Here is a 54,911-nt window from a genome sequence, read left to right as displayed (position 1 = left end):
CCGTGATGCCGTCGCCATAGGCCACTCGGATTCTCAGGTGTTCTGGCGGGTCGCCTTGCCGCTCGCCGTTCCCGCGCTCGTTGCCGGAATGCGGGTGGTCTCGGCGTCCACCCTGTCCTTAGTCAGCGTTGGAGCCCTAGTCGGTGTGCCCTCTCTGGGCTACTTCTTCACCGATGGCTACCAGCGCTCCTTCCCCACCGAGATCTGGGTAGGAATTATCGGAACCCTGGTACTGGGGATCATCTTCGATCTCGTCATCGTCTGCGTCGGTCGCCTCCTGACTCCGTGGCAGAGGGCAGCGACGATATGAACCACATCGCAGCAGCTCTCACTTGGTTGACGACTTCCTCCCACTGGGCCGGTTCCGGATCTATCGGGGTCCGCATCGGCGAGCACCTTTGGTACACCTTGCTGGCACTCACCGTCGCCGCCATCATCGCCATTCCTGCTGGGCTAGCTATCGGTCATACCGGTCGTGGAAAGACCATCGCAGTGGCTTGTTCTGGAGCTTTGCGTGCTCTCCCCTCTCTCGGCTTGCTCACTTTGCTAGCGATCTCGACAACGATCGGAATCGAGAATCCCGTCGTACCTTCCACCATCGTGCTAGCTATCCTGGCGATTCCACCCCTGCTGGCCGGTAGCTATTCCGGCATAGACGCCATTGACGACGAGGTAGCTGACGGCGCTCGAGCCTGCGGCATGACAGAGATGCAGGTACTGGGCCGCGTCGAGTTGCCGCTAGCCACTCCCCTCCTCTTGGGCGGGTTGAGGTCGGCGGCCTTGCAGGTGATCGCGACGACGACAATATGTTCATATTTGGGCATGGGGGGTCTCGGCCGTTTCATCCTTGACGGGCTGGCGGTCTCCGACTACCCACAAATGCTCGCCGGATCCATCGTCATCATCGTGCTGGCTCTGGTTGTTGACGGGCTGCTCTGCCTCGTTACCCGCTTACTCACTGGCCCGGGTGTCAGACACGCCTTGGCCCTCACCCCGCAGTGATCCCATCGAATGGAGCACCCGATGATCACAACACCCATGACCCGCCGAACCCTGCTCGGAACAGCGTTGCTGACCGGTCTGGCAGCATGTTCCTCAAACGACCCCCTCAATTCGGATGGCTCGGGATCCGGTAGCGCAGACCTGATCGTCGGTTCGGCGAATTTTACCGAATCTGAGATCATCGCCGAGGTCTACGCTCAGAGTCTCGAGGAGGTCGGGATCACGGTCAAACGTCGCATGCAGATCGGTGCCCGAGACGTCTACGTCAAGGCCCTTCAAGACGGTTCGGTCGACCTCGTCCCGGAGTACTCAGGAAATCTGCTGCAGTTCTTCCAGGGGGCATCGTCCTCCTCCGACGAGAAGTCCGTCATGGCCGCCCTGCGCAAAGCCGTGCCCGCCGGTCTGTCGGTGGGAGAGCCCTCGGCAGCTCAGGATGCCGATTCCTGGTGCGTTACCACCGAATTTTCACAAACCCACAAGGTGACTTCCCTCACAGATCTAGCCACGTTGGATTCCCTCAAAGTGGGCGGCAACCCCGAACTCAAAGAACGACCCTACGGCCCGAAGGGGTTGACGAAGGCATACGGCGTACCATCCTCCATAGTCAAGTTCACCGCCCTATCAGATTCCTCGGGCCCGCTCACCGTTAAGGCACTGACCTCGGGGACGGTTGATCTCGTTGACCTCTACACAACGACCCCAGCGATTAAGGAACAGCACCTCGTCGTCCTCTCCGACCCCAAGCATCTCATCGTGCCGCAGAACGTCGTCCCACTTTTACGTAAGAAGGTTGACGACAAGGCACGTGCCCAACTGGCCAGGGTGTCGAAAGCGCTGACCACCGACGACCTCATCGGGATGAACCAGCGCTTTCAGGGAGACGAAAAAGCCTCCGCAACCACCATCGCCAAGGATTGGTTAGCACAAAAGGGGCTGGCCTCATGATCGGCCAGCCTATGGTTTAGCCTATTTCCGCGCGTGCCTCCTCGAAGGCCTTAATAGCCTTGTCGAGCTGTTCCCGGGTGAGCCCGGCAGACATCTGGGTACGGATGCGAGCCTTCCCCTTGGGAACCACTGGATAGCTGAAGGCACGAACATAAATGCCCTTAGCGAGCATGGCGTCGGCCATCTTCGCGGCCTTGACCGCGTCACCCACCATGACGGGCACGATCGGGTGATCTGACTCGGGGATCTCGAAACCGCGACGAGTCATCTCGGAGCGGAAGTACTCGGTATTCTCGCGCAGTTTAGCGAGCAGGTCGCCGGAGGACTTGAGCAAGTCAAGAGTAGCAAGCGATGCTCCGGCGATCGATGGGGCAAGCGAGTTAGAAAACAGGTAGGGCCGCGAATTCTGTCGCAGCATCTCGACGACCTCTCGATGGGAGCAGGTGTAGCCGCCTGAGGCACCGCCCAATGCCTTGCCAAGAGTGCCTGTAAGGACGTCAACGCGGTCGCGAACGCCCCACTGCTCGGGCGTCCCGGCGCCGTGTTCACCGACGAACCCGACAGCGTGGGAGTCGTCGACCATAACCATGGCACCGTACTTTTCGGCGAGGTCACAGATCTGCGGCAGCGGGGCAACGAACCCGTCCATCGAGAAAACGCCGTCGGTGGCGATCATGATGTGCCTGCAGCCCTTCGCAGCCTGCAGTTGGGCCTCAAGGTCGGCCATGTCCTGGTTACGGTAACGGAAGCGCTGGGCCTTGCACAACCGGACCCCATCGATGATCGAGGCATGGTTAAGCTCGTCGGAAATAATCGCGTCGTCAGGGCCGAGAAGGACCTCAAAAAGTCCGCCGTTGGCGTCAAAGCAGGACGAGTAAAGAATGGTGTCCCAGTTGTCGGGATCATCGGGGTGAAGGAACTCGGTGATGGCTCGCTCGAGCTTCTGGTGGAGGGTCTGGGTGCCACAAATAAACCGCACCGAGGCCATCCCAAAGCCCCATTCATCGAGAGCCCTCTTGGCAGCCTCAATGAGCACCGGGGAATCAGCCAAACCGAGGTAATTATTCGCGCACAGGTTAATGACCTCGCGCCCATCATCGACGGTGATCTTGCCCGACTGGGGGCTGGTCAACGGGGCTTCAGCTTTATACAGCCCCTCCTCCTTAAGGGCTACGATCTTGGCGCTGAGTTCGTCTTTCATAGGTCCGTACATAGTTGTCCTTCCTCTAAGTCGCTTATCAATCGAGGCATTCCCAGTTCATGACAACCTTGCCGCCGTGGCCCGAGCCTGCGACGTCAAAGGCTTCCCGGAATTCCATGATGGGATATCGGTCGGTGATGATTCCGGAGATGTCCAGACCGGAACGGATGAGGGAGGCCATGGTGTACCACGTTTCGAAGATCTGGCGCCCTGTCACTCCCTGAATAGTGATCATGTTAAAGATAATCTTGGAAAAGTCGAGGGTGATGTCAGTGCTCGGGGTTCCCAGCAACGCGATCCGTCCACCATGAGTCATATTGTCAATCATGGATGTTAAAGCTGCCCCCGACCCGGACATCTCCAGGCCGATGTCGAACCCCTCCTTCATGTCGAATCGGTCCCACACCGTCTCCAAACCTTCGCGGGAAACATTGACGGCGTTCTTCAGGCCCAATTGCTGAGCCAGCTCCAGCCTCTCGTCGGACAGGTCGGTAACGACGACGTTGCGCGCCCCTTGGAACTGAGCGACCAGGGCCGCCATGATGCCGATCGGCCCAGCACCTGAAACGAGGACATCCTCGGCCAGGCAGGGGAACTGCAAGGCGGTGTGTACGGCATTGCCGAACGGGTCAAAGATCGCCGCGACGTCGGGGTCAAGGTCCGGGATGTGATGTACCCAGACGTTGCCAGCCGGCATGACGAAGTACTGGCAGTAGGCACCGTCGACCGCATATCCAATACCTTGGGTGTTGCGGCACAGGTGACGTTTGCCCGCTAGGCAGGCCCGGCAGCGTCCGCAGACGTAGTGCCCCTCGCCGGAGACGAACTGTCCGACCTCCAGATCATTGACCTCCGAACCGAGTTCAACAATCTGACCGCAGAACTCGTGGCCGAGGACCAGCGGGGTGTGCACCGTCTTGGCGGCCCACCCATCCCATTTATCGATGTGAACGTCGGTGCCACAGATTCCCGTCCGCATCACCTTGACGATGACGTCATTAGGGCCAGCAACCGGGTCGGGGACCTCTACCAGCTCCAGACCCGGCTCCGGGCGGGTCTTGACCAAGGCCTTCATCGAGCCTCACTTTCCGGGGCAGCGCCCCACACTTCCTCGTGTTGACACCACTGTGCCACCACCGTGACAGCAGCACAGCGGTTATGATATCCCCCGTGAGCGTTTCCCGTAGCCGCAGACGGGGGCGCCGTTGACATGTGCCAGACATTCGACGCACGGGCACGTCCTCACGCCATTTAGTCTGCAACTCCTCCATATCTCACGTGCAGTACTTTACGAAAAGAGGTCTCGCCTAAGCACCGTCAGGACATGGCCATCCGTCGCCACATGAGCCACATCGGCTCGCTCGAACCACTTCCCCGGAAACGTCTTGGCAATGCCGGCAGAAGCTCCCGGCAACCAGCGACCCGCGCTCAACCCTTGAGCCCCGAACTAGCGAGCCCCTCGATGACCTTGCGTTGCATCGAGAAGAAGAGGAGGAAGATCGGCGCCATGGCCATCACGGAGGCCGCCATCATGAGCGCGAACTCGCTCGAGTGCTGCCCTGCAAGAGTCGCGATGCCAACACTCAACGGCATCGACTGCTCCCGCGTCGTGACAATCAATGGCCACAGCAAGTCATCCCAGGACCACAACACGGTCGTGATCATGACCGCGAACAAGCCTGGTTTGACGACGGGCACCATGACTCGCCAGAACGTCTGCCACGGATTGCAGCCATCAAGCCTTGCAGCCTCCTCCAGCTCGACCGGCAGGCTCATGAAGGACTGCCGCATAAGAAACACTCCGAAAGCCGAGAAGAAGCCAGGAAGGACGATGCCCCATGGCGTCTCCAACAATCCCAGTTCGCGAATGATCCCGTACTGGCCGATGAGATACGACTGCCCGGGCACCATGAGGATTGCAAGGACGAGCCCGAAGAGAACCGACTTGCCACCGAACTTCATTCGCGCGAAGGCATATCCCCCCATCGAGCACAGAATCAGTTGGACGACGGTTCTCAACACCGTAATAGTCACCGACACCCCAAACTGTTTGAGGAAAGGAAGACGGGTAAACACCTCGGTGTAATTGTGGAACTGCCAGCGGTCGGGAATGAACTTCGGCGGGACGGACTGGATCTCCATGTTCGTCGACAAGGACATGAGGATCTGGTACACGAATGGGAACACCATGAGCACTCCGCCGAGCAGCAGCAGGATGTGCACCCCGACGAAGCGCCGCTGCGACACGGTGTCGCCCCGCTTGGCAAGGGCCGCCACCTCTACAGCGGAGAGTTCGGGCCCCGTACTCACCTCAGACATAGTTCACCCATCTCTTCTGCCCCAGGAACTGGACGAGGGTCACGATGGCAACGAGGGCAAAGATAACGATCGCCACGGCAGCACCGAGCCCCTGGTCATGGTTGACGAAGGCTTGGCGGTAGAACAGCGACACCAACGAGCGAGTCCTCGGCTCAGCCGGGTTCCCCGTTCCGATCATCGCGTACAGCGCGTCGAACAACTGGAACCCACCGATCGTCGTCATGATCGTCAGGAAGAAGATCGACGGGGACAGCAACGGCACCGTGACCATCCGGAACTGTCGCCAGGCAGAGGCACCGTCAATGGACGCGGCCTCGTACAGCTCCCGCGGGATCGACTTCAGCCCCGCAGACAGAATGATCACGTTGAACCCGATCGACGCCCACAACCCAAACAGGGCAACAGCGAACAACGCCCATCCAGGTGACACCAGCCAGTAGGGAGGATCGGAGACCCCCACGCTCCGAAGAATCTGGTTGAGCAGACCAAACTGACCGTTGTAGACGATCTTCCACACCTGAGCGACGGCCATCGGCATGGCAAGGTATGGCATGAAGTAGAGGATCCGGTACAGTCCCTTGAACCTCAGGCCGGGCAGCTCGATCATGGCCGCTACAGCCACCGACAGTGGAATGCCGAGCAGGACGATGACCGTGTAGAGCAAGGTGTTGCCGATCGCTGACCTGAGGTCCGGGCTAGCAAACAGTTCCCGGTAGTTCTCGAATCCGACGAACTGTGGGTTCCCACCGAAAGCGTTCGTCTGCTGCAGCGACGCAACAACGTTTTCGAAAATCGGCCAGTAGTAGAACACTGCGATGCCGAGCATGAGTGGGCCGATGAACAGCGCCGGCCACGCTCCGACGCTGGTCGGGTCCTTCTTCTCGCGGTGTCCTGACCGGCTCGAGAGTGGGGCGACAGCGGTGTCGCCCCGCGTGCCGGGGTGGATCATCCCTTCTCCTTCGCCAGCGCATCATTCATGAACGTCGCGAGCTTCCTCGCCGTCTCCGGGACAGGCATCTCACCGGAGAATGCCGGGTTGACGTAGTCAGCCTCTTTATCAGCCCACACGCTGGTATTTCTGCTAACCGGGTACGTGACTGCGTACGTCGTAGCAGCATCAACGAACATCCTGCAGTTCCACTGCGGGAACGCCTTGACCCAGGGATCCTGAGTCCCGTGGAAAGCCGGGATGGCGGTACCGTTCCGAGCTTCCGTCTCCTGTGCCTGCTTGGAGCCCATGTGGGCGACGAAGGCCAGTGCGGCGGCTTGGTTGGCCGACCTGGCCGAAACCACCCATCCCAGGCCGTGAATGACAGTGGCCTTCCTGTCTTTTTTGGGCAGGACAACAACGTCATAGTCGTTCTCGTGTCCCTTGAACTCCTCAGCAAGTTCCGAGGCGGTCCAGTCACCGGACCAGTACATCGCCGATTTCCCGCTCTTGAACATCTGAGAGGGTTTGGTATCGGTGATGACCTTCGGGGACGCCACCGAACCGTCCTTGACCCAATCCGCCCAACACTGCAATCCCTCGATGCTCTTCGGATCGTCAAACCCTGACTTGTCATCCTTGATGACGAATCCACCAGCTTGGAAAATGGTGTTGTAGTACGTCCCTTGGCCATCACCGTTGATGGTCGTCGCACACCCGTAAATCCCCTTCAACTTGCCCCAGTCGGAGATCTTCTTCGCCTTGTCATGGAAGTCATCCCATGTCCAGTCAGCGGTCGGCAGTTCAACACCAGCATCCTTGAAGATTTTCTTGTTGTAAAAGACACCGATGGTGTCGAAGTCCTTGGGGACGCCGTAGTGCTTGTCGTCGTAGGTGTACAGCTTGACGAGGGCTTCGGGGTAGTCCGACCACTTGACACCGGCATCGGTGACCTTGTCGATCGGCGCCAGCATCCCGTTGCCGGCATAGAGCTGAATATTGGGACCGTTCATCCAGAAAACATCGGGCAATTCATTTCCCTGCGCCTGGGTGCGCAATTTCTTCCAGTAGTCCTCATATCCAGCCAGATTCGTGGTGACCTTGACATTCGGATATTTCTTGTTGAACGACTTGATATTCTCCTTAACGGTCCTGGTCTGGTTCTTGTCCCAGTAGGCAAGAACCAGTTCCGCTGAGGTGTCGGGGGCGATGCTGGCGGTCCCACTGCCAGCATCCTTCTTGCTCGACGAGCAACCTGCGATAGCCAGAGTGGCGAGCGCCGCACCTGCGATGAATCCTCTTCGATCCATGATCGTCCTTCGGTCGTGGTCCTTACTTGACCTGGTTGTTGTTGAAGTACTCCACGAGTTCCGCATCCAGGGGCGGCACCATCCTCGGCGTCGACCCGTTCCGCAGGGACTCGGTGGCTTCGATTCCTGCCGCGACCGCATACCAGGCTCCCAGTGGGGACGTGTCGGTGCGGGTTCCGTTGCGCACGAAGTTGAGGAACTCAGTGACGGTGAGCACGTCAGCGTCTCCGTGGCCGTTGGCGTCCCCGATGATCGGGAAAGTCTCGTCACCCTCGGCGTTGTAGTGGGTGCGCGTGTTCCACAGCCGAATAACGCCGCCCTCACCGTCACCGAAGTTTTCGATGCGTCCCTCGGTCCCGATGACGGTGTAGTTGCGCCAGTAGTCCGGCGTGTAGTGGCACTGCTGGTAAGAGGCGTACACCCCCGATTCCATGCGCATGAGCACCATCGACAGGTCCTCGACGTCGATGACCGGGTTGAGCCCCTTCTGGGACAACGGCGGCCAGTTGTCCAACGAGTACCAGTCCCCCATGAGTTCGTCGGAGTGGTCACGACGATCGGTAATCTCATCGTAGAGAGTCAGTCCCCCCATACCCACGACGTCAGTAGTGTGAGAGCCAGCGAACCAGTGCATGACATCGATGTCGTGGGCTGCCTTCTGCAACAGCAGCCCGGTGCCATGCTCGCGCGTGGCATGCCAATCCTTGAAGTAGAAGTCACCTCCAGCGCCAACGAAGTGGCGGCACCACATCGCCTTGACCTCACCGATCCGTCCGGTACGGATGAGGTCACGCATCGACCTCACGACGTTCATGTGGCGCATGTTGTGGCCGACGTACAGCTTCGTCCCGGTCCGATGAGCTGTCACCAGCACCTTGGTTGCCGACTCCAGGGTGATCGCCAATGGTTTCTCCAAGTAGACGGGGACACCGGCCTCCAACAAGGCGCAAGTCACCTCGACGTGGGTGTCGTCAGGGGAGGTGACGAAGGCGACGTCGATCCCTGCCCTGATGAGCCCCGCGACGTCGCTGGTGATGACGATGGAGTCGGGGTCCTTGCCAAGACGATCCGCCACCCGTCGGCGGGCCAGGTGGTGAGGCTCGCAAACGGCCACAATGGCACCGCCATTGCCCTCCAGCTCGGTATTGAGGGCGAGTCGCGAACGCGCCCCTACTCCCACCACGCCTACTCTCAGGACCTCTATAGTTCGCTTGTTTCCTGTTGTCGCCATAACGCTGTGATGACCTTTCTCGACCTCTTGGAGAATCCGCTCAACACCCTGCAAAGCCACCGGGTGCGGTCGCTCGACACCAAGGAACGCCGCGGACACATGACCTAGTGCCACGTCGACGGCTCCGACGACGGAGGCAGCACGGCCCAGGGCGGCGACCTCGGCCGGTACCGGAACGGAACCGGGTACCCGTCGTTGATGCAGACGCGCAATGACCTGTCGGATGACGTCCAAAGATCGGGTGGTCGGCCCCGCTACGACAATGAGATCGGGATCCACCACCCCGGCCACCGACCCGATAGTCAAGGCGGCCCGATCGATCCATTCGTCGTCGGGGTGCTGCCCGTCCTCCAGGCGCAGGTCGAGGACGTCGCTAATCTCGCCAGCATTCCACTGCCGACCACGGTGGATTCGCCCGCTTAGGACCAGACCGGTGTGCAGCCCTTTGGTCATCTGTACCAATAGCATGTCGCCGTCGGAACTGAGACTCTGGCCACGCCGGCAGCAGAATTCGCCCCAGGCTGCCATGTTAATGTCGTTCTCGACGCTAACAGACACACCGAGCCGCTGCGCCAACGCTGCAGCCAGATCAAGGCCCTCCCACTGGGGGACGAGATCGCTGCGCAGCACGGTGCCGTGACCGTCGACGACTCCGGTGGTGGACACCGCGACCTGTTGGAGCAGGCCGAACCTTTCCGACCAGCGGTCCCGAGCTTCCCCGATCACACCGGCAACGACATCGAGCCGCGCTTCACGACACCGGTCGACGAGTTGGTCGGTCCTGACCTCGAGAACTCTCCCGTGAAACGTGGACACCACAGTCAGCATCGAGTCGACCAGGACGTCAGCGCCAATGACGATCCCCGCACGGCTAGCCGGAGCCCATGCGGTCGCAGGCCGTCCAGGAGCACCGTGACCACCTATTTCACTGGAAACCCATCCATCCTCCTCCAGCTCACGCAGCAGCGAGATGATGGTGGGCCGCGACAGACGGGTGCGTTCGACCAGCTCAGCGGCAGTCAGAGCACCGTCAGCACGCAGTTCGCGCAGCACATCGTCCTTGCGCTGGCCCCGACCGGCCGGCCTCTCCTGTGAGGTCATCGTCAGCCACTCCTGCCCGGGCTTATCTCGCGCCCGCTCTCGGAGACTCATGGAAACCGTTTCGAAAGCGTGTTTCAAAAGGTGGTTACATATTGGACCCGGCAAGCACTCTCGTCAAGGTCTTCGAGCAAATCTGGTTGGCATCGCGCATCCGGGACGAGTGGTTATAGGTCGAGCAGGGCCGCCCCCGGCCGGTTAGCCGCCCCAGGAGATCATCGATGGTGCATAGAACCAAGGTGCATAGGACCCAGGGACAGGTCCGAGGATCTCGGTGGTCTATTCGGTTCGCGACCCATGGTTCACCGTGAACCGACTCAACCTTTTTGGACAACATTCCAGCCCCGGGTTTGGCAGAATCGTGTCTGTGGCAGTCAGCGTTTTCGATATCTTCAAGGTCGGCATCGGTCCGTCTAGTTCTCATACCGTCGGCCCCATGCGAGCCGCCCGGATTTTCGTGACTGATCTGGCTCAGTCACCGGTATGGCCTGAGGTCACCCGTGTGCGCGCGGAGCTCTTCGGCTCGTTGGGAGCGACCGGGCACGGACACGGGTCTGAGGCCGCCGTCTTGCTAGGTCTGGAAGGTGAAGATCCGGCCACCGTCGACACGGATCAGACTCCGGCTCGAGCCGCGTCTATCGCCAATGACGGCCGTATCACTCTGGATGCTGTCCATGGCGGTCGGGAGATCTCCTTTGACGTCACGACCGATCTTGTCCTTCACCGCAATCGGTCCCTCCCTTTTCATCCGAACGGCATGACGTTCACCGCCTGGTCTGGCCAGGAAGTCGTGGTCGAGCGCACTTTCTACTCCATCGGCGGTGGTTTTGTCGTTGAGCACGGAGAGGACGAGCACCCCGCCATCGTGCGCGACTCGGCACCAGTCCCTTACCCCTTCAAGACCGGCAAGGAACTTCTCGAGCAGTGCTCGGACTATCGGATGAGCATCCCCGAGGTCACAATGGCCAATGAGATGACCCTCCGTGCAGAGGAGGAAATACGCGGCCAGCTCCTCGACATCTGGGCAGTCATGCACGCCTGCGTCGAGCGCGGCTGCTCGCGCGCCGGCGTTCTTCCGGGCGGTCTGCATGTGCGCCGCCGCGCCATGAAGATGCACCACGATCTTGTCACCCGGGAGCGAATCGCCCCAGGCAAGCCGGAACCATTCGGCTCGGTTGACTGGCTAACGGTGTGGGCGTTGGCAGTCAATGAGGAGAACGCCGCGGGTGGACGTATTGTTACCGCCCCTACCAACGGCGCGGCCGGCATCATCCCGTCCTGCCTGCACTTTGCGGTGAAGTTCCTCTCCCCCGGTTCGGATATCGATTCGGGCACTCCTGGCGTCGACACCGGTGATGACGACCTCATCGTCAATTATCTGCTAGCAGCCGGCGCCGTCGGGGAAATCTACCAGCAGTCCGCGTCGATCTCTGGGGCCGAGGTCGGTTGCCAGGGCGAGGTCGGCGTGGCCTGCTCAATGGCTGCGGCTGGCCTAGCTCAGGTCATGGGCGGGACGCCGGCCCAGGTCTGCAACGCCGCCGAGATTGGTCTAGAGCACCACCTCGGGCTCACCTGCGACCCCGTCAGGGGCCTGGTACAGATCCCGTGCATTGAACGCAACGCCCTTGGTGCTATCAAAGCCGTCACAGCTGCCCGCCTAGCCATGGCTGGGGACGGCTCCCAGATCGTCAGTCTGGATCAGGTCATGAAGACGATGATGGAGACCGGACGCGACATGAAGGTCAAATACAAGGAGACGGCGCGCGGTGGGTTGGCCGTGAACATCGTCGAGTGCTAGCAGCTCGGCGCATCGAGGGGCCGGGATTGGCGGTTCAACAGGTTGTCCCTCTGTTTTTTCACCGCTGATCTGACAATTGTCCATTGCATTTTGGCAGGAACGGGCAACACAGCGGAATCCGCTGACAACCCTGGCACGGCCGAGCCCGCACACTCTGGCCCCGAACGCCACCCACACTTTCCACCATAAAAGGCGGGATAAACCGCGGGAGGATCAAGCAAAAATCCTGGAGAACCTATTACACAAATCCGTGGATAATAATCACATATACCATCACTGCTGCAAGGGAGCGACCGGTGGTTAAAGAAACGGAAAAGCGAACCAAGCTGAACCAGCCTGGCATGGGAACAACCGTGAATCCACGGTCCGGTGGGGCGCGATGTAGAAGAACATGAGGGGTGATCCTCGGCGCACGTCCCGGGACGACCATCCTGTGCCAGATTGCGGCATGATCTCATTCATAGTTCCCCTCACGCGGAAAATTCGCCACTTGACAAGGAGAATCGCTGCATCTTCACCCCCCGGCCCACCTTTGTGGGTTGTGTCCATTATGATCAATTCTGGTTCCTCGAAACCTCGGAGGGACCCGGTGACATCCGTCACCGAATTTTCCACAACGGATCGTCGGGCACGTACCTGCCCGTGGAAAGGAACAACGGTCATGGCAACCGTGCAATACAAGGAGGCGACTCGGGTTTACCCGGGCACCGATCGCGCAGCCGTCAGCAAGCTCGACCTCGACATTGGCGACGGGGAGTTCATGGTCCTCGTGGGGCCGTCTGGCTGCGGTAAGTCGACCTCTCTGCGAATGCTAGCCGGCCTCGAAGAGGTCAATGCCGGCTCTATCTGGATCGGGGACCGCGATGTCACCGATCTCCCCCCGAAGGACCGTGACATCGCCATGGTCTTCCAGAACTACGCCCTGTACCCCCACATGACCGTGGCCGACAACATGGGCTTTGCCCTCAAGATGCAGAACGTGCCGAAGGCTGAACGCCAGCAGCGCGTCCTGGAAGCCGCCAAGCTTCTCGGCCTGGAGGACTTCCTCAACCGTAAGCCGAAGGCACTCTCCGGTGGTCAGCGTCAGCGCGTCGCCATGGGCCGTGCGATTGTTCGTAATCCGCAGGTCTTCCTCATGGACGAGCCATTGTCGAACCTCGATGCCAAGCTGCGCGTCCAGACCCGTACCCAGATCGCCGCCCTGCAGCAGCGCCTTGGCGTGACCACCGTCTACGTGACCCACGATCAGGTTGAGGCCATGACGATGGGCGACCGCGTTGCTGTTATGAGGGACGGCGTTCTCCAGCAGGTCGATTCTCCTCTCGCTCTTTACGACACTCCGAAGAACCTCTTCGTCGCTGGCTTCATCGGCTCCCCCGCTATGAACCTCATGGAAGGTGATGTCGTTGACGGCGGCGTCGAGCTCGGTGACTACGTTGTCCCGGTTTCTCGCGACGTCCTCGCTAAGGCCCCGAACGAGACCAAGCTCACCCTCGGTATCCGCCCGGAGGCATTCACCCTCGCCAGCGAGGGCATCGGACTCGACGTTGCTGTTGTCGAGGAGCTCGGAGCTGACGCCTACCTGTACGGCTCCCTCGTCGGATCCGGCAAGCAGGCCTCCATCGAGGATGGCGAGGCTCACCAGGTTGTCGCCCGTATCTCTTCGCGTCGTCCTCCGCAGCGTGGCGAGCAGGTGCGTCTGGGCGTAGACCCTGCCTCTGTCCACGTCTTCAGCCAGGAGACCACCGAACGCATCTCCTGACCCTCGATGAACGCCACGAGGCCCCCGGTATGTCCGGGGGCCTCGTGGCGTTTCATGGGTTCAGATCACTCGTTATTGGGCTCAACTTTGGAGACGACAATGTCTACCTTGCCTGGAGTGCGTCCCGATTGAGTAATGGCGGTGAAAACACGATGACGAAGATCCTGTGTTAATTGCACGATAGGCACCGTCAGGTCGACGGTAACCTCCACCTCCACATCACTGTGCCCATCCTCCTCACTGATCCGTATCGCTGAGCGGCCGTCATTACCGAAACGACGCCACCACGGTTTGACGAGTCGCGTCACCCCGGGGGTGTTACAGACTGTCGTGACGATGACCCCCGCTAGGTCATCAACAGCTTTTTCGCCCGTCAGCAGCGTCCCGGAGACGATGATGTCGTTTTCTAACTCAGACATGGATATCCTCCACGAAGATGTCGATAGCTTCCGGACGACCACCAAGCTCGCGGGTCATCGCCATTGAAATGCGATAGCGCACTCTCTCGGCGCAATCAGGTATCGGTATCCCTCGTGCGACGGATAGACCAATGCGAAGTCTCAACGGGGTGTGAGGAACCGAGAACCGAATCCGATTGAGTCTCCCATCCTCGCAGTCGGCGAGGCTGTTACGCACAATCGTGGCCAGCACGGTCTCCCGAACTTCCACCTGGCCACCATCGTCATTGGCAACACAGTGTCGCGGCGACAGGTCAGCACTGTATGACCTCCACGCTGACTCCAGCTTCAGCGGATCGACGACCACCTTCGTCTGCGCGTGCTCAGCGACCGTGTCGTCACGCAGCTGGTCAGCACTAAAAGCCTCAGTGCGCACGGATTGGCAAACTGGGCGCTCGACCTCATGTTCGATAGGAGGCTGCGTCGCTCTCTCTCCCAGACACGGTTCATGTCCGCACCACACGCGAGCTTCACCTCCATGGCTCCATTTCCTTCGCGATGGTAGCCCTTGCCCGAGCCAAACGGCCTCGGATGGTAGACAGTGGCAATTCCTCAATATCGGCAATCTCGGCATATCCGAGGCCATCTATCTGGGCCATTATCCAGATACGTCGCTGGTTATCCGGCAACCCGGCGACACCCTTTCGCAGCGCCATCATTGCGGCATCTCTGGTGTGAGCCCTCGCTGGATCCTGCTTGGAGCCGATCCTCACCGCAACCTCTTCCGGAGGCACTGGGTCGGTAGCGCGCCTGCCTGCGTTTCTAATAACTTCTCGGCACCGATTGCGGGCGATAGTGTATATCCACGCTCTGAACCTGGTCTGGTCGTCGAGGCCAGGCAGTTTTTGCCAGGCGGTGAGCAGAACGTCCTGGACAGCATCTTCAGCGTCGATCGTGGCCGGCAGGTTATTGTGGCAGAATCTCAACAGCCGCCCGCCCCACGATTCAACGAGGCGAGCGTAAGCGCCGGCATCTCCGTCCTGAGCAGCGCGAATATCTGCCAGAACGGCCTCATCGCCACCGGGACCGTCGACTCCGCTGACCATGACTTGACGCTAGCAGTGGTCGAGGCCAACTTCCGTGTCCTCGACCACGAACGCACTTCAGGCGAGCATCTTCCCCTCACGGGTCCTCGGCTTGGCCCGGTCGGACTTCTCCTTAAGGAATGTCGGTTTCGGCATCAGACTGGCGGGAAGACTGTCTTCCGAATCATCAACGTTGGGCACCTCGGTCACACCGACGTGGCTCACACCCATTCCGGCAACGTGGGCCCCGGTACGCAGCTTCGTCCCGAACCGCACCAACTTCGTATCCAAGGTTGTCTCGACGTCGCGAGCTACCTCAGACTCCAACCGGTCAACGAGCTTTCTCACGTCGGTACGGTCATCAATGTCGATCTGAACCATCATCTCGGGAGCCACGCGGGCCCCGAAGAACTTCACGCTGGCGCTGCTAACGCCAGGGAACTCCTCGATCTGCTCCTCGATAGCCCTTCCCAGGGCATCGGTGGACAGCACCGTTGAGCCATGATCCGTCTCGTGGCTAATGCCGTAGGTGCGGGCCCGATTGCTCGACGAAAACTGGCGCAGCAGCCAAATCAAACCGATCACCGCGGCTAGAACGCCGATGATAAGCAAGGCCCACGATGCGTAGTCAGTTCGCCATACCTTCGGCACGTCGATGATAGGAGCATCGGGTTTGGGCTGCCGCCATCCCCATGACGAGGCGACGTTAAACCGCACCAGCATGAACCACGCAACCACCAACAGACCGATGATCCCGACGATGGCGAGTCGTGTTCTATTTGCGCGGCCCCTCATCGCAACCTCACTTTCACCTTCGGGGGCTGTTTCAGCCCCAGCGAATCAACGCGGTCAGCGATCCTCGTCATGAGCTGCTCTCGCATCACTTCTGGGTCCTTGACGGCAGTCTCGACGTCAACCCTGAGAGTGTTGACGCGGCGTTTCACTGCTGACGACGCGACACCGTCTTCCTCGTCAAGCCAGCGAGACAACCAACCTGTCAGGTCAGAGTTGTCCATGACGACCTCCCGATTGTCAGGAGCACCCTCGCCCGGTTCGAGAAGCACCCCGGAGGTCCGCCCAGGTTTCAAGGCCCAGATCAGCAACAGCAGCGCAATGACGCCGATAACAATGGCCACTGTCAGAGCAGTGCTGTTCAGCCATGTCACGGTGGTCATGTGACCACGCCCCCAGGCCAACCATCCCGGCAAGGATCCGTGCTGGAGTCGTTGAATGGCAGCAATGATGGCCACCACCCCGGCTGCCACGAGCAAGACGGCAAGAATCGTCACCGGAACCGTCCGGGAAGGGCGACGAATGAGAGGCGGGGACATGTATTGCCTACTCATCTCAGGTCAACTCCTTCGTCGTCAAAGTCTTACTGACGACCCGGCTTACCAGGATGTCGATCGTGCCGATATCCACACCGGACAGTTTCGGCACCTGCTCGGTCAATCGGGCTCGAAGATCGTCACACTGAGCCTGGACGGGGGCGGGGTAGCCAATGGCAACCTCCACCTCAAGATCAGCCGTACGACCGGTGAGGACCGCGCTAACCTTCGGACCTCGGTCGAAGTCGGCACGCGATCCTGACCCGAAGAAAGACGAGATGGGAGCCCCGAAACCCTCACTCTGAGCCGCCACGCGAGCGGCGATCTTCTCGACAACCGCTGTGGTGACTGTCAGGGCTCCACGACTAGCCTTCTCACGGTTGTGGACCGCCAGCGAGGGCACCGAACGTACGCGTGTGGTGCCGGCGGACATCAGCGGTTCCGTTGACTTGGTTTGCCGAAGATGTCATGCACGTCGAGCTGGCCGTCAATGATCCGGCCAATGATGAGACCGAGTAGCCCCAGCACGAAGACGACGATGGTCTGCCACACGCCGACACAGACCGCAATCACACCCAACAGCAGTCCAACGAGTGCTCCGATGCGTGACGCATTCATAGTGTGACCTCTCAAGAAAGCTCGGTGTTCTTATGCTGGTTGGCAGCCTGAGCATGCTGCTCGTCGTCATCATCCTCACCCTGGATGTAGACATCGGTAACCTGGACGTTTACCTCAACCACCTCAAGGCCGGTGCCGTACTCAACAGCGTCAATGATGGTTTCGCGAAGTTTATTGGCGACCTCAACGACCGAGTAGCCGTATTCAATAACCACCGATAGATCGATAGCACACTGGCGCTCACCTTTCTCGACCTGGACTCCGTTCGACACATTGGTGGTCGATCCGGGGATGCGATCGGTGATGGAGCTGAGCATACGGCGCCCAGCCGAGCCCATAGCGTGCACGCCAGGGACCTCACGACAGGCGATGCCAGCGATCTTCTGGACGACCTGCTCAGCGATAAGGGTCGAGCCGTGATCGGTGTGCAAAGGGGAGGGGGGTAGGGTCTCCTTCTCCTTGGACCTCGTCTCCAGCAGGTTCTCGGTCTTTGCGGCGTCGGACTTGGTGGAGTCGGTCTTCGCGGAGGCGGTATTGTTGTCAGCCATATCGGCTCATCTCCATTTCGATGTGGGGGACTTTCATACATAAGGATGCCTCACACGAGAATTCGTCACGGCGAATCCAAAAGTTGGTCGAAATATTTCCAATGCCTCATCTCGGCTACCCTCAAAATCACCCGATGACAGGAGGGGCCATGCCGACGTCCACCACTATGCAGGGACTGACGACCGGGTTGTGTTCAGACCATGACCACTCCAGCGTCATCCCGCCAGCCTTCCTCTTCTCGAATTATTTCTACGACACTTTCGGGGAATGCCCGCCCTTTGACTACGGGCGAGGAGGCAATCCAACCCGGGCGTTGCTCGCCGACGCTTTGACGACCCTTGAAGGTAGCGCAGGAGCTGTCGTCACCTCATCAGGAATGTCGGCGGTAATTCTGGTGCTGCAAGCCTTCGTACCGATTGGCGGCCACATCGTCGCTCCGCACGACTGTTACGGCGGCACCTGACGCATCCTTGACACGTGGGCCGCCGCTGGTCGTCTGAGCGTCGATTGGGTCAACGAAACTGATTTTGACGCCCTGCGCACCGCTCTGGAGCCTCCTACTGATCTGCTCTTGGTGGAGACTCCATCGAACCCTCTACTGCGCATCACCGACATCGCAGCGGCAGCTGAATTAGCGCACTCCTCTGCTGGGAAGCGCACCGTTGTTGCCGTCGATAACACCTTCTGCTCACCGATTCTGCAACAGCCACTCAGCCTTGACGCTGATCTCGTTATTGCCTCTGACACCAAGTTCCTTAACGGTCACTCCGACGTCATCGGCGGCTCGGTGGTCGCCGCGAACCAACAAGACGTCGACCTGATAGCCTTCCACGCCAACATGATGGGGCTGACGGCCTCCCCGCTGGATTCCTGGCTGACCTTGCGAGGTTTGCGAACCCTTGGTGTGAGGATGCAGGCTCACTGCGCGAACGCCGCTCGGATGGTGGAGATTCTCCAAAGTCACCAGGCCGTCACAGCCGTCTATTGGCCTGGCCTGCCCAACCACCCCGGCCATGAGTTGGCCGCCCGCCAACAGAAGAACTTCGAGTCCCTGCTGAGCTTCGAACTGGCCGGTGGCCGAGCATCCGTCGAGGCTTTTATGACCGGGCTGAAGGGGTTTATCCTCGCGGAATCCCTGGGCGGGGTGGAGTCCCTGGTCTGCCACCCGGCGACGATGACCCACGCCGCCATGAGTCAGGAGGCTCGGGACGCAGCGGGGGTCACCGACGCCATGATTCGGATGAGCCCAGGAATCGATCCTGTTAATGACCTCGCGATCTGCCTGTCCGAAGCCCTCGATCGGGCCACGACTGTCTGAAATTCCTCTCGAATCCCCCCTGACTAGGCCCCACACCACCCAACCGGAGTGCGAGTGGCAGACTATTTCCGTGACCCGTTTCCTCAGCGCGAAGCCCGACTCCCGCCTGCTTCCGTTGCCGTGGAGTACACCGCTGGCACAATGGCCACAGGAGCGACTAGTCGCGCTGCCCCGGGGTATCTCTCGTCACGTGGTGCGGTTCATCACGATCGGCGACGATGTCTATGCCGCCAAGGAAGTCGTTGAACACCTGGCGATTCACGAATACCGCTTGCTACACGACCTCACGCGGCTCGATACCCCGTCAGTCGAGCCCATCGGCGTCATCACTGACCGCGTCGCACCCAATGGTGAGCCGCTGGAACCGATCATCCTTACCCGCCACCTACGGTTCTCGTTGCCTTACAGGTCCCTCTTCCATTCTGGTGTACGTCAAGGAACCGTCATGCGACTCCTGGACGCCCTCGTCGTCCTGCTTGTGCGGCTTCATCTGGTGGGCTTCTTATGGGGTGACATCTCGCTGTCGAATGTATTGTTCCGACGCGACGCCGAGGCCTTCGCCGCCTATCTGGTCGATGCGGAGACCGGTGAGTTGCACGATCGCCTGACCACCGGGCAGCGGGAACACGACCTACAGATCGCCCGGACGAATCTCTATGGCGAGTTCCTCGACCTTGAAGAAGGTGACATGCTCGATGATGCCCTTGACCCATTGGGCTTGGTGACGACTATTGAGGACCGCTATCACGACTTGTGGAACGAACTCACCGCGGCCGAGGAATTCGTCGGCGGCGACTACTCCCAGGTTGAGTCGCGGGTGCGTCGCCTCAACGCCCTTGGCTTCGACGTCGCCGAGCTGGACATCCAGACCTCACCGGACGGTCAGCGACTACGCATCCAACCCAAGGTTGTCGACGCCGGGCACCACCAGCGACGCTTGTTGCGTCTAACTGGCTTAGACACCGAGGAATTTCAGGCACGGCGTCTGCTCAACGACCTTGACACCTTCCGGGCGCGCAACGGACTCCAAGGGGACGACGAGGCCGTCGCAGCTCACCGCTGGCTCACTGAGTGTTTCCAGCCGGTCGTGCAGCAGATCCCTCCGGAACTTTCCCGGAAACGCGAACTCGCGCAGTTTTACCACGAGGTACTCGACTATCGGTGGTACGAATCCCAGCGTCAACAGCGGGAAGTTCCGCACGCCGAAGCGGCCCAGGGCTACGTACGGGACATCCTCGCCAAGCTGCCTGACGAGGCCATGAGCACGGAGTCCGTCGTACCAGTGGACGGTTCTCCAATGCGCAACGGACATGAATTGGTCAACGTCTACGACCCGTCACTCGGATACGTCGAGGATGAAGAGGGGGACGCCCCCTACGATCCGTGGGAGGCCCATGCTGAGGTCGTCGACGTGGAGTCCGCGTCGCGTCTCGATATCGACGCCTTACGCGCCCGGATGAAAAGTTAGATCAACCCAATTAATCTGAAAGCTTCGGTGGCGTCGTCACGGTGAAGGACCCCCACTGGGTGGCAGTTGCGGCGGCCGATGAGGTGGACTCAGACTTCGTCTCCGGCTCTTCAACCCCCTTGTCGGGGCGCGATCCAGGGACAACCGGCTTGATGGATTCACCCATTGCGGCCTCCAAAGCCCGGGCGATGGGGCTGGACGACGGTTTGTGTTTGCGGATCTCGGCCATACGGCCATGGTAGGCGATGGGTCGGGGACCACCGGTAACCTGGGAGCGTGACGCTTAAGCTTTACAACACCGCTACCCACGGCATCGAGACCTTCGAACCCTTTCGCGAGGGTCAGGTGTCGATTTACCACTGTGGCATGACGGTGCAGTCCAGTCCGCATCTGGGCCACATCCGCAAGGAGGTTGTCTTCGACGTCCTACGGCGCTGGCTGGAGTGTTCTGGCTACCAGGTGACCGTCGTCGCCAACGTCACCGATATTGACGACAAGATCCTCGCAAAGTCCGCCGCTACTGGCACCCCGTGGTGGGCCCACGCCTACCACTACGAAAACGAGCTTCATGCGGCGTACAAGGCGTTGGGATGCCGTCCACCGACCTATGAGCCTCGGGCTACCGGCCACATCCCGGAGATGATCGAGTTGGTCAAGACCCTCATCGACAAAGGTCACGCTTATCCCGCCCCCGACGGTTCTGGTGACGTCTACTTCGATGTTCGGGCCTGGCCCCGTTACGGGGAGTTGTCCGGGATGCGTGTCGACGAGATGAACCCAGCCGAAGATTCCGACCCGCGTGGCAAACGCGACCCGCGGGATTTTGCACTATGGAAGGGTCACAAGGAGGACGAGCCCGAAACAGCGTCGTGGATGTCCCCGTGGGGACGGGGTCGGCCGGGCTGGCACCTGGAGTGCTCGGCGATGTCCGGGAAGTATCTGGGTGAGACCTTCGACATTCACGGTGGCGGCATCGACTTGCGGTTCCCTCACCATGAAAATGAGCTAGCTCAGTCGGCAGCGGCGGGTCGTCCCTTCGCCCGTTACTGGATGCACAACGCCTGGGTGACGATGTCCGGGGAGAAGATGAGTAAGTCCCTGGGCAATACTGCCCAGGTGACTGAGGTCACCAAGGCCTACAGCCCACGCGCCGTCAGGTACTTTCTGTTGGCCCCGCATTATCGCTCCATGATCGAGTTCAGCCCCGCTGACGAAGGCACCAAGGGGTCTCTGGATGAGGCCACTAAGGCCATCGAACGCATCGATTCCTTTCTGGACCGAGCCGGCGACCTCGTCGGCGAGCAGGTGACGGCGTCGCAAGAGCTGCCGGCGGCATTCGTTACGGCGATGGATGACGACCTAGGCACTCCACAGGCGGTAGCGGCCCTGTTCAGCCAGATCACCGAGGGCAATAAGTCCGTGTCGACCTGCGATGTCGAGGCCACCCGTCACCACCTGGCCCGTGTAAAGGCAATGCTCGCGGTGTTTGGACTCGATCCGCAGGCCCCCGAGTGGGCCGACGTCGCAGGCAGCGACGACCGGTTAGAGCCGGTCGTTGACGGCTTGGTGCATGCCATGCTGGAGCAGCGTGCCGAGGCTCGTGCCCGCAAGGATTGGGCTACAGCTGACGCCATCCGCGACACCTTGACAAACCTTGGATTGACGATCGAGGACACCCCCGCTGGCGCCCATTGGTCGCTGAGCTGACAAGGAGACTGACATGGCAGGAAATTCTCAGCGGCGCGGCGCAGGGCACAAGGGCAAGAGTTCGGCTGTTGGCTCTGGCGGACGAGGCCGCAAGGCTCTCAAAGGCCGAGGCCCCACCCCCAAGGCGGAGGACCGCGTTTACCACAAGGCGTATAAGGCCAAGCAGGAGAGGTTGGCCCGCGCCGCGGCCCGCAAACCGGCGAAGTCCAAAGGGGCAGGCCCGGAGTGGGTCATCGGTCGCAATCCTGTACTCGAGGCCCTTCACGTCGGCCTTCCAGTACGCACTGCTTACGTCGCCGAAGGAGCTGAGCATGACTCGCGGCTGAGGGAGATCCTCACCTTCGCTGCTGATCATGGCATCGCATTGATGCAGGCCACTCGTGGCGAACTCGACCGTATGACAGGTGGGTCCAACCATCAGGGAGTGGCCCTGCGCCTACCCGAATACGAGTACGCGACCGTGGACGACCTTATCGCAGCTGGCAACCAGACCTACCACGGTGGGCTCATAGTAGCCCTCGACAAGGTCACCGATCCGCGCAATCTGGGGGCGATCATCCGCTCGGCTGCCGCCTTTGGTGCTCAGGGGGTGCTCATCCCGTCGCGTCGCTCGGCCTCGATGACGGCAGCGGCGTGGAAGACCTCAGCTGGGGCAGCCGCACGCGTACCGGTGGCGATGGCCTCGAACCTCAACCAGGCCCTCGGCAAGTTCGCTGCGACTGGCTGGATGATCGTCGGGCTGGCCGGTGAGGCCGACTCCGACATCGCCGCCGCTCCGGGTCTGGACGGCCCGCTGGTGCTCGTCGTCGGCTCAGAGGGAGAGGGCTTGGCCCGTCTCACCCGGCAGTCCTGCGACGTGCTGACGTCGATCCCGATCAGCAGTGATGTCGAATCCCTCAACGCCTCGGTGGCAGCGTCGATCGCGCTGTACGAGGCGTCGAGGGTGCGTGGGAGTGCATCGGAGGACTGAGGCTCACGGCGGGCTGTCCCGGGAAGGTCACCGTCACCGAGTCGTCAGCCACGTCGATCTGCGGATGGGGGCCACACATCCCGAGCCCGACGAGGGCGATGTAAGGTCCACTGCCCGCATGGGCGTCTCCATCTGCTCGACGGTCGTCGCCTCTGACAGCCCCGTGACCGCCTGAGCCGTCAGCCGTTGCCTGTACTGCCACGGCGTCACTGGTTCGAGGAAGGAATCCGGTCCCTGTTCGGGGTCAGTCGGCCAACCCGGCCACGACGACGGATGCCACCGGTACGTCCTCGTCGAACCAGGCACAACGCACCTCGATTCCTTGGTGACAGACCTGGGCACACACGATGCGCGGGCCCAGGTCGGACTCACCACGCGCGCCGTAGCCCACTTGGGAATCCGGTTCGACCTTGATCCAGTGAACCTGCCAGGAGGATTGCCCGACGAGGACGTCCCCGAGCTGTTCCAACCGGTCGACGTGCTGGCCCGATCTGCACGAAACCCGCCCCTTCGCATCGCGCAGAGCGACCACATTGGCAACAGGTTGCAGGGTCCACTCCCCCGCCTGTGCTGGGGCCGTCACGGTGGAAAAGCCGAGAGACGTGTACAGGGGTGCCTCACTGACAAGGTCTGCCTCGTTCTCACCATCGGTACCGATGTTGAGCACACGAACCACGCCGTCGGCTGACGTTCCGCTGACCATCCATCCCGGCGTGGAAATGAGGCGATGGGTGTCCTCCTTCTCCACCGGCAGAGCCTCCTCCTCAGCTGCCCATACCAGGTGGTCGGCAGGCAGGGCTAGACCGAGCATCCCCTTGGAGGCCCAGTAGGGGGATCCCACACCGAAGTAGAACTGGGCCATCGGGCGGAATTCCCCGAACCAGCCCATGGTGAGGATGCCGTCAGCGCCCGCTCCTCGATCGAGGAAATGCCTTACGGTTCCCGAGCAGATACGCCTCGTCAGTCCGGGGGGACACTGGAGAAACACCCATGAAGGTTCCGGCCCACAGCGGCGCGCAGGTGCACCACCGGTAGATGAGGCTACGTCCCTGGATGAGAGGAGCGGTACCTCCGTGGCCGTCCAGATCAGCTCCGACGAGGAAGGGGACGTCCTCAAGGTATCTCCTCAACCTGGGCCCGTGAACGGTGGCGAAGTCTCTGCTAAGATCCCAGGTCGGGTCCATGAGGGTCCACAGGGCCGGCAGAGTCTCCATGGCCCATCCGACATAGTGGTCGTAGCAGCGCCTCGGTCCGTCGCTGATCCAACCGTCGGTGCGGTACCAGTCCTCGTGACGTTCGAGGTGCTCGCGGACGAGGGCCTCGTCCCAGTCGGCACCGAGGCCTCGCAGGAAGGTCTCGACGATGACCTGGAACCAGATCCAGTTGTTGTCGGGGATCTCGGGATTGCGCACGTCCTGAAACCACTCGACGGCCTGCTCCTGGGTCCGCTGAGAGAGCTGATCCCAGATCCAGGGCTTGGTGAAGTGGAGCGTCAGGGCCAATGAACAGGCCTCGACAACGGCCTGCCAATGTTCAGATGGTCGCAGCCAGCGATCCTCGGCCCTCTGGTCGACGCCGGCGGCGACGCCTCCGGCCCACCACGACGCCAACTCTTCGAGCCCGTCGATGTCAGGGCCCAGTCCGCCCGGTTCCCCCGGCATCACAATCCGCCCGTGGCCTGGTGTTGCATGGCTCATGGCCGTCGTCACCAGACGATCAGCGAGATTGCACCAGTCCTCGCGTCCCCAATGGGTCAGTGGACTCCTCTGCGTCATGTCATCACACCCTGCCGCTCACCATCGAACTGTCGCGTAATTCGAGGATCAAAAATATGATGTCCAACTGGTGACAATGGTAACCGCTTTCCTGTAATGTTTCTGGACAACAAACCTGTACGTGTGGCAGTGCTGCCACCCTCTCCCGAGGAGCGTGACCCTTGTTCGGCACCCCATCTCGACGAACCTTCCTCACCGCATCTGCGCTGTCAGCCATGGCGCTCGCCGCTTCTCCCACAGTGACGGACGCCATTGCCGCCCCCGGGCCCGACAGCTGGTCGGCGCTGTGCGAGCGATGGATCGACATCATCACCGGACGCAGAGCCGCCCGGACCTCTGACCCACGTGCCCGAGCGATCATCGCCAAGACCGACCGGAAGGTCGCCGAGATCCTCACCGACCTCGTATCCGGCTCGAGCCGTCAGACCGTTCTGATCTCGGCAGACCTCCGCAAGGAGCAGTCGCCCTTCATCACCAAGACAGCCCGAGCCATCGAGTCGATGGCCTGCGCCTGGGCCACACCCGGGTCCAGCTACCACAAGGATCCCGAAATCCTCTCCGCGTGCATCGAGGGGCTCAGGGACTTCTGCCGACTTCGGTACAACCCCTCCCAGGACGAGTATGGGAACTGGTGGGACTGGGAGGACGGCGCGTCAAGAGCTGTCGCCGATGTCATGTGCATCCTGCACGACGTCCTGCCGCCCGAGGTCATGTCCGCAGCGGCAGCCGGCATCGACCACTTCATCCCCGACCCCTGGTTCCAGCAGCCGGCGTCGGTCAAGCCCACTGCCAACCCCGTTCAGCCCGTGGTCTCGACAGGCGCGAATCGCATGGACCTGACCCGTGCCGTCATGTGCCGTTCCATCGCGACCGGCGACGAGAAGAGGCTGCGTCATGCCGTTGACGGATTGCCTGACGCCTGGCGCGTCACCACCGAAGGTGACGGTTTCCGTGCCGACGGCGGATTCATCCAGCACTCCCACATCCCCTACACCGGCGGCTACGGCGACGTCCTGTTCAGCGGACTGGCAATGCTCTTCCCGCTGGTCTCCGGGATGAGGTTCGACATCGTCGAATCGGCTCGTAAGGCTTTCCACGACCAGGTCGAACGCGGCTTCATCCCCGTCATGTACAACGGCCAGATCCTCGACGACGTGCGCGGCCGATCCATCTCGCGCATCAACGAGTCTGCCGCCATGCACGGCATCTCGATCGCCCGTGCCATGCTCATGATGGCTGATGCCCTGCCGACACACCGCGCCGAACAGTGGCGAGGGATCGTGCACGGTTGGATGGCTCGAAACACCTTCGATCACCTGTCCGAGCCGTCCACCCTTGTCGACATCTCCCTGTTCGACGCCGCCGCCAAGGCGCGCCCCGTCCCGGAGTCGTCGACGCCGAGCTACTTCGCGTCCATGGACCGTCTCGTCCACCGCACCGCGGACTGGCTAATCACCGTCTCCAACTGTTCGGATCGCATTGCCTGGTACGAGTACGGCAACGGGGAGAACGAATGGGCGTCCAGGACCAGCCAGGGAATGCGTTACCTCCTGCTGCCCGGAGACATGGGACAGTACGAGGACGGGTACTGGGCCACCGTCGACTACTCAGCACCGACGGGGACGACGGTGGACTCCACTCCGCTCAAACGCGCCGTCGGAGCCTCGTGGGCGGCCAAGACCCCGACCAACGAATGGTCCGGGGGCCTCGCATCGGGGTCGTGGTCTGCCGCCGCGTCCCACATCACCTCCCAGGACTCCGCCCTCAAGGCACGCCGCCTATGGGTGGGTCTGAAGGACGCCATGGTAGAGCTGACGACCGACGTGACCACCGACGCATCGCGGGCCATAACCGTCGTCGAGCACCGCAAGGTGGCCAGCTCGTCGACGAAACTCCTCGTCGACGGCAACCGGGTCTCATCCGCGACCTCCTTCCAGAACCCCCGGTGGGCCCATCTGGACGGAGTCGGCGGTTACGTCTTCGCCACTGACACCGATCTCTCCGCAGATGTGGCGACGAGAAAGGGAACGTGGATCGACGTCAATCCCTCCCGCAAGGTCAAGGGGGCTGACGAGGTCATCGAGCGCGCCTACGCATCCCTGCACGTCACCCACCACGATCGTCCAGTCGCGTGGGCGCTGCTTCCCACTGCCAGCCGTTCCCACACGATGGCCCTGGCCACGCGCCCAGGAGTCGAGCCGTTCACCGTGCTCCGGAATGACGCAACCGTCCAGGCCGTCCGCTCTGCGGGTGCCCTCTTGACGAAGGACCCCACTGTCGTCACCACCTTGGCTTTTTGGAAGCCAGCTACCTGCGGCGGCGTGGCAGTTAACCGTCCTGCGCTGGTGCAGACTCGGGAGAGCGCAAACCAAATGGAGGTCGTCATCGTCGAACCCACCCAGAAGAGGGGATCACTTACCGTAACTATTGAGGGAAGCTGGAAGGTCAAAACCGCAGATAGCCACGTTGATGTCAGCTGCGAAAACGCGGCCGGGACTCTGCATGTCGACACGGCGGGGCTAGGCGGCCAGTCCGTGCGAGTAACGCTGGCACGCCAGGTAACTCAAACTCCCTCCGGCGGCGGCCGCCACGACCGAGCCTGATGTGCCGCCTCACCTAACTAGATTGCCGCTAACCCAAGTCACGTCCCGCTTCATCAGGCACGCCCCGCGTACTGACCGACCGGGAATTCCCCGGCCACGGGGGCACCGGAAATGTAATTCGCCAGGTCATCGACCGCGCCGTCGCCGAGGCGGTGAAGCTCTCGTCCCATTGACCCGGCAGCGTGTGGGGTCAGGATGACGTTCGGCAGGGTCCACAATGGGGAGTCGGGCGCGTTGACCTCGGGGTCGGTCACGTCGATGATGGCGCTGATCCGGTCGCGCTGCAGTTCAGCGATGAGGGCGTCCTGATCACAGATGGCCCCGCGCGCAGTGTTGATGAAAGTCGCTCCGTCCTTCATCTTCGCGAAATCCTCAGCTCCCAGCATGTGGTAGGTCTGCGGCGTCGACGCCGAGTGCAGGGAGACGACGTCACGTCGCTACCGAGCTCTGCGCACCGCCATCGAGGCCGGCAAGAACATCTACACCGAGAAGCCCACTGCCGAGACCCTCGACGAGGCCATCGAGTTGGCGGAGCTGGCACACCGTCACAACATCATTGACGGCGTCGTCCACGACAAGCTTTACCTGCCTGGCCTGGTGAAGCTGCGTCGTCTGGTCGACATGGGATTCTTCGGACGCATCCTCTCCATGCGCGGCGAATTCGGATACTGGGTGTGGGAAGGCACCGACGTTCCCTCCCAGCGACCGTCATGGAACTACCACAAGACTGACGGCGGCAGCATGACGACCGACATGTACCCGCACTGGAACTACGTCATCGAGGGCATCATCGGACAGACCCGGGACGTCTACTCCCAGACCGCCACTCACATCACCAAGCGCGTGGATGAGCAGGGCAACATCTACAACGCGGACACCGACGATGCCGCTTACGCCATCTTCAACGTCGTCACACCCTCCGGGGACCCAGTCATCGTGCAGATGAACTCCTCGTGGGCGACCCGCGTCTTCCGCGACGAACTGCTCGAGTTCCAGATCGACGGCACCCACGGCTCCGCCGTCGCAGGCCTGTTCGGATGCGTCTGCCAGCCCCGCGGGGTCACCCCCCCCCCGCCCGACCTGGAATCCCGACATCCCTGACACTAATGACTACATGTCGATGTGGCAGGAGGTTCCCGACAACGCCGCCACTGCCACCGGCAGCCTCGACAACGGTTTCAAGGCACAGTGGGAGGAATACCTCACCGACGTCGCGATGGATCGTCGGCACCGCTTCGACCTGCTGTCGGGAGCACGCGAAGTCCAACTTGCCGAACTCGGATTGCGGTCGGCCGCCGAGGGACGACGCGTTTACGTCCCCGAGATCGTGGTGGACCAGCGATGAGTGACCTCTCGAGGCTGTCCCTCAACACTGCGACGGCCAAGCACGCGACCCTGGCAGAGTGCACCTCCGCATGTGCCGAAGCCGGCCTGGGATGGATCGGCCCCTGGCGCGACCGGATCCAAGGAGTAGGCAACGACGAGGCGGCCCGGATCATCTCCGAGGCCGGGCTCAAGGCGTCGACAGTGTGCCGAGGAGGATTCCTCACCGGCACTGACGCTGACTCCCTCCCCGGGGCCATCGCCGAGAACACCAGGGCTCTCGAGGAGGCCGCAGCCGTCGGGGCCAGCGAACTCGTCATGGTCGTCGGTGGGTTGCCCACCGGGGACAAGGACATCGTCGCTGCCCGTCAGCGGGTGGCAGATCGGCTTGGCGATCTCGTCTCCATTGCACGCGACCACGGGGTGCGCCTGGCACTCGAGCCGATGCATCCCTTGTTCACTGCGGACCGAGGAGTCCTCACGACGTTGGGGCAATCCCTCGACATGGCCGCACCCTTCTCCCCTGACGTGGTGGGTGTCGTCGTCGACACCTACCACGTGTGGTGGGATCCGCAGGCCCGCGAGTCAATCGCCCGTGCCGGCAGGGAGGGACGCATTTCCAGCTACCAGATCTGCGACTGGATCCTGCCCCTGGCCGCCGAGACCCTGAATTCGCGCGGATTCCCCGGGGACGGGTACATCGACTTCCCGACCATCACCCAGTAGGTCAGCGAGGCAGGCTACACCGGCCCGGTCGAGGTCGAGATCTTCAACGAGGAGGTCTGGGCGATGCCAACTCGCCGGATCGTCGAAAGACTTGCAGCCAGGTACGAGGAACTCGTCCTGCCCCACCTGTGAGACGAACGGCCCGGTCGCTTCATGCGACCGGGCCGTTTCCTGTCCAGCTGTCCTCATACCGTTCGGAGTCTCAGCTGAGCAGCCAGTCCACCTCGTTGATCAGGAACTTGCGATGTGACGGCGAGGAGTAGGACCTCGCGTCATGACCCATACCGTCATAGATGACGTTGTCTCCATGGGCCCACCCCATCACCTGCCACTCCTCACTGAGTTCATGGCGAATGAGCGGAGTGGAGCCCTCGTGGACGACGAGGTCTGAGTACCTCTCGTCGTAGACGGTGACGACGTCGAGCCCAGTCCAAACCGGATAATCCTCCGCCCCGGGGGCCTTTCCGAAGGTCGCAATACAACGCTTGGGGTGCCAACTCGTACCGCGCACCCATTGACCGCCAAGCAGAGCGGGCCATTCAGGCCAGTCCGGGAAGGAATTCGCGGCAGTGTGGACAGCCAGCACTCGTCCGCCGCCACGAATCCACTGACCGAATTCATGCTGGGCAGCGGCCCATTCGTCGTCGTGTTCGAGCTCCACCTCGACGTTGCCCCCGAGATTGACGACCACCAGGTCCAGGGCGTCAAGCTCCTGCAAACACGAGACGTCGTCGTCACGAACCTCGACGCGATGACCGACCGCCTCCAGGATCTCGCGGATTGCCGCAGATCCCTCGGCGAAGGGATGCCATGGATCGGTGTATCGGCCATGGCCGGAGAGAACTCTGATGGATGCCACGATGTCTCCTCATCGAGTGGGCGGTCAGTGGATGTTGTGATCGACCCGGTAGGTCTTCCAGACGTTCTCCAAGAACTCGTCCTCGGTCGGGATGGGACGCACCGGACCCCAATGCGCGTGGATGGCCTCCCCAACGGCGTCGACGGACACACGCTGGGTGACGCCGTGATGGGCCTTGGAGTCCAGACGGTGCCGGAAGATCTCCTCGACGTCGAGGTCGGCGCCGTCGTTCCACCATGAGACCGGCAGATCACCGTCGGGGTCGGTGTAGAGGACCGATCCGCGCGAGCCCACCCCATGATCAAGATGGTCGAGCATGGCGGCCACGTAAACGGCCTGGACGTCGAGGATGTCACGGACCAGGAAGAGCCTGTCGACGCTGCGTCTGCTCGTCGGGTCGACGACACATTCATCGACAACCCGACGACGCCATTCGGCGACGTTCCTTGCCAGCTCCTCAAGGCCCTGACGAGACCGCACAAGCCCGGCATTGTCGCTCATTGCACGGGTGGACTCCATCAGCACATCATCGATCAGAACCCCTGAGGATTCCTCGCGTCCACAGGCTGCCTCGAGAAGGCTCCGCGCCTTCTGCAAAGCATCACCGGCCAACTCCTGCCAGCCCTCGTCAGCGCGAGCAGCACCCTGCTCTCGGGCCGCGATCCACTGGGCTGCCCTCGTTGCCCCGACCTGGGCCGAGTTGAGGGCAGCACCGCCTGGACGCGCCACCCCATGGGCTCCGGCAGCCTCTCCCACCGGAAACAGGCCGGCGATGGAGGATCGCCACCACAGATCGACGTCAATCCCGCCGTTGTTGTGCTGAGCACACACGCCGATCTCGAGGCGATCGGCGGCCAGATCGATACCCGGATTGCGGTTGAGGTAGAACTCGTAGGCCGGCTGGTTCATGTGCTGCAGACGCTCGACCGGCGTCTCTAAGCCGAGCACACCTGCAGACTCCAGGTATCCGCGAGCCTCGTCGTCAAGCAGATTCGGATCCCAGCCGGCTGGTTGATGCGGAAGTCGAGGAAGACCCGACGTCCTCGCATCACCGTCTCGCGGTAGGTGAGGATGTCGATGAGGCTGGAACCGTCATGGACCTTGTCGATGTCGAAGGGCCACTGGTAACCCTTGCGGAAGATGAGGCTGGTGAGCGCGCCCGGATCGTCGATGACCTCGGCCAGGAAGTCGTGCTCGGTGCCGTCGGGGCCCACCGAGACAAAGGCAGGAACCACCTGCATATAGGTCCCCGACACGTTCCAACGAGGTCTCAGGGAGGCCAGCCCGAACTGGAACTCGGGCAGGTTGTGGCCGACGGCTCCGGCGCGCAAGGCGGCACCGGTGGCACCCCACTGACCGTGCGGCCACACCGAGTCGGCGAACATTCCGGCGGGTCCGCCGGTGGCCAGGACGACATTGCGTGCGGCAATCAGAATGAACGGACACCCCTGGTCGGCGACTACGTCACGCCGCAGCCCGAGAAGGCCGACGCAGCGAGGGATCTCTCCCGAACGATCGACGATGAGGTCGACGACCCGCACCCCACCGACGATCTCGGTCCCCCGGGAGCGCACCCGTTCCTCAAGATGCTCAACCATCGACTTCGAGGTGAAGGGCCCCACCGAGGTCGCTCGCTGCCGGGGGTCGTGGTCAGTCTTGTAACCGATAAACTGTCCGTGACGGTCGCTAGGGAAGTTCGACACCAGCCTCTACCAGGTTGTAGAAGCACCGCGCCGAGAGCGCTGCCTCCGTCAGGGCGATGTCGCCGTCCATCGCTCCCCCGTCGAAGAGGATGCGGGCCATCTCTCCCACCGAGTCCGGTCCGTCTCCGGCCAGGGTCAGCTTGTAATAGGTCTGCTTGTCGGAGCCAGCATTTCGCGAGGCTCCGGCATTGATGGTGTCTGCAATGACGAGGACGTCGTGCTGTCCGAACTGGGCCAGCCGGTCTGCCGCACAATACCCGGCCGATCCGGTCCCGACAACGACGGTGTTGACGCTGGCGACCGGGACGTCGAGCCCGGCAAGGTGCATGGTGGGCAGGTCCATCTCACAACCTCGCGATGTGCATGCCGCCGTCGACATTGATGACTTCACCGACGGAGTACCTCATCGATCCGATGACCAGGTTGACGACAGCTGCAGCGACGTCCTCGGGACGGCCCCAGCGTGGCATCGGCGCGAGCCCCTCGGCGAACTGGCGGTCATACTTCTCCTTGACCCCGGCCGTCATCTCGGTGGCGATGACGCCTGGACGCACCTCATTGACGAGGATCCCCTCCGGAGCGAGTCGCGCGGCCCAGAGCTGGGTTGCCATCGAGACCCCAGCCTTGGAGATGCAGTACTCGCCGCGGTTGAAGCTGACCATCGTCGAGGAGCAGGAAGCCACGTTGACGATAGCCCCGACGATCCCGTCAGTGGTGTCGGTGGTGCCGTCACCCCGTTGGGCGATGAGCTGACGGGCGACGGCCTGGGTGAGGAAGTAGGGCCCGCGCAGGTTGATCCCCAGCACCCGGTCAAAGGACTCGACGGTGGCGTCAAGGATGTCGTCACGGCTGGTCGGAGCCACGCCGGCATTGTTGACGAGGACGTCGATGCGACCCCAGCGGTCCAGTGCGTCACCGATGAATCGCTGATGAGCGGTCAGATCGGAGACGTCGCCACTGGTGTGACCAACCTCGCTTAGACCTTGCAGCTCCGTCAGCACCTCCGGCGCTAACTCGCTTCGTGACAGGATCTGCACCGCGTATCCCTGCTGCAGCATGGCCTTGCTGATAGCCAGACCGATGCCACGGTTTCCTCCGGTGATGAGCGCAACCTTCGTCATGCCGACTCCCTCGTCGTGTGTCCGTGGCGTTCATTATTCCTGTCAAGACCAGCTTCGGCAAGCGCTTGCCGCTAGTATTTGAGCGGATCGGAGAGACTGCCACGCTTTCGACAAAATCGACGGGAAACGATGGCAAGGCCTCGCCACCCCCTCCCCCTCCGGAACAACAATTGACACAAACCCCCAACGTCGGAGATCACAAGTGAGCAACGAAGCACTCGACAAAGTCCTGGCGAATCTCGTCATCCCAGTGGTCGTCATCCATGACGCCGCCACCGCCCCGGCCGTCACCGACGGTCTCGTCGACGGTGGACTTCCCGTCGCCGAGGTCACCTTCCGTACCGACGCCGCACCCGCCGCCATCGAGTCGATGGCCAAGGACGGACGCGTCATGGTCGGAGCCGGAACCGTCATCAATGCCCGTCAGGTTGACGAGGCGGTGAGCGCAGGAGCGACGTTCGTCGTCTCCCCTGGCCTGTCCCGCGAGGTCGTCGACCGCTGCCGTCACCATGACATCCCCGTCCTGCCGGGAGTCATCACCCCGACCGAGATCATGGCCGGAATCGACATGGGACTGGACACCTTCAAGTTCTTCCCGGCCGGCAACTTCGGTGGCGCGACCACGATCGCGTCGCTCGATGGCCCCTTCCCCAACCTGCGCTTCGTTCCCACCGGTGGTGTCAAGCCGCACAACCTGGCGGACTTCCTCTCCCGTCCCAACATTCCTGCCGTCGGAGGCACCTGGCTCACCCCGGCCGACGCCGTCGCCGCCCGGGACAGCCGAACCATCGCCAACCTGGCACGCGAGGCCGCCCGCAGTGCCCACAGCATCGTCGAGGAGCAGTCATGAGCATCACACTTCGTCCCGCAGATCGGTGCCGTTACGACATCGTCTCCCTTGGTGAGGTGATGTTACGCCTCGACCCACGCGAACGTCGCATCCGCACCGCTAAATCCTTCGACGTCTGGGAGGGCGGTGGCGAGTACAACGTCGGCCGTGGCCTGTCCCGCGTCTTCGGCAAGCGTGCCGCCGTCATCACCGGTCTGGTCGACGACCCGGTCGGCCACCTCGTCGGCGACCTCATCACCGCCGGCGGAGTCGACGACCAGTTCATCACCTGGGTGCCTTCTGACGGAGTCGGCCGCACGGTGCGCACCGGACTCAACTTCACCGAGCGCGGTTTCGGAGTTCGCGGCGCCGTCGGTGTCTCGGACCGTGGCCACACAGCGGCCAGCCAACTGCGCGCTGAGGACATCGACCTCGACTGTCTCTTCGGAGAATTGGGAGTGCGTTGGCTGCACACCGGCGGCATCTACACCGCCCTGTCGGAGACCAGCGCCCAGACCGCCAAGGCCGTCATGGAGGCTGCCCACGCCAATGGCACGATCATCTCCTACGACCTCAACTACCGCCCCAGCCTGTGGAAGTCGATCGGCGGCCAGGAGGAAGCCCGCCGCGTCAATCGCGAATTAGCTAGTTTGGTCGACGTCATGATCGGTAACGAGGAGGATTTCACGGCGTGTCTGGGATTCGAAGTGGAGGGCAACGACGAGAACCTCTCCCACCTCGACGTCGACTCATATGCTGCCATGATTGACAAGGTCGTCGAGGAGTTACCAAACATTTCCGTCGTCTCCACCACCCTGCGCCAGGTACGTACTGCTAGCCGCAATGACTGGTCAGCTATCGCGTGGTCCAAGGGCACCGGTTTGGTTCGCTCGGTGGAACGCCCCGACCTAGAAATACTCGACCGCGTTGGTGGTGGCGATTCCTTCGCTGCTGGCCTGGTGGCTGGTCTCATGGAGACGGGAGGTCTGCAGAAGGCCGTCGAGTGGGGAGCCGCCCACGGCGCTCTGGCAATGACAACTCCCGGCGATACGTCGATGGCTACCCGCTCCGAGGTGGAGAACCTCGCTGCCGGAGGTTCCGCCCGAGTGAAGCGCTGATCGATCGATTCCGGACTCACACTGGACGGCGAGCCTGACTGGCTCGCCGTCCTTTTGGTCCCTGCCCACGAGTGGATCCAGGGACGAGTAGATTCGTGCCTACCATCCCGTCATGACAGGAGCCATCCGTGACCAGCGCCGTCGATCCCACCGCCCGTGACATTGCCGAGAAGCTAGCCCCGGCCTACCGCACCATGCTCGATGCGATTGCGCAAGTCGAGCCGCGGATTGCAGAAGCCACCCGTGCTGAGCTCACTGACCAGCGTCACTCCCTCAAGCTTATCGCTTCGGAGAACTACGCATCCTTGCCAGTACTGGCGACCATGGGCACGTGGCTTTCTGACAAATACGCCGAAGGTACTGCTGGCCATCGGTTTTACGCTGGCTGCCAGAACGTTGATTCCGTCGAGACGATCGCCGCAGAGCATGCATGCGCTTTGTTCGGCGCGGACCACGCCTACGTTCAGCCCCACTCAGGTATTGACGCCAACCTCACCGCCTACTGGGCGATCCTCACCCACCACATCGAAACCCCAGCTCTAGCCGAGTTTAGTGCCCGCACCGTCAACGACTTGACCCAGGAAGACTGGGATACACTGCGCCACCGTTTCAACGACCAGCGAGCTATCGGTATGAGTCTCGACACTGGAGGCCACCTCACTCATGGTTTCCGTCCTAACATCTCCGGAAAGATGTTCGATCAGCGCTCCTACGGCACCGATCCGCAAACCGGTCTGCTCGACTACGACAAGGTCGCAGAGCTAGCCCGCGAGTTTAAGCCGCTCGTCATCGTCGCCGGATACTCCGCCTACCCGCGCCGGGTGAACTTCGCGAAGATGCGCGAGATTGCTGACGAAGTCGGTGCTGTGCTCATGGTCGATATGGCCCACTTCGCTGGACTGGTTGCTGGCAAGGTTTTCACCGGCGACGAGGACCCTGTCCCGCACGCCCAGATTGTGACGACGACAACCCACAAGTCCCTGCGTGGCCCGCGCGGCGGCATGGTTCTGACTACCAAGGACTACGCTGACGACGTCGACCGCGGTTGCCCGATGGTGCTCGGTGGCCCACTGTCCCACGTCATGGCTGCCAAGGCCGTCGCCTTGGCAGAAGCCCGCACTCAGGCCTTCCGCGACTACGCTCGGCGCGTCGCGGACAATTCGAAGGCCCTGGCCGAGGGGCTTATGAAGCGTGGCGTCAAGCTCATCACTAACGGGACTGACAACCACATCAACCTGCTTGACGTCACCACGAGCTTCGGACTGGCCGGGCGCCAGGCTGAGGCCGCCCTGCTGGACGCAGGCGTGGTCACGAACCGCAACTCGATCCCGGCCGACCCGAACGGCGCCTGGTACACCTCTGGCATTCGCATCGGCACCCCGGCACTGACCTCTCGCGGATTCGGATCCGACGAATTCGATCAGGTTGCCGAACTCATCGTCACCACATTGAAGGCCACCACCCCGCTGACGTCCTCCACTGGCAAGCCTGGCAAGGCCAAATACCACATTACGGACGGAGTGGCTCAGAGGGTCCATGACGCTGCCGACGAGTTGCTGGGTAACTTCCCGCTCTACCCAGGATTGGACCTTGCCTGACGATACCCAGTCCTAGTTTCGGGAGCACCTAACCAGGTATCTACCCCACACAAATTCAACACCGTTTTCGATCGACGGTCTATGTTCTGAAACGGCCAGAACATAGACCGTCGATTTCTCGTCGCTATCCTTTCTCCTTCGTTTCTTTGACACCTTGCCCCCGATCCTGCGACTTCGATCAGCTGGGTCTGTGACGTCGGGATGGTCCGCCTCATCGGACGGGGCCTTACCACACGGTGACGCTGATAATTCAACCGTCCCACTCTTTTTGATCCGGTTGTAAAGCTACTTATCCTCAGTGCAGAGTGGCCCTGTCGCGGCGCTAGCATTCCCGTGCTAGACCGGGGCGCTATCGTCACGAGGAGGTTCCCATGCAGGAAGGTAATCCTGTTACCCCGCAGACCAGCACCACCGTTGACAAGGGGGATAGTGGCTACAACAAGGCCTTAAGGAATAGGCACCTGCAGATGATCGCCATCGGCGGCTCAATCGGCACCGGCCTGTTCCTAGGGACCGGCGGACGCATTGCCCAAGGCGGCCCCGGATTGGCAATCAGCTACGCCGTCTGCGGCATTTTCGCCTTCCTCATGGTAAGAGCCCTCGGTGAAATGGCCATTCGTCGCCCATCCTCGGGTGCCTTCGTGTCCTACGCGCGTGAGTTCATGGGCGAGAAGGGCGCCTACGCCACCGGATGGTTCTTCTTCCTCGACTGGTCTGTGACGGTAATGGCCGACATCACCGCAGTGGCGCTGTACCTGCACTACTGGACGGCCCTACGTTCCGTCCCGCAATGGGTGCTAGCGCTCATCGCCCTCGGCGTTGTGTTTGCCCTCAACATGCTGAGCGTGAAGATGTTCGGCGAGGCTGAATTCTGGTTCGCTGCCATCAAGGTGACCGCCATCGTCCTATTCATGATCGCGGCTATCTGGGCCATTGTCGCGGGCGCCCGGGTTGGCAACTATACGGCAGGATTTCACAACATCACTCGACATGGCGGGTTCTTCCCCGCTGGCCTGGCGCCGGTCTTTGCGCTCACGTTGGGAGTGATCTTCGCCTTCGGCGGCACCGAGATGGTCGGCGTGGCAGCAGGCGAGACCAAGGACGCGAGCAAGATCTTGCCCAAGGCCATCAACTCAATGATCCTGCGTATTTTCGTGTTCTACGTCGGTTCAATCATTCTGATGGCGCTCGTGCTGCCATACACTGCTTATTCGACCAATGAGTCCCCGTTTGTCACCTTCTTCACCGGAATTGGAATTCCCTATGCTGGCGACATCATCCAGGTCATCGTTCTGACGGCCGCCCTCAGCTCTCTCAATGCCGGCCTGTACTCAACGGGGCGCACCTTGAGGTCGCTGGCGGTGGCCGGCGAAGCTCCAAAGGCCGCAGCCAAGCTCAACCGTCACCACGTGCCTTCCGGCGGCATCGCCATGACCGCTGCCCTTGGCCTGCTGGGCGTCGCCCTCAACGCCTTCCTCCCCGATAGTGCGTTCGAGATCGTCATGAACCTCGCCGGCATCGGTATCGCCGGCACGTGGGCGATGGTGCTGTTGTCACATACTCGTTTCGTAAGCGCGGTCAAGGAGGGCGAGGAGACCCGACCGGAATACCGCATGCCGGGTGCTCCGGTCACGAACTACGTCTCGCTGGCCTTCCTGCTGATCGTCGTACTGTCGAACCTCACCTCGAAATCGGGGCGCTGGACGTTAGCCCTGTTCGCCATTGTCGCAATAGCCATGGTCGCCGGGTGGTACGCGGTGCGTGACAAGATCAAGCCTGACCTGCTCGACAACGTGGTTCCGAGCGACGAAGGGATGTAAACCATGCAAACCCACATTCTCTACACCGGCGGAACCTTGGGTATGGTATCCACTCCTGACGGTTTGGCTCCGGGTGCTGATCTGACAGGGTGGCTTACCCAGTTACTATCTGGCACCGAACTCGCCGGAGCTTTCGAGACTCAAAGTTTCGAGCATCTCATTGATTCGGCCAACGCCACTCCCGATGATTGGCGCCGAATTGTCGACGACCTGTGGAAGTACCGCGACGACGCCGACTCTTTTATTGTTCTTCACGGAACCGACACCTTGGCCTACACTTCAGCAGCGCTGTCCTACGCCCTCACAGAGTTCGGCAAGCCGGTCGTCGTCACCGGAGCACAGTACTCATTGGGAGTCGTCGGAACAGATGCTGCGCCAAACGTCACGGGAGCGCTGCGAGCCGCCACGAGCGGGCGCCTCAATGGGGTCGCGGTCTTCTTTGGCCACAAACTGCTGCGTGGCAATCGCGTCACGAAACTCTCCTCGTGGGCCTATAACGGGTTCGATTCGCCGGCCGTCCCACAATTAGCGCGCACCGGAGCACCGTGGCAATGGGTCGAGAATGAGTCGACGGGTTGCGGTTGGCTCAACCCCGGCCCATACCAGCGTCACGACGTCCTCGTCGTTGATCTATCTCCGGGCATCAGCGCTCGACGCCTCCGCGCCGTCCTCGACCCTTTGCCCGAAGCCGTTATCTTGCGCGCATTCGGAGTCGGAAATATCCCCAGTGATGAACCCGGCGTCGTCGACGCCATCCTCGATGTCATCTCCGCCGGCACCCCCGTCGTCGTCGCTTCCCAATGCATGCAAGCTGATGTCCAACTGGGTCAATACCAGTCAAGTCATGCCCTCACGGAGGGCGGAGCTGTCAGCGCCCATGACATGACTCTCGAGGCTCTCTATGCCAAGCTAATCTTTCTGCTCTCCCAAGGGCTGCACGGCAAAGAGCTCAAGCGATGGATCGAGACCGACATCGCTGGTGAGATCAGCGTCTAGCTATCACACTTTCCCACCAAGGGCCCAGTTTGATGCACGTTCGTCGCAAAAGGTGTGAGATTTTCCGCTAGCACTAGCTAACGGCCTATCCGTGGACAATCATCGAGGCATGGTGGGTAAGTATGAGGGCATCGTCGCCCCCTTCGTGCCGCACCCCGAAGTGGCCGACGAGGTGGGTTCGACATCCACGTGAGGAGAGGCATTGATGGTCAACAAGAAGGTTCTGGTCTGCTGCGGCACCGGCATCGCAACCTCCGTCCAAGTGGCCAACAAGTTGCAGCGGATGCTGCGTGATCGGGGCGTCACCGCGACGATGAAGGAATGCAAAACGGCCAACGTCTCCGCCCAAATGACGACATTCCAGCCTGACGCCATCGTCGTCACCACCGCTATCACCCCTCCAGATGAGGAGGTCAAGGTCTACCGAGGCATGCCGCTGCTCACCGGTGTTGGCGCCGAGGAACTCGCAGACCAGATCGCTAGCGACCTCAAAGCCTGACAGGTCACCAGCTGTCATTGCTGCAGGTAAAATAAGCAAAACGTCTCATTGTCCGTCGTCTACCTCATGGGCGTAAATACACATAAGTGCGTAACTAACGTGGTTAGTCCCTCGAACTGTCGGGCAGAACCAAACATATGAGCCGACCACCTCACCCTGATCAGACGCGCAAAGGTGTCCGGGACCGCTGGACGTGTCGAAGGACACAAGTCACCGGTCGAAGCCCGATGGGAAAGTAAAACAATGCCTACACCCCGTCTTATCGTGGCCGACGTGACGGCCACCAGCCAGAATGACCTTTACGCCCAGGTCAATGATCGTCTCACCGCTGACAACATGGTGAAATCCACATTCCTTAACGCGGTGAGTGCACGAGAGAAGAAATTCCCCACCGGGCTTGACTTCGGCTACGTGTCCATCGCTATTCCGCACATCGATCCCGAACACGTCATCTCCCCGGGGCTACTGGTATACCGCAATAGTGCATCGACAACCTTCCACGCCATGGACGATCCCGAGCGCAACCTCGACGTCCAGCTCAGCATCTGGCCCCTAGTCACTGACCCCGGCAATCAAATCGACATGCTCGGAGCTGTCATCACACTCATCCAAGACGAGTCGTCGTACCGCATTCTGCTGCACGGCAACCACGCGGAGGTCGCGAATACACTCCCGGATGTCCTCGCAACGGTAGAAGACTGACGGTGTTGTGTCAGGGCGAACGCCGAGATCACCGGATCTAACTACCGAGGGACATAACGACTGTAATCCCGCGGATGGGGTAGGGGACGCAAATAATATTCCCCAGACACACTATGGTGGAACCATGACTGCAAAGCTCATCCTGCTCCGCCATGGCGAGAGCGAATGGAACTCCAAGAACCTCTTCACCGGCTGGGTGGACGTCGATCTCAACGAGAAGGGCGAGGGCGAGGCTCGTCACGCCGCCGACCTGCTCAAGCAGGAAAACCTCCTGCCCGATATCGTCCACACCTCGCTGCTACGTCGTGCTATCCATACCGCCTACCTAGCCCTTGACGGCTGCGACCGCCATTGGATCCCGGTGCATCGTTCCTGGCGCCTCAACGAGCGTCACTACGGTGCGCTGCAGGGTCTCAACAAGGCTGAGACCAAGGAGAAGTACGGCAACGACCAGTTCATGGCTTGGCGTCGCTCCTACGATGTTCGTCCACCGGACCTTGACCGCGACAGCGAATTCAGCCAGTTCCATGACCCGCGGTACGCCGACATCCCGGAGTCCGAGCGTCCGGTCGCCGAGTGTCTCAAAGACGTCGTGGCCCGCATGGTGCCGTACTTCACCTCTGATATTGCTGCCGACCTTAAGGACGGCAAGACGGTGCTCGTGGCTGCTCACGGTAACTCCCTGCGCGCCCTCGTCAAGCACCTCGACGAGATCAGTGACGAGGACATCGCCGGCCTCAACATCCCGACCGGTATCCCGCTGTTCTACGAGCTTGACGACAACCTCAAGCCCGTGACTAAGGGGGGCCGCTACCTCGACCCTGAGGCCGCTGCCGCCGGTGCCAAGGCAGTCGCTAACCAGGGAAACAAGTAAGCCTGCCCGCAGGCCGCTGAAACCGCAGGCCGCTGAAGCTGCTTGATGCACCTCGACGGTGCCCCCAGAAATATCGGGGGCACCGTCGAGGTGCATGGAGCTAGAAATTTAGGCGATAACGCCGAACTCGTAACCCTGGCTCTTGAGCCACGCGAGGATGGAGGGCATGGCTTTAGCCGTCATCTGTTTGCCGTAGGTGTCGTGATTGAGGATCACCACGACGTTCGGGTTATTGGACTCCTTAATGCTCTTCTTGACCATCTGAAGATATCCAGGAACAGTCGTGGGACGCTGGGCGTCAGCGTCTCCACTCATCGCGTTCCAATCGATCCAGCCGACCCCGCGCTTAGCTAGTGCAGCGTCAGCCTGAGACAGATTAGTCCAGGACATGTGGCCGCCCGGGTAGCGGAAGGCCGAAGAGAAGTAATTCGACCCGAGGATGGCACGACTCTGAGCCATTGCCCAGTCCCAGTCACAACCGATGTGCTTAGCCTTGTCCGCAGCCCTGCCGTGGTACAGGTATTTGTAGTCGTGGGAGTACGAGTGGATGGCCAGCGCATTGCCCATCTTGAGCGAGCGGCTGAGCAAGTTCTTGCCCACGTCACGCATTTGCGGGGGGATCATGAAGAAGGTGGCACGAGCACCTGCCTTCTCCAGATTATCCAGCTGCTCGCCGGTGAATTTGGTCGTTGGACCGTCGTCAAAAGTGACGAAAACGATCTTCTTGTTCTTGGGTTGGGTGGAAGGCTTCTCCAACCACTGATTCACCACCGAAGCCGAGTAAACATACTTGTCGGCAGCCCTGCCGTGGTTCGTCCCCGCCTCCAGACCGTCGATATCCTTGACGACAGTACCCGGAACCTTAAGCGGGGAGTAATTCGACGGCGGCTCGGCGCAGGCGGGCTTGGTGACGGCCGCACCAACACCGAATGCGCCGGCGGGCACCGGACCGCTCGGCAACCCCGCCGGGGCACTAGCGCCGCTGGAGATGCTGGGCTTCGCGATGGGGCTCTTCGACGGCGACGGCTGCGAAGATGACTGGGCCGAGCTCACACCCGATTTCGACGGGGAGCTAGCAGACTCTGGATCACTATTCGCGCACCCGGCGATGGCCATCGAAACGGTAGTGACGACAACGACAGCGCCAGCTATCGTTTTGCTACGGAAGGCAAAAGCCATATGACAAGACCTCACTGAGAATTATCAGCCGTGTACCACGACACATTAATCGCCCCAATTGTATGTACTCAGTACAAGGCATTCTCACTGCGACACGGCAAACCCCTCACACCGACGGGAAACGCCGACGTGAGGGGCAGATTGATCAGTACGCGCTCGGCCAGTCTTCACCAGCGGGGCCCTCACCAGTGACAATGTAGATGACACGGGAACCGACGGCCACGGCGTGATCGGCGATACGCTCGTAGTAGCGGCCCAACAAAGCGGTGTCGACGGCGCTCTCCACCCCGTAAGTCCAGTCGTCGCCCAGTAACAGACGGAACTGATCGCGTCGCAGATCATCCATCTTGGAGTCCTCAGACGCCAGAGATTCGGCAGCCTCCGCGTCGCGATCGGCAAGAGTCTTCTCAGCCTTGCCAATCATGGAGTCGGCAATCTTCGACATCTCGACGAACTGGTCAGCGACCTGCGGAGGCACCGCAACCTCGGGGAAACGAAGGCGGGCAATCTTAGCGACGTGGGCAGCAAGATCGCCCATACGTGCGAGCTCATAACACATCCGTAGCATCGCGACAATGGTGCGCAACTCGCCGGCCACTGGGGCTTGACGGGCCAGCAGATCAAAACAACGACGCTCGATCTCCTCGTTCAGGGAATCGACCTTGGAGTCGTCAGAGATAACACGCTCAGCGGTAGTCAGGTCCGCACCAATGAGAGCCGCCGTGGCATCTTTGACGGCAACCCGAACCAGCTCCGCCATCGTCAGAATTCTGCCGCTGGTGGCATTGAGCTCGTCGTGATAGCTCTCACGCATGCCGGTGTCCTTCCATAGTGGGGTGCAGCCAAGCCTATCGACCTTGTCGACTAAGACATTTCTCCCGTGTAGCGCCACCGTGAACCTTAAGTGAACGGCCAGTAACCTCGCCAACCCTTCGTGACACGCGGGTGACAAGCATGACGATCATCCCCCTATTATGCGAACTGTGGGCATGATTCTGTCAGCGATCATTGGTGCCGTCGTCGGCGCTGGATTGATGGTCCTCATGAGCCGCGTGGTGGAGTCGTCTCGTCATCCCGTAGACACCCTCGCCACCGACATCGAGGCTATCGAGGTAAATTCGGCCCTCGCCCGAGCTCTCGACTTAACCACCGAGGCAGCCGTCATCGTCGGACCGCATGACGAGGTTCTCCACACCACATTGGGTGCGCGATCGATGGAACTCGTACGCGGTTCACGTATCGCTAATGAGACTCTGCTCAAACTGGTGCGCACTGCCCGGCGCGAGGGGCGCGACATCGTCGACACCATGGAGATGAAACGGGCATCCACGGGGGCCGACCTCATTCTCACCGTGCGAGCCGGCCCTCTCGATGATCACGGCAACGCCATTATCGCTGCCAGTGATAGCTCGCGACATGTCAGGCTGGCCGAGACCCGCCGAGACTTCGTTGCCAATGTCTCTCACGAGTTGAAAACCCCCATCGGTGCTGTCTCTATCCTCGCCGAGGCCATCGAAGGTGCAGCTGATGACCCGGAGGCCATCCGACATTTCTCCCAGCGGCTGACAGCAGAGTCCTCGCGACTGTCTGCCCTCGTCACCCAGATCATCGACTTATCCCGGCTACAAGCCGACGAACCACTACTGCGCGCCGAACCAGTGGCCGTCGCAGACGTCATTGACGAGGCCGTCTCACGCCACCGCGAACAAGCTGCCAATCGAGAGGTGTCCTTAGTAGTGCGCTGCGACGACGACCTGTGGGTCCTCGGGGATCAAAGCCAGCTCACCGAAGCAGTCGCCAATCTTGTTCACAACGCCATCGTCTATTCCGAGCCAAAGGTCCGGGTAGCGGTCTCCGCCCGGCGAGTCCGTGACGTCGACACCGACGTCATCGCGATCGCCGTCGCCGACAACGGAATCGGTATTAGCGAGGCCGACCAAAAGCGTATTTTCGAACGGTTCTACCGGGTGGACTACTCCCGTTCCAGGGAAAACGGTGGAACCGGTCTGGGATTGTCGCTGGTTAAGCACACCTGCCAGGCGCACGGGGGATCTGTCGATGTGTGGAGCAAGTTGGGCCAGGGGTCCACGTTCACCCTTCGACTTCCAACCCTCGACGTTGATCACCACAACGAATCCGATCAGGAGGAGTCATGACCCGCGTACTCATCATCGAGGACGAAGAGTCCTATCGCGAGGCCACCGCCTTCATGCTGCGCAAAGAGGGATTTGAGGTCAACACTGCCGCCAATGGCGCTGATGGCCTCGAAATCTACTCGCGCAACGGTGCCGACATCGTGCTGCTCGACCTCATGATGCCGGGGCTTCCAGGGACCGAAGTCTGCCGTCAGCTACGCCAGCGCGGCAATGTCGGGATCATCATGGTGACGGCTAGAGATTCGGAGATCGACAAGGTTGTCGGGCTGGAGCTCGGAGCCGACGACTACGTCACCAAACCGTTTAGCCACCGAGAATTGGTCGCGCGCATCCGCGCTGTGACTCGTCGTGGCAGCCCCGAAGTAGAAGTTTCCCCCGATGTTCTCGAGGAGAGCGGGGTAAGGATGGACGTCGAGCGGCACGAGGTCAGCGTCGAGGGGACGGTAGTGCGACTTGCCCTCAAAGAGTTCGACCTGCTTGAGGTGCTGCTGCGCAATGCAGGACGCGTCATGACCCGAGCCTCCCTCATCGACCGAGTGTGGGGAGCCGACTATGTTGGCGACACTAAAACTCTTGACGTGCACATCAAAAGGCTGCGCGCAAAGATTGAAGATGACCCATCCCGTCCGGTGCGCATCACCACCGTACGCGGACTGGGCTACAAGTTTCAGGCCTAAAGCATCACCACCCAGGAAAGCAACACCACGCAGGAATGGTGTATTCAGCTGATTAGGACCGAGCCGACGGAATTCCTGAAGAAGCGTACTCCGCAAAGTCCGGATGGGTGGACGACACCACTGGGGCATCCAGAGTAATCGGCGCTGAGCTCGCGAACTTGATCGTCACCTTGGCCAATAGCCCGTTCGACAGCCCTTCAACGGGGGCCTGAAGTTTGGACTGAGTGAGGTTCACCGACGTTTGGGCCGGAAGCTTGACGTTCAGCGTCCTCATGGTGAAGGACCGCCCGGATAGAGAGTTGTTCGACGTGAGCGGCTCCCCCGTAATCCCGACAATGTTGTCGTCTTTGCGAGAAACAACTGCGGCGGATACACGGGCCTGACCGCCGCCATTGATGAGCACCAGGTTCTGCACCTTGACGGTGGCGGACTTGCCATTGACACCAGCCGCCGGAGTGTAACTGGTAAGGACCTTAGGATCGGCGCCACAAGCTGCCACACCAAGGACCCCGACAGCAGCAAGGACAGCAGTCGTCCGGCGACGGTCGATCATCGTAGAATCTCCTCTTCCAAGGTGCATATCGTCGTTGAGTTTAGCCGAATCGGCGTCCATGAGAGCCTCATCCGCCAGAGCAAGGCGACCCATCGGCAGCGCCAAGGAACCCCGGGTTCATGTGTAAGGCCTTCAACCAATGAGGTCGGCGCACCGTAACGCTATTGAGGACGTTCGTACAAAATTAATATTGACCTCAACTATTATTATGTGATATACTTAACTCCCGAAAGGGGCCGCATAAATGACTTTCAACGTTGGTGAAACCGTTGTCTACCCGAATCATGGCGCTGCCGTGATCGAAGATATCGAGACTCGCACTATTAAAGGCGAGGAAAAGCTCTACCTCGTTCTGAGGATTCTCGGACAAAATGATTTGGTTGTGCGAGTGCCAGCCAGCAATCTTGACCTTGTCGGCGTTCGTGACGTCGTTGACGACGAGGGCCTCGAAAATGTTTTCGAGGTCCTTCGTAAGACCAATGTTGAGGAGCCATCCAACTGGTCTCGCCGTTACAAGGCCAACCTTGAAAAACTCCATTCTGGCAACGTTCTCAAAGTTGCCGAGGTCGTCCGTGACCTGTGGCGCCGCGAACGTGACCGCGGTCTGTCCGCCGGTGAGAAGCGGATGCTCTCGAAAGCTCGTCAGATCCTGGTGTCTGAGTTAGCCCTCGCCAAAAAGGTAGCTGATGACCGGGCTGAGGAAATGCTCGACGAGGTTCTCGCCTCCTGATTCATTCTCACTGCGAAAACGGGGATTCACCACACTTCGGGTGAATCCCCGTTTCTCATGCCTTGTCGCCTGTCACGGAATCGTCACGATTTCAATGCGTTCGCAATCTCGTCTGCCAACTGCCCTTCATCAACACCGGTAAGAAATGCAACGCCGCGGAACATTTTGACGTTCTCGGTGGGCTGCTTCACTGCGGTCGTTGAGACGATCGCGTCAGGGCTAAACCTCTCAGCCACCCGCGGAACTTCCGCGACACGGCAGTGCTCCATCCGGGCGTTGATCCCACGCTCACGCAGCAACCGCTGAAGTTTGTTGGCGACCTGCACTGACGTCGCAGTACCAGTGCCACAGCAGACGAGAATCTTCTTCTCGATCATGGTGACCACTCCTCCTCTGGGAAACTTCGTCGCTCCTTGGATGTGGTCTACCAAGGGCTTCCTTACACGATGTTAAACGCACCCCTTTTACCTGCTTCGTTGGGGGTTGGTCCGCTACGATCATGGCACCTTAAGAGACTGACGGTGATGGTACCGTGCCGTGAAGGGCACAGAGTCCATACTCAAGGGGGTCCGCCATGACGACTACGTCCAGCACATTGTGGAATGCCGTAGTGCTCCGCATCGGCAAAGGCGCCCAGGACATGTTGGATACCGGAGTCATCGTGCTGTTCGGAGAGCCTGTGCCCGATGCCTTGTCTGATATTTGCGTAATTCACAATCGCGGTGGTCGTTCCCCGCTGGCCCCTCAACGCGAGCTGCTCCCCGGAGATGTCCTCAATTTCGCTGACACTCGCTACACCATCGATGAGGTCGGAGAAACCGCAACATCAAACCTGGGCGACCTCGGCCACGTCGTGTTGTATTTCAACTCCCCCGACCAATCGTTACTTGCTGGAGCTATCAAGATGTCCGGGCCACCACCGCAGCTACCGGATCAGGGAGCTATCCTCACCTTTGAGCCCTCGAGTGACAAGGGCTGATGCAATCGCCGCTACTCCCTCACCACGTCCGGTAAACCCCAAGTGATCGGTCGTCGTCGCCGACACCGAAACCGGAGCCCCGACGGTTTGTGCCAGGGCGGCCTCCGCCTCGGCCCTGCGAGCGGCCATACGCGGTCTCTGACCAACAACCTGCACCGCGACGTTCTGGATTGTCCATCCTTCCCCGGTGACGAGAGCTACCACATGACCAAGTAAGGCGACACCAGCCGCCCCAGCCCACTGCGGATCCGCGGTGCCAAATATTGAGCCAATGTCACCCAGTCCGGTTGCCGATAACAGCGCATCGCATATGGCGTGGCAGGCAACGTCACCGTCAGAATGACCGACTAGCCCAACCGTCTCATCAGGGAAAGAAAGCCCGGCAACATGCATCGGCACGCCCGCGCTTAACTGATGGACATCCGTCCCGATCCCCGTTCGGATTTCTATCACCGCCGACTCCCGCGACCCAATTTCCTAGCAACGGTAGACGGCTTGACAGCATGCAGCATCCTGCCAATACGACGTCCCGAATGACGCCCGGCACCGGCAGCCGCTTTCGCAAACACCTCTGCGACGTCGAGATCGACCGGCTCAGTAATCTTGAGGGACATTCTGGAGCCTTCGACGAAGGTGGCATGGTGGCCGTATCGCTCACAACACGAAATGTCGTCAGTCACCGAACCGCCCTCGATAGATAGCTGCTCGTGACATTCAGTGATGATGTCCCGTTTAAATCCCTGGGGGGTCTGAACAGCACGCAGGGTCGAACGGTCAACGACCGACGACGTGTCTCCGTCAACCTGACGTATGGTGTCGACCACATCGACCACCGGAGTCACGGCAACAGCTCCATTCTCCACGGCCACGATAACACTCTCTACGACGTATGCCGGTACCAGCGGACGCACTGCATCGTGAATGAGCACCGTTGTAGCGTCGCTCAACCGATGATGTTGAGCGATAAACCTCAGCCCGTTGCGTACCGATTCCTGGCGCGTATTGCCCCCAGTAACGAAGTGAACCGGTATCGGAGATGCAGCTAGGGCTAGCTGTAAGTGGTTGTGCATGCCCTCCTTCACGACGACAACGGCCTCGTCACAACCGCCAGCAGCTAGGGATTCCACAGCAACAGCGACGACGGCCTTTCCGGTCAGGGAGGTAACTTGCTTGGGAACCGGACCGCCGAATCGTGTCCCCAGACCGGCTGCGACGACAACCGCGACGACCGGCGGGGTGTGCTCATCAACCATGGTTGGCACTCTATCGGCCCCGACCCACCACGTCGTATCATCGCGCAGTCGGCTATCGTCGTCCCTGACATTTTCAGCCCACCAAGGAGGCAATCATGCCGAGCCGCACCACCACTATTGCAGCCGAAAGCGGCCTGCACGCCCGTCCCGCAGCTATGTTCGTTCAGGCGGCGTCGAAGTCCGGCCTGGCCGTCAAGATCGGACGCCCTGGCGAAGAGCCGGTGGATGCCCGCTCAATTTTGTCGGTGATGGGGCTTGGCGCCAAGCACGGCGAGACCGTCGAATTGACCGCAGAGGGTGATAACGCCGACGAGGTGCTTGATGCCCTCGTTGCGAACCTGCAAACCGACCCGGAGGCCTGATCCCATGCGGACCCTCTCGGGGCTCGGGGTCTCGGCAGGAGTCGGACAGGCCCACGCGCTTGTCGTCTCCCCCGCCCCCGGACTGCCCGCTTCAGATCCCAGCCGAGGCGCAGAGGCAGACCTGGCTAAGGTTGAGGCTGCCCTCGGCAAGGTTGCTGATCGTCTCGATGAGCGTTCCCTTCACGCCGATCCGTCGGCTCTTGCAGTACTGCAGGCCACTGCCATGATGGCTCGCGATCCCGGGCTGCTTACCAGCGTCAAGTCCCACCTATCCGACGGGCATGGTCCGGCCCACGCGTTGTGGGCAGCCTTTGAGGATTTCTGCGCTCAGCTGAGCGCAGCTGGCGGCTATCTCGCCGAACGCGTCACCGACTTGCGCAACGTCCGCGATCGCGCGGTCGCCGTCATGCAAGGACTGCCTGAGCCCGGTGTTCCCTCCTTTGATTCGCCAGTGATTCTCGTCGCGGAAGATCTCGCCCCGGCTGACACTGCGACCCTCAACCCAGAGCTGGTCCGTGGTCTCATCACTGCGGCTGGCGGCCCGACAAGCCATACCGCTATTCTGGCCTCCCAGATCGGTATTCCCGCTGTGGTGAGGTGTAGCGAGGCTCGTGACATTGAAGATGGCACTCCGCTAGCCCTTGACGGTGTCACCGGCACGGTCCTTGTCGAGCCCGACGAGGCATCCGTCTCCGAGCTCACCGAGCGTGCCAATCGCCGTGCCGAGGTGTTGGCATCAGCCCCTGACGGCGACGCCACACTGTCTGACGGCGAACGCATCCTCGTACTCGCCAACATCGGCAACCCTTCCGACGCCCCCACGGCGAAGAAGAAAGGCGCCGAGGGAGTCGGCCTGTTCCGCACCGAGTTCCTCTTCTTGGACCGGCAAGACGCACCCACTATTGACGAGCAAACTGAGGCGTACGCCACCGTACTTAAGACCTTTGATGAGGGCGCCAAGGTTGTCTTTCGTACCCTAGACGCCGGAGCCGACAAGCCGTTGGCGTTTGCCGACCTGGGCGCTGAGGAAAACCCGGCCCTAGGACGTCGCGGGCTGCGTCTGTCCCAGGTGCGCACCGACCTCATCGACGCCCAGCTGGAGGCACTCGCCAAGGCTGCTGAGCAGACAGGTCGTGACCCGTACGTGATGGCCCCGATGGTCGCCACGAAGGCAGAAGCCGAGTGGTTCTCCTCTCGTGCCCGTGCCGCCGGTATCAAGACCGTAGGCATCATGGTCGAGGTGCCCTCGACGGCTCTACGGTCGTCCCAGGTACTGGAGTCGGTAGATTTTGCCTCCATTGGCACTAACGACCTCACCCAGTACGCAATGGCCGCTGACCGCCTGCAAGGCGAGTTGGCCGAACTCTTGACGCCGTGGCAGCCCGCCGTCATTCAGCTGGTCAAAGCCACTTGTGATGGAGCTGGCGAGCGGCTTATTGGCGTGTGCGGAGAGGCTGCTGGTGATCCTCTGTTGGCCTTGGTCCTCGTGGGCGTCGGAGTCCGTTCGCTCTCGATGGCCGCCGGCAAGATCACCGCCGTCAAGGCGGCCCTATCTCGTCATAGCCTAGAGCAGTGCCGCCGAATCGCCGACGCCGCTCTGGCCACTTGCAGCCCAGAAGAGGCCCGCACGGCCGCCCTGGAGCTAGCTGACCCGAGTGTCGAGGTTCTTGTCAGCTGATACATGATCCTCAATCCGCTAAAGCCCCCGCAGAGGGGGCTTTAGCATGCTCCGCGGGGGAGGACAATGGGGCCATGACTAAAACTGCAGTGGTCACAGGAGCAAGTTCGGGAATCGGCGCGGCCACGGCCCGCGCTTTAGCGGACGATGGCTGGCACGTCATCTGTGCAGCCCGCCGAGTCGAGCGCATCGAGCCACTCTCCGCCGAGATCGGTGGGCAAGCCGTAGTATGCGACGTGACGAGCGACGAGTCTGTCGCCAACCTCGTCAAGACTGTCGGCGGCAAGGTCGATCTCCTCGTCAACAATGCTGGTGGCGCCGTCGGTCAGGAACCCGTCACTGAGGCTGACCTCGATGCCTGGACGACGATGTACCAAACCAACGTGCTAGGCATGGGGCGGGTCACCAAGGCTCTCCTGCCCGCGCTCGAAATTGCTGAAGGCACCATCGTCACCATCACCTCCACCGCCGCTGAATGGGGTTACGAGGGCGGTGCCGGATACTGTGCTGCTAAGTCTGGCGAGAGAGCTGTTGTCGAAGCCCTGCGCCTAGAACTATGTGGCCATCCGGTGCGGGTGTGCGAGGTGAGCCCCGGCATGGTGCACACCGAGGAGTTCTCCCTGGTACGTTTCCACGGCGACCAGGCCAAAGCTGACAAGGTTTACCAGGGGGTCGACTCTCCCCTGGTCGCCGCTGACATTGCCGAATGCGTACGTTGGATCTCTGGGCTGCCCAGCCACGTCAACATTGATCAAATGATCGTCCGTCCTCGCGCCCAGGCCGCCCAGTACAAGGTGGCACGCGAGTCCTGATTCAGGAGGGCTCCCCTGCCCGTCAGTTCAGCTGCTGGACCTCCGCGGGCAGGTGGATGTTCTCGTCGGGCTCAGCTGTCTCGTCAACGCCTCGCGAAGAGACCTTGTCAAAGAGGATTTTGATGGTCTGGATCATGATCTTGACGTCCAGAACAAGTGAGTACTGCTTAATGTAAATAAGGTCGAAGTTGAGTTTGGCGGCGAAGTCTGAAGCGTATTTGCCGTAGACCTGCGCGTACCCAGTGATGCCGGCGCGCACATTGTGCCGCAATGTGTAGTGGGCATTCTGCTCTTGGAACTGGTCGACGAAGAAGGGTCGTTCGGGGCGAGGACCAACGATCGACATGTCGCCGATGAGCACGTTAATGAGCTGCGGGATCTCGTCGATGCGCAGGCTACGTAAGTATTTGCCCACTGTGGTGACGCGCGGATCATTGGTGGTGGCCAACATGGGACCGGATTCTTGTTCGGCCGTCACACCCATGGAACGGAATTTGAGGATCTTGAACTCGCGTCCGTCCTTGGTGATGCGGGTCTGGCGGTAGAAGACCGGACCGGGAGAGCTGGCCTTCACCAGGATCGCGGTGACGAACATGATTGGCGACGCGACGACCAGGGCGATCAGCGACAGCAAAATGTCAAAGAACCTTTTGACAATATCCATTTCTGCTGGAATTTTAAATGGACTCGCAGCAATGATCGTCTCATCTTCAATCGACATTATTGTCGGATTGATGAGCATCATATGCTCAAACGAGGTGGACATGAAGATTTCCTTGTCCTCACTCAACAGCAGATCATAAATAGCGACTCGCTCAGAGGACGGAATATCGTCAGAAACGTGGGCAGTATCAAACTCGTTAATATGAGATCGAATCTGCTCCAGGTAATGGCCACGCACCACATGGGTAAGACGATGACGGGTCGCCTTATTCGCCATGTAGTTCATGACGGCCCGGTTGAGCATCTCAGGCGGACCAAGCAACATTACCCGCTTAGCCCCTCGCAGACGGCGATAGGCCACAACCTCGACACTGCGCCACACAAGGAGCAAGACGATGCCGACCACCAGGTTAATGAGGAGGACCGAACGCGGGAAGGCAAACCATCGCCCAAAGAATGTCAACGCCATAATCACGATAGTCACCATGACCTGGTCAACAACCGTGATAATTCCTATATCTAACAATGTCTTGTTATACAGGACGTAAACGCCAGACAAGACATTGATAATAAGGAACGCAATAACCGACGCCGTAAGCGCGGCTTTTCCGTCATCTAGGTTTCGCTGCGGAATGACCATTCCGAAACGCATCCAGAATGACAAAAAGATGCCGACCACGAAAACGGTAGCGTCAATGATGACCGTTACCAATTTCTGGGTGCGGTTGAAATAATCCTTCTTCACGTACTTCCTCCTCGACCCTGGTGGGCACAGGGGCACAGACTCACATTACCGGACGGACGTGCAAGCCAACTTCAGGATCGACGAGGGGCTGCTGACCCGCCGCGATTCCGTCGACTTCCAGCTCCAGACCGACATCGACACCACGACGCACTAGGGCCAAACCGATCGGACCGTCGACGCCATGGTTGGCGGACGACCCCATGGCCCCGACCCGACGCCCACCAGCGTGGATGTCGGCACCGACCTCGGGAAGTTCGGCGCGGGAGCCGTCGAGCTGCAGCAGAGTCAACCGACGCGGCGGGCGCCCCAGGTTGTACACCCGGGCAACCGTCTCTTGGCCGCGGTAACATCCCTTGTCCATATGAGTGCCGTAGAGACCAATCTCATTAGGGATGGTTCGATCGTCGGTATCCAGCCCAATCCGCGGAATGCCAGCAGCAATCCGTAACGCCTCCCAGGCCAGCACCCCGACCGGATCGGCATCCCCAGGGATCTCGGCGTCAACGGGTAGGATCACCTCGTGTCCACCGGCCACCTCCGAGTCGAGGACCACGCCATCGGGAACGGCGACGTCATGGCCGAACCATCGGACGGTCATGTCCGGGCGCAACGCAACTTCGACCCTCATCATGAAGCGCATGGAGTCCAGCCACGCCCCCAGATCAGCCCCGCGACTCGGCTCCGTCCAGACCCAAAAGGTCTGGCCATCATCAACGCCGTGCAAGACGTGCTCAACATGGCCGGTCGGCGATAATACGAGGCTCGTCGTAGTGCGCCCCCGTTCCATGCCGTCAAGGAACTGTGACGTCAAAGAGTGCAGCCAGCCCAGCCGGTCGACACCGGAGATTGCCAGCACCTCGCGATTGGATAGCTCGACGCTCCCACCTCCGTCGACCATCAGGCGCTGCTCAGCGATCGGGTTCCTCATGTGGGAGACCAGACCGGTGTCCGGACCGTCGGTCAGCAATACCGGATCAGACATCTCAAGACCTCTTAAGGCGAGCCCACATGTAGGGCTGCAGGGGGGCATCGACGGTGGCCCGGTCGAAGGTCCACAACAGATCGCCTTCGACCTGACCATAGAGACGCTGCCCGCCGGTGTAGGGCACCAGGGCCTCTTCAGTACGAGCCACCGCGTCGGTGGCCAGCTCGATCTTGGCGCCATCGATGTTCCCGGTCCACACCTCGGCCCAGCCCTCCGGAGCAGCCATCAGGACATCGACCTTGCGAGTGTCGACGTTGGGACGCCAGAAACCGGTCTCCATGCGCAACGGTGCGGCCGGGGTGCCGTCGGGATTCATGGTGAACGTTTGGCAGATGTAGTGCAAGTAGTCCCCACCATTGTCAGTGAAGTCGACCTGGCACCCGAAACTGAACTCACCCTCGTCTGGAGTGTTTCCGTGTCCCTCCCCCTCCCAGTGGCCGATCATCCAGGCCAAGGGCATGAGATCACGATTCAGGTCGTCAGGAATCTGGAAAGGCATGGGTCCTCGTGTCGTCGTAGATTTTCGGGAAAGACGGAGCGATGGCCGTGCTCAGCCTC

Annotated in this window: 62 protein-coding genes and 1 pseudogene (1 of these 63 running past the window's edge); 30 read left to right on the top strand and 33 right to left on the bottom strand. The window is 61.0% G+C overall.

Annotated elements, in window-relative coordinates; genetic code table 11:
- The 3 genes in view from LRP59_RS04105 to LRP59_RS04095 are tightly spaced (at most 9 nt apart) and all read left to right on the top strand, a layout consistent with a single transcriptional unit that may run on beyond the window.
- Positions 1-310, top strand: partial view of an ABC transporter permease gene (locus tag LRP59_RS04105; RefSeq protein WP_002513136.1) — the 3' portion only. The gene continues 338 nt to the left of window position 1, outside the view; only the last 310 of its 648 coding nucleotides appear in the window; its start codon lies beyond the left edge, outside the window; the stop codon is at positions 308-310.
- Positions 307-1,002 (top strand): ABC transporter permease, encoded by a 696-nt coding sequence (locus tag LRP59_RS04100; protein WP_002513135.1) that lies wholly within the window; start codon positions 307-309, stop codon positions 1,000-1,002. The genes LRP59_RS04105 and LRP59_RS04100 overlap by 4 nt, the downstream gene beginning before the upstream one ends.
- Positions 1,003-1,011: 9 nt before the next feature.
- Complete coding sequence (locus tag LRP59_RS04095; protein WP_002521183.1) at positions 1,012-1,947, top strand: ABC transporter substrate-binding protein; 936 nt, start codon at positions 1,012-1,014, stop codon at positions 1,945-1,947.
- A gap of 16 nt (positions 1,948-1,963) precedes the next feature.
- Here the strand turns inward: LRP59_RS04095 and LRP59_RS04090 are convergent, their stop codons facing one another.
- The 7 genes from LRP59_RS04090 to LRP59_RS04060 all read right to left on the bottom strand — a co-directional run bounded on the left by LRP59_RS04090 (position 1,964) and on the right by LRP59_RS04060 (position 10,371).
- Positions 1,964-3,148 (bottom strand): glycine C-acetyltransferase, encoded by a 1,185-nt coding sequence (locus tag LRP59_RS04090; RefSeq protein ID WP_002521182.1) that lies wholly within the window; start codon positions 3,146-3,148, stop codon positions 1,964-1,966.
- Positions 3,149-3,185: 37 nt separating this feature from the next.
- Positions 3,186-4,223 (bottom strand): L-threonine 3-dehydrogenase, encoded by a 1,038-nt coding sequence (gene tdh / locus LRP59_RS04085; protein WP_002513132.1) that lies wholly within the window; start codon positions 4,221-4,223, stop codon positions 3,186-3,188.
- Between the two features lie 353 nt (positions 4,224-4,576).
- The gene (locus tag LRP59_RS04080; RefSeq protein ID WP_014604358.1) at positions 4,577-5,467 is read right to left on the bottom strand and encodes a carbohydrate ABC transporter permease; all 891 of its coding nucleotides are present in this window, start codon (positions 5,465-5,467) and stop codon (positions 4,577-4,579) included.
- A complete protein-coding gene (locus LRP59_RS04075; RefSeq protein ID WP_002513130.1) occupies positions 5,460-6,416 on the bottom strand; it encodes a carbohydrate ABC transporter permease in 957 nt (318 codons plus the stop codon). Before LRP59_RS04075 ends, LRP59_RS04080 begins: the two co-directional genes overlap by 8 nt.
- On the bottom strand, positions 6,413-7,705 hold the full coding sequence (locus LRP59_RS04070; protein ID WP_148378512.1) for a sugar ABC transporter substrate-binding protein: 1,293 nt from the start codon (positions 7,703-7,705) through the stop codon (positions 6,413-6,415). The genes LRP59_RS04075 and LRP59_RS04070 overlap by 4 nt, the downstream gene beginning before the upstream one ends.
- A gap of 22 nt (positions 7,706-7,727) precedes the next feature.
- A complete protein-coding gene (locus tag LRP59_RS04065) occupies positions 7,728-10,088 on the bottom strand; it encodes an ROK family protein (protein ID WP_002521180.1) in 2,361 nt (786 codons plus the stop codon).
- A 34-nt stretch (positions 10,089-10,122) separates the two neighbouring features.
- Entirely contained in the window at positions 10,123-10,371 is a 249-nt protein-coding gene (locus LRP59_RS04060; RefSeq protein ID WP_074025673.1) for a hypothetical protein, read from the bottom strand.
- 24 nt (positions 10,372-10,395) lie between these two features.
- Here LRP59_RS04060 and LRP59_RS04055 point away from each other — a divergent pair, with 24 nt between their 5' ends.
- The gene (locus LRP59_RS04055; protein ID WP_171011471.1) at positions 10,396-11,832 is read left to right on the top strand and encodes an L-serine ammonia-lyase; all 1,437 of its coding nucleotides are present in this window, start codon (positions 10,396-10,398) and stop codon (positions 11,830-11,832) included.
- 661 nt (positions 11,833-12,493) lie between these two features.
- Positions 12,494-13,594, top strand: coding sequence for an ABC transporter ATP-binding protein (locus LRP59_RS04050; protein ID WP_002521177.1), 1,101 nt, complete (start codon positions 12,494-12,496; stop codon positions 13,592-13,594).
- Positions 13,595-13,659: 65 nt separating this feature from the next.
- Here LRP59_RS04050 and LRP59_RS04045 read toward each other — a convergent pair whose 3' ends face one another.
- From LRP59_RS04045 to LRP59_RS04010, 8 genes are all read right to left on the bottom strand, one after another.
- Positions 13,660-14,013, bottom strand: coding sequence for a hypothetical protein (locus LRP59_RS04045; protein ID WP_002513124.1), 354 nt, complete (start codon positions 14,011-14,013; stop codon positions 13,660-13,662).
- The gene (locus LRP59_RS04040) at positions 14,006-14,428 is read right to left on the bottom strand and encodes a hypothetical protein (RefSeq protein ID WP_002513123.1); all 423 of its coding nucleotides are present in this window, start codon (positions 14,426-14,428) and stop codon (positions 14,006-14,008) included. Before LRP59_RS04040 ends, LRP59_RS04045 begins: the two co-directional genes overlap by 8 nt.
- Before the next feature lie 94 nt (positions 14,429-14,522).
- On the bottom strand, positions 14,523-15,098 hold the full coding sequence (locus tag LRP59_RS04035; protein WP_002513122.1) for an RNA polymerase sigma factor: 576 nt from the start codon (positions 15,096-15,098) through the stop codon (positions 14,523-14,525).
- Between the two features lie 57 nt (positions 15,099-15,155).
- Complete coding sequence (amaP, locus tag LRP59_RS04030; RefSeq protein WP_002513121.1) at positions 15,156-15,872, bottom strand: alkaline shock response membrane anchor protein AmaP; 717 nt, start codon at positions 15,870-15,872, stop codon at positions 15,156-15,158.
- A complete protein-coding gene (locus tag LRP59_RS04025) occupies positions 15,869-16,423 on the bottom strand; it encodes a DUF6286 domain-containing protein (RefSeq protein WP_002528927.1) in 555 nt (184 codons plus the stop codon). Before LRP59_RS04025 ends, amaP begins: the two co-directional genes overlap by 4 nt.
- 1 nt (position 16,424) lies before the next feature.
- Positions 16,425-16,838 (bottom strand): Asp23/Gls24 family envelope stress response protein, encoded by a 414-nt coding sequence (locus LRP59_RS04020; protein WP_002513119.1) that lies wholly within the window; start codon positions 16,836-16,838, stop codon positions 16,425-16,427.
- A complete protein-coding gene (locus LRP59_RS04015) occupies positions 16,838-17,023 on the bottom strand; it encodes a DUF2273 domain-containing protein (protein ID WP_002513118.1) in 186 nt (61 codons plus the stop codon). The genes LRP59_RS04020 and LRP59_RS04015 overlap by 1 nt, the downstream gene beginning before the upstream one ends.
- 11 nt (positions 17,024-17,034) lie before the next feature.
- Positions 17,035-17,571, bottom strand: coding sequence for an Asp23/Gls24 family envelope stress response protein (locus tag LRP59_RS04010; RefSeq protein ID WP_002513117.1), 537 nt, complete (start codon positions 17,569-17,571; stop codon positions 17,035-17,037).
- Between the two features lie 167 nt (positions 17,572-17,738).
- Between LRP59_RS04010 and LRP59_RS04005 the strand changes: the two are divergent.
- Both LRP59_RS04005 and LRP59_RS04000 read left to right on the top strand, forming a co-directional pair.
- A pseudogene (locus tag LRP59_RS04005) lies at positions 17,739-18,890 on the top strand (trans-sulfuration enzyme family protein).
- A 70-nt stretch (positions 18,891-18,960) separates the two neighbouring features.
- Positions 18,961-20,358, top strand: coding sequence for a DUF4032 domain-containing protein (locus tag LRP59_RS04000; RefSeq protein WP_002513114.1), 1,398 nt, complete (start codon positions 18,961-18,963; stop codon positions 20,356-20,358).
- 10 nt (positions 20,359-20,368) lie between these two features.
- On the opposite strand, the gene LRP59_RS03995 is transcribed toward LRP59_RS04000, so the two are convergent.
- The gene (locus tag LRP59_RS03995; protein ID WP_002521172.1) at positions 20,369-20,587 is read right to left on the bottom strand and encodes a hypothetical protein; all 219 of its coding nucleotides are present in this window, start codon (positions 20,585-20,587) and stop codon (positions 20,369-20,371) included.
- A gap of 47 nt (positions 20,588-20,634) precedes the next feature.
- Between LRP59_RS03995 and cysS the strand changes: the two genes are divergently transcribed.
- From cysS to LRP59_RS03980, 3 genes are read left to right on the top strand one after another with little or no spacing between them, the layout of a single operon-like run.
- Entirely contained in the window at positions 20,635-22,065 is a 1,431-nt protein-coding gene (gene cysS / locus LRP59_RS03990) for a cysteine--tRNA ligase (RefSeq protein ID WP_002513112.1), read from the top strand.
- A gap of 13 nt (positions 22,066-22,078) precedes the next feature.
- Positions 22,079-23,035 carry a 23S rRNA (guanosine(2251)-2'-O)-methyltransferase RlmB gene (rlmB, locus tag LRP59_RS03985; RefSeq protein ID WP_002513111.1) on the top strand — a complete coding sequence of 319 codons (957 nt, stop codon included), beginning with the start codon at positions 22,079-22,081 and terminating at the stop codon, positions 23,033-23,035.
- On the top strand, positions 23,019-23,210 hold the full coding sequence (locus LRP59_RS03980) for a hypothetical protein (RefSeq protein ID WP_002513110.1): 192 nt from the start codon (positions 23,019-23,021) through the stop codon (positions 23,208-23,210). The genes rlmB and LRP59_RS03980 overlap by 17 nt, the downstream gene beginning before the upstream one ends.
- 69 nt (positions 23,211-23,279) lie before the next feature.
- Here LRP59_RS03980 and LRP59_RS03975 read toward each other — a convergent pair whose 3' ends face one another.
- Positions 23,280-24,023: a DUF2264 domain-containing protein gene (locus LRP59_RS03975; RefSeq protein ID WP_251781799.1), complete on the bottom strand. Its 744-nt coding sequence runs from the start codon at positions 24,021-24,023 to the stop codon at positions 23,280-23,282.
- Positions 23,938-24,810: a DUF2264 domain-containing protein gene (locus LRP59_RS03970; RefSeq protein ID WP_002521170.1), complete on the bottom strand. Its 873-nt coding sequence runs from the start codon at positions 24,808-24,810 to the stop codon at positions 23,938-23,940. The genes LRP59_RS03975 and LRP59_RS03970 overlap by 86 nt, the downstream gene beginning before the upstream one ends.
- Positions 24,811-24,971: 161 nt before the next feature.
- On the opposite strand from LRP59_RS03970, the gene LRP59_RS03965 reads away from it, so the two are divergent.
- Positions 24,972-27,413 (top strand): polysaccharide lyase 8 family protein, encoded by a 2,442-nt coding sequence (locus LRP59_RS03965; RefSeq protein WP_002513107.1) that lies wholly within the window; start codon positions 24,972-24,974, stop codon positions 27,411-27,413.
- A gap of 53 nt (positions 27,414-27,466) precedes the next feature.
- Here the strand turns inward: LRP59_RS03965 and LRP59_RS03960 are convergent, their stop codons facing one another.
- Positions 27,467-27,799 (bottom strand): NAD(P)-dependent oxidoreductase, encoded by a 333-nt coding sequence (locus tag LRP59_RS03960; protein ID WP_002513106.1) that lies wholly within the window; start codon positions 27,797-27,799, stop codon positions 27,467-27,469.
- Between the two features lie 139 nt (positions 27,800-27,938).
- On the opposite strand from LRP59_RS03960, the gene LRP59_RS03955 reads away from it, so the two are divergent.
- The 3 genes from LRP59_RS03955 to LRP59_RS03945 are packed head-to-tail and all read left to right on the top strand — an operon-like array spanning position 27,939 to position 29,462.
- Positions 27,939-28,514 carry a Gfo/Idh/MocA family protein gene (locus LRP59_RS03955; RefSeq protein WP_054249196.1) on the top strand — a complete coding sequence of 192 codons (576 nt, stop codon included), beginning with the start codon at positions 27,939-27,941 and terminating at the stop codon, positions 28,512-28,514.
- 13 nt (positions 28,515-28,527) lie between these two features.
- Positions 28,528-28,758 carry a hypothetical protein gene (locus LRP59_RS03950; RefSeq protein ID WP_002513104.1) on the top strand — a complete coding sequence of 77 codons (231 nt, stop codon included), beginning with the start codon at positions 28,528-28,530 and terminating at the stop codon, positions 28,756-28,758.
- On the top strand, positions 28,755-29,462 hold the full coding sequence (locus LRP59_RS03945; RefSeq protein WP_002513103.1) for a sugar phosphate isomerase/epimerase: 708 nt from the start codon (positions 28,755-28,757) through the stop codon (positions 29,460-29,462). The genes LRP59_RS03950 and LRP59_RS03945 overlap by 4 nt, the downstream gene beginning before the upstream one ends.
- A 202-nt stretch (positions 29,463-29,664) precedes the next feature.
- On the opposite strand, the gene LRP59_RS03940 is transcribed toward LRP59_RS03945, so the two are convergent.
- The 5 genes from LRP59_RS03940 to LRP59_RS03920 are packed head-to-tail and all read right to left on the bottom strand — an operon-like array spanning position 29,665 to position 33,145.
- Entirely contained in the window at positions 29,665-30,321 is a 657-nt protein-coding gene (locus tag LRP59_RS03940; RefSeq protein WP_002513102.1) for a ThuA domain-containing protein, read from the bottom strand.
- Positions 30,322-30,345: 24 nt separating this feature from the next.
- Positions 30,346-31,269 carry an FAD-binding protein gene (locus tag LRP59_RS03935; RefSeq protein WP_002513101.1) on the bottom strand — a complete coding sequence of 308 codons (924 nt, stop codon included), beginning with the start codon at positions 31,267-31,269 and terminating at the stop codon, positions 30,346-30,348.
- Positions 31,257-32,024, bottom strand: coding sequence for an FAD-binding protein (locus LRP59_RS03930; RefSeq protein WP_002513100.1), 768 nt, complete (start codon positions 32,022-32,024; stop codon positions 31,257-31,259). Before LRP59_RS03930 ends, LRP59_RS03935 begins: the two co-directional genes overlap by 13 nt.
- Positions 32,008-32,367, bottom strand: a complete 360-nt coding sequence (locus LRP59_RS03925) for a hypothetical protein (protein WP_002513099.1) — start codon at positions 32,365-32,367, stop codon at positions 32,008-32,010. Before LRP59_RS03925 ends, LRP59_RS03930 begins: the two co-directional genes overlap by 17 nt.
- Position 32,368: 1 nt before the next feature.
- Entirely contained in the window at positions 32,369-33,145 is a 777-nt protein-coding gene (locus LRP59_RS03920) for a 3-ketoacyl-ACP reductase (RefSeq protein ID WP_002513098.1), read from the bottom strand.
- A 202-nt stretch (positions 33,146-33,347) separates the two neighbouring features.
- On the opposite strand from LRP59_RS03920, the gene LRP59_RS03915 reads away from it, so the two are divergent.
- The 8 genes from LRP59_RS03915 (at position 33,348) to LRP59_RS03880 (ending at position 41,581) form a co-directional block, all read left to right on the top strand.
- Positions 33,348-33,995 carry a bifunctional 4-hydroxy-2-oxoglutarate aldolase/2-dehydro-3-deoxy-phosphogluconate aldolase gene (locus LRP59_RS03915; RefSeq protein WP_002513097.1) on the top strand — a complete coding sequence of 216 codons (648 nt, stop codon included), beginning with the start codon at positions 33,348-33,350 and terminating at the stop codon, positions 33,993-33,995.
- On the top strand, positions 33,992-35,092 hold the full coding sequence (locus LRP59_RS03910) for a sugar kinase (RefSeq protein WP_002513096.1): 1,101 nt from the start codon (positions 33,992-33,994) through the stop codon (positions 35,090-35,092). The genes LRP59_RS03915 and LRP59_RS03910 overlap by 4 nt, the downstream gene beginning before the upstream one ends.
- A 128-nt stretch (positions 35,093-35,220) precedes the next feature.
- Entirely contained in the window at positions 35,221-36,690 is a 1,470-nt protein-coding gene (locus tag LRP59_RS03905) for a glycine hydroxymethyltransferase (RefSeq protein WP_002513095.1), read from the top strand.
- Between the two features lie 371 nt (positions 36,691-37,061).
- Positions 37,062-38,510, top strand: a complete 1,449-nt coding sequence (locus tag LRP59_RS03900; protein WP_002513094.1) for an amino acid permease — start codon at positions 37,062-37,064, stop codon at positions 38,508-38,510.
- A 3-nt stretch (positions 38,511-38,513) separates the two neighbouring features.
- Positions 38,514-39,506: an asparaginase gene (locus LRP59_RS03895; RefSeq protein ID WP_002513093.1), complete on the top strand. Its 993-nt coding sequence runs from the start codon at positions 38,514-38,516 to the stop codon at positions 39,504-39,506.
- Between the two features lie 205 nt (positions 39,507-39,711).
- Positions 39,712-40,005 (top strand): PTS sugar transporter subunit IIB, encoded by a 294-nt coding sequence (locus LRP59_RS03890; RefSeq protein ID WP_002513092.1) that lies wholly within the window; start codon positions 39,712-39,714, stop codon positions 40,003-40,005.
- Between the two features lie 243 nt (positions 40,006-40,248).
- Positions 40,249-40,707 (top strand): PTS sugar transporter subunit IIA, encoded by a 459-nt coding sequence (locus LRP59_RS03885; protein WP_002513091.1) that lies wholly within the window; start codon positions 40,249-40,251, stop codon positions 40,705-40,707.
- Between the two features lie 124 nt (positions 40,708-40,831).
- Positions 40,832-41,581 (top strand): phosphoglyceromutase, encoded by a 750-nt coding sequence (locus LRP59_RS03880; RefSeq protein WP_002513090.1) that lies wholly within the window; start codon positions 40,832-40,834, stop codon positions 41,579-41,581.
- 108 nt (positions 41,582-41,689) lie between these two features.
- On the opposite strand, the gene LRP59_RS03875 is transcribed toward LRP59_RS03880, so the two are convergent.
- Positions 41,690-42,526 (bottom strand): polysaccharide deacetylase family protein, encoded by an 837-nt coding sequence (locus LRP59_RS03875; protein WP_002533274.1) that lies wholly within the window; start codon positions 42,524-42,526, stop codon positions 41,690-41,692.
- Between the two features lie 43 nt (positions 42,527-42,569).
- Between LRP59_RS03875 and LRP59_RS03870 the strand changes: the two genes are divergently transcribed.
- Positions 42,570-42,764, top strand: coding sequence for a hypothetical protein (locus tag LRP59_RS03870; protein WP_002521165.1), 195 nt, complete (start codon positions 42,570-42,572; stop codon positions 42,762-42,764).
- Between the two features lie 141 nt (positions 42,765-42,905).
- Here LRP59_RS03870 and phoU read toward each other — a convergent pair whose 3' ends face one another.
- The gene (gene phoU, locus LRP59_RS03865; protein ID WP_002513088.1) at positions 42,906-43,574 is read right to left on the bottom strand and encodes a phosphate signaling complex protein PhoU; all 669 of its coding nucleotides are present in this window, start codon (positions 43,572-43,574) and stop codon (positions 42,906-42,908) included.
- 160 nt (positions 43,575-43,734) lie between these two features.
- Here phoU and LRP59_RS03860 point away from each other — a divergent pair, with 160 nt between their 5' ends.
- Together LRP59_RS03860 and LRP59_RS03855 are read left to right on the top strand one after the other, a co-directional pair.
- Complete coding sequence (locus LRP59_RS03860; protein ID WP_002513087.1) at positions 43,735-44,916, top strand: cell wall metabolism sensor histidine kinase WalK; 1,182 nt, start codon at positions 43,735-43,737, stop codon at positions 44,914-44,916.
- Entirely contained in the window at positions 44,913-45,593 is a 681-nt protein-coding gene (locus LRP59_RS03855) for a response regulator transcription factor (protein WP_002513086.1), read from the top strand. Before LRP59_RS03860 ends, LRP59_RS03855 begins: the two co-directional genes overlap by 4 nt.
- A 52-nt stretch (positions 45,594-45,645) precedes the next feature.
- Here the strand turns inward: LRP59_RS03855 and LRP59_RS03850 are convergent, their stop codons facing one another.
- Positions 45,646-46,251 (bottom strand): hypothetical protein, encoded by a 606-nt coding sequence (locus tag LRP59_RS03850; protein WP_011183657.1) that lies wholly within the window; start codon positions 46,249-46,251, stop codon positions 45,646-45,648.
- A 139-nt stretch (positions 46,252-46,390) separates the two neighbouring features.
- Here LRP59_RS03850 and LRP59_RS03845 point away from each other — a divergent pair, with 139 nt between their 5' ends.
- A complete protein-coding gene (locus tag LRP59_RS03845; protein WP_002517055.1) occupies positions 46,391-46,876 on the top strand; it encodes a CarD family transcriptional regulator in 486 nt (161 codons plus the stop codon).
- An 83-nt stretch (positions 46,877-46,959) separates the two neighbouring features.
- Here the strand turns inward: LRP59_RS03845 and LRP59_RS03840 are convergent, their stop codons facing one another.
- Complete coding sequence (locus LRP59_RS03840; RefSeq protein WP_002513083.1) at positions 46,960-47,253, bottom strand: PTS sugar transporter subunit IIB; 294 nt, start codon at positions 47,251-47,253, stop codon at positions 46,960-46,962.
- Between the two features lie 197 nt (positions 47,254-47,450).
- Between LRP59_RS03840 and LRP59_RS03835 the strand changes: the two genes are divergently transcribed.
- Positions 47,451-47,855, top strand: coding sequence for a PTS glucitol/sorbitol transporter subunit IIA (locus LRP59_RS03835; RefSeq protein ID WP_002513082.1), 405 nt, complete (start codon positions 47,451-47,453; stop codon positions 47,853-47,855).
- Here LRP59_RS03835 and ispF read toward each other — a convergent pair.
- Positions 47,802-48,305, bottom strand: a complete 504-nt coding sequence (ispF, locus tag LRP59_RS03830; RefSeq protein WP_032496488.1) for a 2-C-methyl-D-erythritol 2,4-cyclodiphosphate synthase — start codon at positions 48,303-48,305, stop codon at positions 47,802-47,804. The genes LRP59_RS03835 and ispF overlap by 54 nt on opposite strands.
- Positions 48,305-49,108: a 2-C-methyl-D-erythritol 4-phosphate cytidylyltransferase gene (gene ispD / locus LRP59_RS03825; RefSeq protein WP_002513081.1), complete on the bottom strand. Its 804-nt coding sequence runs from the start codon at positions 49,106-49,108 to the stop codon at positions 48,305-48,307. The genes ispF and ispD overlap by 1 nt, the downstream gene beginning before the upstream one ends.
- A gap of 95 nt (positions 49,109-49,203) precedes the next feature.
- Between ispD and LRP59_RS03820 the strand changes: the two genes are divergently transcribed.
- The 3 genes from LRP59_RS03820 (at position 49,204) to LRP59_RS03810 (ending at position 51,960) form a co-directional block, all read left to right on the top strand.
- Entirely contained in the window at positions 49,204-49,470 is a 267-nt protein-coding gene (locus LRP59_RS03820) for an HPr family phosphocarrier protein (RefSeq protein WP_002513080.1), read from the top strand.
- 4 nt (positions 49,471-49,474) lie between these two features.
- Positions 49,475-51,148: a phosphoenolpyruvate--protein phosphotransferase gene (ptsP, locus tag LRP59_RS03815; protein WP_002513079.1), complete on the top strand. Its 1,674-nt coding sequence runs from the start codon at positions 49,475-49,477 to the stop codon at positions 51,146-51,148.
- 74 nt (positions 51,149-51,222) lie between these two features.
- Entirely contained in the window at positions 51,223-51,960 is a 738-nt protein-coding gene (locus tag LRP59_RS03810; RefSeq protein ID WP_002513078.1) for an SDR family oxidoreductase, read from the top strand.
- Positions 51,961-51,982: 22 nt separating this feature from the next.
- Here the strand turns inward: LRP59_RS03810 and LRP59_RS03805 are convergent, their stop codons facing one another.
- The 3 genes from LRP59_RS03805 to LRP59_RS03795 are packed head-to-tail and all read right to left on the bottom strand — an operon-like array spanning position 51,983 to position 54,852.
- Positions 51,983-53,368: a sugar transferase gene (locus LRP59_RS03805; protein WP_002521160.1), complete on the bottom strand. Its 1,386-nt coding sequence runs from the start codon at positions 53,366-53,368 to the stop codon at positions 51,983-51,985.
- A 40-nt stretch (positions 53,369-53,408) separates the two neighbouring features.
- Positions 53,409-54,350 carry a folate-binding protein YgfZ gene (locus tag LRP59_RS03800; protein ID WP_002513076.1) on the bottom strand — a complete coding sequence of 314 codons (942 nt, stop codon included), beginning with the start codon at positions 54,348-54,350 and terminating at the stop codon, positions 53,409-53,411.
- 1 nt (position 54,351) lies between these two features.
- The gene (locus LRP59_RS03795; RefSeq protein WP_002513075.1) at positions 54,352-54,852 is read right to left on the bottom strand and encodes an FABP family protein; all 501 of its coding nucleotides are present in this window, start codon (positions 54,850-54,852) and stop codon (positions 54,352-54,354) included.
- Between the last annotated feature and the right edge of the window lie 59 nt (positions 54,853-54,911).

The sequence above is a fragment of the Cutibacterium sp. 37298 genome, from assembly GCF_023838685.1.
GTDB classification, from domain to species: domain Bacteria; phylum Actinomycetota; class Actinomycetes; order Propionibacteriales; family Propionibacteriaceae; genus Cutibacterium; species Cutibacterium acnes.
Note: the sequence above shows the minus strand (reverse complement) of the source record. Positions and strands in the feature narration are given on the sequence as shown.

Excerpts from the sequence above, each read along its gene's own strand:
- LRP59_RS04100 (WP_002513135.1), top strand. The coding sequence starts at position 307 with ATGAACCACATCGCAGCAGCTCTCACTTGGTTGACGACTTCCTCCCAC.
- LRP59_RS03855 (WP_002513086.1), top strand. The coding sequence starts at position 44,913 with ATGACCCGCGTACTCATCATCGAGGACGAAGAGTCCTATCGCGAGGCC.
- LRP59_RS03835 (WP_002513082.1), top strand. The coding sequence starts at position 47,451 with ATGACGACTACGTCCAGCACATTGTGGAATGCCGTAGTGCTCCGCATC.
- rlmB (WP_002513111.1), top strand. The coding sequence starts at position 22,079 with ATGGCAGGAAATTCTCAGCGGCGCGGCGCAGGGCACAAGGGCAAGAGT.
- ispD (WP_002513081.1), bottom strand. The coding sequence starts at position 49,108 with ATGGTTGATGAGCACACCCCGCCGGTCGTCGCGGTTGTCGTCGCAGCC.
- LRP59_RS04065 (WP_002521180.1), bottom strand. The coding sequence starts at position 10,088 with ATGAGTCTCCGAGAGCGGGCGCGAGATAAGCCCGGGCAGGAGTGGCTG.
- LRP59_RS03920 (WP_002513098.1), bottom strand. The coding sequence starts at position 33,145 with ATGACGAAGGTTGCGCTCATCACCGGAGGAAACCGTGGCATCGGTCTG.
- LRP59_RS03900 (WP_002513094.1), top strand. The coding sequence starts at position 37,062 with ATGCAGGAAGGTAATCCTGTTACCCCGCAGACCAGCACCACCGTTGAC.
- LRP59_RS04090 (WP_002521182.1), bottom strand. The coding sequence starts at position 3,148 with ATGAAAGACGAACTCAGCGCCAAGATCGTAGCCCTTAAGGAGGAGGGG.
- LRP59_RS03820 (WP_002513080.1), top strand. The coding sequence starts at position 49,204 with ATGCCGAGCCGCACCACCACTATTGCAGCCGAAAGCGGCCTGCACGCC.
- LRP59_RS04015 (WP_002513118.1), bottom strand. The coding sequence starts at position 17,023 with ATGAATGCGTCACGCATCGGAGCACTCGTTGGACTGCTGTTGGGTGTG.
- LRP59_RS04070 (WP_148378512.1), bottom strand. The coding sequence starts at position 7,705 with ATGGATCGAAGAGGATTCATCGCAGGTGCGGCGCTCGCCACTCTGGCT.
- LRP59_RS04075 (WP_002513130.1), bottom strand. The coding sequence starts at position 6,416 with ATGATCCACCCCGGCACGCGGGGCGACACCGCTGTCGCCCCACTCTCG.
- LRP59_RS04045 (WP_002513124.1), bottom strand. The coding sequence starts at position 14,013 with ATGTCTGAGTTAGAAAACGACATCATCGTCTCCGGGACGCTGCTGACG.
- ptsP (WP_002513079.1), top strand. The coding sequence starts at position 49,475 with ATGCGGACCCTCTCGGGGCTCGGGGTCTCGGCAGGAGTCGGACAGGCC.
- LRP59_RS03810 (WP_002513078.1), top strand. The coding sequence starts at position 51,223 with ATGACTAAAACTGCAGTGGTCACAGGAGCAAGTTCGGGAATCGGCGCG.
- LRP59_RS04080 (WP_014604358.1), bottom strand. The coding sequence starts at position 5,467 with ATGTCTGAGGTGAGTACGGGGCCCGAACTCTCCGCTGTAGAGGTGGCG.
- LRP59_RS04035 (WP_002513122.1), bottom strand. The coding sequence starts at position 15,098 with ATGGTCAGCGGAGTCGACGGTCCCGGTGGCGATGAGGCCGTTCTGGCA.
- LRP59_RS03970 (WP_002521170.1), bottom strand. The coding sequence starts at position 24,810 with ATGACGCAGAGGAGTCCACTGACCCATTGGGGACGCGAGGACTGGTGC.
- LRP59_RS03870 (WP_002521165.1), top strand. The coding sequence starts at position 42,570 with ATGCTGGGCTTCGCGATGGGGCTCTTCGACGGCGACGGCTGCGAAGAT.
- LRP59_RS03995 (WP_002521172.1), bottom strand. The coding sequence starts at position 20,587 with ATGGCCGAGATCCGCAAACACAAACCGTCGTCCAGCCCCATCGCCCGG.
- LRP59_RS04095 (WP_002521183.1), top strand. The coding sequence starts at position 1,012 with ATGGAGCACCCGATGATCACAACACCCATGACCCGCCGAACCCTGCTC.
- LRP59_RS03840 (WP_002513083.1), bottom strand. The coding sequence starts at position 47,253 with ATGATCGAGAAGAAGATTCTCGTCTGCTGTGGCACTGGTACTGCGACG.
- amaP (WP_002513121.1), bottom strand. The coding sequence starts at position 15,872 with ATGAGGGGCCGCGCAAATAGAACACGACTCGCCATCGTCGGGATCATC.
- LRP59_RS03950 (WP_002513104.1), top strand. The coding sequence starts at position 28,528 with ATGTCGATGTGGCAGGAGGTTCCCGACAACGCCGCCACTGCCACCGGC.
- LRP59_RS03860 (WP_002513087.1), top strand. The coding sequence starts at position 43,735 with ATGCGAACTGTGGGCATGATTCTGTCAGCGATCATTGGTGCCGTCGTC.
- LRP59_RS03800 (WP_002513076.1), bottom strand. The coding sequence starts at position 54,350 with ATGTCTGATCCGGTATTGCTGACCGACGGTCCGGACACCGGTCTGGTC.
- LRP59_RS03910 (WP_002513096.1), top strand. The coding sequence starts at position 33,992 with ATGAGCATCACACTTCGTCCCGCAGATCGGTGCCGTTACGACATCGTC.
- LRP59_RS04020 (WP_002513119.1), bottom strand. The coding sequence starts at position 16,838 with ATGTCCGCCGGCACCACACGCGTACGTTCGGTGCCCTCGCTGGCGGTC.
- LRP59_RS03945 (WP_002513103.1), top strand. The coding sequence starts at position 28,755 with ATGAGTGACCTCTCGAGGCTGTCCCTCAACACTGCGACGGCCAAGCAC.
- LRP59_RS03895 (WP_002513093.1), top strand. The coding sequence starts at position 38,514 with ATGCAAACCCACATTCTCTACACCGGCGGAACCTTGGGTATGGTATCC.
- LRP59_RS03925 (WP_002513099.1), bottom strand. The coding sequence starts at position 32,367 with ATGGACCTGCCCACCATGCACCTTGCCGGGCTCGACGTCCCGGTCGCC.
- tdh (WP_002513132.1), bottom strand. The coding sequence starts at position 4,223 with ATGAAGGCCTTGGTCAAGACCCGCCCGGAGCCGGGTCTGGAGCTGGTA.
- LRP59_RS03880 (WP_002513090.1), top strand. The coding sequence starts at position 40,832 with ATGACTGCAAAGCTCATCCTGCTCCGCCATGGCGAGAGCGAATGGAAC.
- LRP59_RS03890 (WP_002513092.1), top strand. The coding sequence starts at position 39,712 with ATGGTCAACAAGAAGGTTCTGGTCTGCTGCGGCACCGGCATCGCAACC.
- LRP59_RS03960 (WP_002513106.1), bottom strand. The coding sequence starts at position 27,799 with ATGCTGGGAGCTGAGGATTTCGCGAAGATGAAGGACGGAGCGACTTTC.
- LRP59_RS03845 (WP_002517055.1), top strand. The coding sequence starts at position 46,391 with ATGACTTTCAACGTTGGTGAAACCGTTGTCTACCCGAATCATGGCGCT.
- LRP59_RS03795 (WP_002513075.1), bottom strand. The coding sequence starts at position 54,852 with ATGCCTTTCCAGATTCCTGACGACCTGAATCGTGATCTCATGCCCTTG.
- LRP59_RS04050 (WP_002521177.1), top strand. The coding sequence starts at position 12,494 with ATGGCAACCGTGCAATACAAGGAGGCGACTCGGGTTTACCCGGGCACC.
- LRP59_RS03885 (WP_002513091.1), top strand. The coding sequence starts at position 40,249 with ATGCCTACACCCCGTCTTATCGTGGCCGACGTGACGGCCACCAGCCAG.
- LRP59_RS04025 (WP_002528927.1), bottom strand. The coding sequence starts at position 16,423 with ATGAGTAGGCAATACATGTCCCCGCCTCTCATTCGTCGCCCTTCCCGG.
- phoU (WP_002513088.1), bottom strand. The coding sequence starts at position 43,574 with ATGCGTGAGAGCTATCACGACGAGCTCAATGCCACCAGCGGCAGAATT.
- LRP59_RS04010 (WP_002513117.1), bottom strand. The coding sequence starts at position 17,571 with ATGGCTGACAACAATACCGCCTCCGCGAAGACCGACTCCACCAAGTCC.
- LRP59_RS04060 (WP_074025673.1), bottom strand. The coding sequence starts at position 10,371 with ATGTTGTCCAAAAAGGTTGAGTCGGTTCACGGTGAACCATGGGTCGCG.